This is a genomic window from Marivita sp. (genome assembly GCF_051859345.1).
In the GTDB taxonomy this organism is placed as follows: Bacteria; Pseudomonadota; Alphaproteobacteria; order Rhodobacterales; family Rhodobacteraceae; genus Marivita.
In genome coordinates this window covers 55,317-97,386 of record NZ_JBHYFV010000007.1, presented here as the reverse complement: position 1 = coordinate 97,386, position 42,070 = coordinate 55,317, and the positions used below count along the sequence as shown (strand labels likewise).

At 61.0% G+C, this 42,070-nt stretch carries 38 protein-coding genes, 1 tRNA gene and 1 pseudogene; 19 read left to right on the top strand and 21 right to left on the bottom strand.

Going from position 1 to position 42,070, the window contains the following annotated elements; all coding sequences use genetic code 11:
* From ACTIEN_RS07080 to ACTIEN_RS07070, 3 genes and pseudogenes are all read left to right on the top strand, one after another.
* Nucleotides 1-995: pseudogene (locus tag ACTIEN_RS07080) on the top strand (cobaltochelatase CobT-related protein); the annotation flags it as partial.
* Between the two features lie 196 nt (nucleotides 996-1,191).
* Entirely contained in the window at nucleotides 1,192-2,973 is a 1,782-nt protein-coding gene (locus ACTIEN_RS07075; protein WP_439522420.1) for an aminopeptidase P family protein, read from the top strand.
* A gap of 59 nt (nucleotides 2,974-3,032) precedes the next feature.
* Nucleotides 3,033-3,377 (top strand): DUF427 domain-containing protein, encoded by a 345-nt coding sequence (locus ACTIEN_RS07070; RefSeq protein ID WP_439522419.1) that lies wholly within the window; start codon nucleotides 3,033-3,035, stop codon nucleotides 3,375-3,377.
* Between the two features lie 9 nt (nucleotides 3,378-3,386).
* Here the strand turns inward: ACTIEN_RS07070 and ACTIEN_RS07065 are convergent, their stop codons facing one another.
* The 5 genes from ACTIEN_RS07065 to ftsZ all read right to left on the bottom strand — a co-directional run bounded on the left by ACTIEN_RS07065 (nucleotide 3,387) and on the right by ftsZ (nucleotide 10,630).
* Complete coding sequence (locus tag ACTIEN_RS07065; RefSeq protein ID WP_439522418.1) at nucleotides 3,387-5,063, bottom strand: chloride channel protein; 1,677 nt, start codon at nucleotides 5,061-5,063, stop codon at nucleotides 3,387-3,389.
* 118 nt (nucleotides 5,064-5,181) lie between these two features.
* Nucleotides 5,182-6,840 carry a DNA repair protein RecN gene (gene recN, locus ACTIEN_RS07060; protein ID WP_439522417.1) on the bottom strand — a complete coding sequence of 553 codons (1,659 nt, stop codon included), beginning with the start codon at nucleotides 6,838-6,840 and terminating at the stop codon, nucleotides 5,182-5,184.
* Between the two features lie 41 nt (nucleotides 6,841-6,881).
* Nucleotides 6,882-7,736: an outer membrane protein assembly factor BamD gene (locus ACTIEN_RS07055; RefSeq protein WP_439522416.1), complete on the bottom strand. Its 855-nt coding sequence runs from the start codon at nucleotides 7,734-7,736 to the stop codon at nucleotides 6,882-6,884.
* A gap of 134 nt (nucleotides 7,737-7,870) precedes the next feature.
* The gene (lpxC, locus tag ACTIEN_RS07050) at nucleotides 7,871-8,791 is read right to left on the bottom strand and encodes a UDP-3-O-acyl-N-acetylglucosamine deacetylase (RefSeq protein ID WP_439522415.1); all 921 of its coding nucleotides are present in this window, start codon (nucleotides 8,789-8,791) and stop codon (nucleotides 7,871-7,873) included.
* Nucleotides 8,792-9,004: 213 nt separating this feature from the next.
* The gene (gene ftsZ / locus ACTIEN_RS07045) at nucleotides 9,005-10,630 is read right to left on the bottom strand and encodes a cell division protein FtsZ (protein WP_439522414.1); all 1,626 of its coding nucleotides are present in this window, start codon (nucleotides 10,628-10,630) and stop codon (nucleotides 9,005-9,007) included.
* Between the two features lie 428 nt (nucleotides 10,631-11,058).
* Here ftsZ and ACTIEN_RS07040 point away from each other — a divergent pair, with 428 nt between their 5' ends.
* Nucleotides 11,059-12,291 (top strand): PhnD/SsuA/transferrin family substrate-binding protein, encoded by a 1,233-nt coding sequence (locus ACTIEN_RS07040; protein WP_439522413.1) that lies wholly within the window; start codon nucleotides 11,059-11,061, stop codon nucleotides 12,289-12,291.
* Nucleotides 12,292-12,427: 136 nt separating this feature from the next.
* Nucleotides 12,428-12,892: a DsrE family protein gene (locus ACTIEN_RS07035; protein WP_439522412.1), complete on the top strand. Its 465-nt coding sequence runs from the start codon at nucleotides 12,428-12,430 to the stop codon at nucleotides 12,890-12,892.
* 64 nt (nucleotides 12,893-12,956) lie between these two features.
* On the opposite strand, the gene ftsA is transcribed toward ACTIEN_RS07035, so the two are convergent.
* The 10 genes from ftsA to ftsW form a co-directional block, all read right to left on the bottom strand.
* Entirely contained in the window at nucleotides 12,957-14,291 is a 1,335-nt protein-coding gene (ftsA, locus tag ACTIEN_RS07030; RefSeq protein WP_439522411.1) for a cell division protein FtsA, read from the bottom strand.
* Nucleotides 14,288-15,163, bottom strand: a complete 876-nt coding sequence (locus tag ACTIEN_RS07025) for a cell division protein FtsQ/DivIB (RefSeq protein ID WP_439522410.1) — start codon at nucleotides 15,161-15,163, stop codon at nucleotides 14,288-14,290. The genes ftsA and ACTIEN_RS07025 overlap by 4 nt, the downstream gene beginning before the upstream one ends.
* Nucleotides 15,151-16,065, bottom strand: a complete 915-nt coding sequence (locus tag ACTIEN_RS07020) for a D-alanine--D-alanine ligase (RefSeq protein ID WP_439522409.1) — start codon at nucleotides 16,063-16,065, stop codon at nucleotides 15,151-15,153. The genes ACTIEN_RS07025 and ACTIEN_RS07020 overlap by 13 nt, the downstream gene beginning before the upstream one ends.
* A gap of 106 nt (nucleotides 16,066-16,171) precedes the next feature.
* Nucleotides 16,172-17,107 (bottom strand): UDP-N-acetylmuramate dehydrogenase, encoded by a 936-nt coding sequence (gene murB / locus ACTIEN_RS07015; RefSeq protein WP_439522408.1) that lies wholly within the window; start codon nucleotides 17,105-17,107, stop codon nucleotides 16,172-16,174.
* Nucleotides 17,108-17,146: 39 nt separating this feature from the next.
* Nucleotides 17,147-17,407 (bottom strand): DUF2484 family protein, encoded by a 261-nt coding sequence (locus ACTIEN_RS07010; RefSeq protein ID WP_439522407.1) that lies wholly within the window; start codon nucleotides 17,405-17,407, stop codon nucleotides 17,147-17,149.
* Nucleotides 17,404-17,652: a DUF2484 family protein gene (locus tag ACTIEN_RS07005; RefSeq protein ID WP_439522406.1), complete on the bottom strand. Its 249-nt coding sequence runs from the start codon at nucleotides 17,650-17,652 to the stop codon at nucleotides 17,404-17,406. The genes ACTIEN_RS07010 and ACTIEN_RS07005 overlap by 4 nt, the downstream gene beginning before the upstream one ends.
* Nucleotides 17,653-17,832: 180 nt before the next feature.
* Entirely contained in the window at nucleotides 17,833-19,506 is a 1,674-nt protein-coding gene (locus ACTIEN_RS07000) for a hypothetical protein (protein ID WP_439522405.1), read from the bottom strand.
* Nucleotides 19,507-19,584: 78 nt separating this feature from the next.
* A complete protein-coding gene (gene murC, locus ACTIEN_RS06995) occupies nucleotides 19,585-20,985 on the bottom strand; it encodes a UDP-N-acetylmuramate--L-alanine ligase (RefSeq protein WP_439522404.1) in 1,401 nt (466 codons plus the stop codon).
* Complete coding sequence (locus ACTIEN_RS06990; protein ID WP_439522403.1) at nucleotides 20,982-22,100, bottom strand: UDP-N-acetylglucosamine--N-acetylmuramyl-(pentapeptide) pyrophosphoryl-undecaprenol N-acetylglucosamine transferase; 1,119 nt, start codon at nucleotides 22,098-22,100, stop codon at nucleotides 20,982-20,984. The genes murC and ACTIEN_RS06990 overlap by 4 nt, the downstream gene beginning before the upstream one ends.
* An 88-nt stretch (nucleotides 22,101-22,188) precedes the next feature.
* On the bottom strand, nucleotides 22,189-23,355 hold the full coding sequence (gene ftsW, locus ACTIEN_RS06985) for a putative lipid II flippase FtsW (RefSeq protein ID WP_439522402.1): 1,167 nt from the start codon (nucleotides 23,353-23,355) through the stop codon (nucleotides 22,189-22,191).
* Between the two features lie 143 nt (nucleotides 23,356-23,498).
* Between ftsW and ACTIEN_RS06980 the strand changes: the two genes are divergently transcribed.
* The 4 genes from ACTIEN_RS06980 to ACTIEN_RS06965 all read left to right on the top strand — a co-directional run bounded on the left by ACTIEN_RS06980 (nucleotide 23,499) and on the right by ACTIEN_RS06965 (nucleotide 26,588).
* Nucleotides 23,499-24,680: an NAD(P)/FAD-dependent oxidoreductase gene (locus ACTIEN_RS06980; RefSeq protein ID WP_439522401.1), complete on the top strand. Its 1,182-nt coding sequence runs from the start codon at nucleotides 23,499-23,501 to the stop codon at nucleotides 24,678-24,680.
* Nucleotides 24,681-24,765: 85 nt separating this feature from the next.
* Nucleotides 24,766-25,371: a hypothetical protein gene (locus ACTIEN_RS06975; protein ID WP_439522400.1), complete on the top strand. Its 606-nt coding sequence runs from the start codon at nucleotides 24,766-24,768 to the stop codon at nucleotides 25,369-25,371.
* Nucleotides 25,368-26,030, top strand: a complete 663-nt coding sequence (locus ACTIEN_RS06970) for a hypothetical protein (protein WP_439522399.1) — start codon at nucleotides 25,368-25,370, stop codon at nucleotides 26,028-26,030. Before ACTIEN_RS06975 ends, ACTIEN_RS06970 begins: the two co-directional genes overlap by 4 nt.
* An 81-nt stretch (nucleotides 26,031-26,111) precedes the next feature.
* Nucleotides 26,112-26,588 carry a hypothetical protein gene (locus ACTIEN_RS06965; RefSeq protein ID WP_439522398.1) on the top strand — a complete coding sequence of 159 codons (477 nt, stop codon included), beginning with the start codon at nucleotides 26,112-26,114 and terminating at the stop codon, nucleotides 26,586-26,588.
* A 37-nt stretch (nucleotides 26,589-26,625) separates the two neighbouring features.
* On the opposite strand, the gene murD is transcribed toward ACTIEN_RS06965, so the two are convergent.
* The 6 genes from murD to ACTIEN_RS06935 are packed head-to-tail and all read right to left on the bottom strand — an operon-like array spanning nucleotide 26,626 to nucleotide 31,877.
* Nucleotides 26,626-28,029 carry a UDP-N-acetylmuramoyl-L-alanine--D-glutamate ligase gene (gene murD / locus ACTIEN_RS06960; RefSeq protein WP_439522397.1) on the bottom strand — a complete coding sequence of 468 codons (1,404 nt, stop codon included), beginning with the start codon at nucleotides 28,027-28,029 and terminating at the stop codon, nucleotides 26,626-26,628.
* Nucleotides 28,030-28,086: 57 nt separating this feature from the next.
* Nucleotides 28,087-29,388: a histidinol dehydrogenase gene (gene hisD, locus ACTIEN_RS06955; RefSeq protein ID WP_439522396.1), complete on the bottom strand. Its 1,302-nt coding sequence runs from the start codon at nucleotides 29,386-29,388 to the stop codon at nucleotides 28,087-28,089.
* Nucleotides 29,389-29,441: 53 nt separating this feature from the next.
* Nucleotides 29,442-29,960, bottom strand: a complete 519-nt coding sequence (locus ACTIEN_RS06950; protein ID WP_439522395.1) for a GNAT family N-acetyltransferase — start codon at nucleotides 29,958-29,960, stop codon at nucleotides 29,442-29,444.
* Nucleotides 29,957-30,436: a DUF2948 family protein gene (locus tag ACTIEN_RS06945; RefSeq protein ID WP_439522394.1), complete on the bottom strand. Its 480-nt coding sequence runs from the start codon at nucleotides 30,434-30,436 to the stop codon at nucleotides 29,957-29,959. Before ACTIEN_RS06945 ends, ACTIEN_RS06950 begins: the two co-directional genes overlap by 4 nt.
* The gene (gene murA, locus ACTIEN_RS06940; protein ID WP_439522393.1) at nucleotides 30,433-31,704 is read right to left on the bottom strand and encodes a UDP-N-acetylglucosamine 1-carboxyvinyltransferase; all 1,272 of its coding nucleotides are present in this window, start codon (nucleotides 31,702-31,704) and stop codon (nucleotides 30,433-30,435) included. The genes ACTIEN_RS06945 and murA overlap by 4 nt, the downstream gene beginning before the upstream one ends.
* A gap of 5 nt (nucleotides 31,705-31,709) precedes the next feature.
* Nucleotides 31,710-31,877, bottom strand: coding sequence for a hypothetical protein (locus ACTIEN_RS06935; RefSeq protein ID WP_439522392.1), 168 nt, complete (start codon nucleotides 31,875-31,877; stop codon nucleotides 31,710-31,712).
* Nucleotides 31,878-31,976: 99 nt separating this feature from the next.
* Between ACTIEN_RS06935 and ACTIEN_RS06930 the strand changes: the two genes are divergently transcribed.
* The 10 genes from ACTIEN_RS06930 to aac(6') all read left to right on the top strand — a co-directional run bounded on the left by ACTIEN_RS06930 (nucleotide 31,977) and on the right by aac(6') (nucleotide 41,809).
* Nucleotides 31,977-32,051: transfer RNA gene (locus ACTIEN_RS06930), tRNA-Thr, on the top strand.
* 125 nt (nucleotides 32,052-32,176) lie between these two features.
* Nucleotides 32,177-33,493 (top strand): methyltransferase domain-containing protein, encoded by a 1,317-nt coding sequence (locus ACTIEN_RS06925; protein WP_439522391.1) that lies wholly within the window; start codon nucleotides 32,177-32,179, stop codon nucleotides 33,491-33,493.
* Nucleotides 33,494-33,612: 119 nt separating this feature from the next.
* The gene (locus ACTIEN_RS06920) at nucleotides 33,613-34,791 is read left to right on the top strand and encodes a glycosyltransferase (RefSeq protein WP_439522390.1); all 1,179 of its coding nucleotides are present in this window, start codon (nucleotides 33,613-33,615) and stop codon (nucleotides 34,789-34,791) included.
* A 30-nt stretch (nucleotides 34,792-34,821) separates the two neighbouring features.
* The gene (locus ACTIEN_RS06915; RefSeq protein WP_439522389.1) at nucleotides 34,822-36,036 is read left to right on the top strand and encodes a 3-deoxy-D-manno-octulosonic acid transferase; all 1,215 of its coding nucleotides are present in this window, start codon (nucleotides 34,822-34,824) and stop codon (nucleotides 36,034-36,036) included.
* A gap of 75 nt (nucleotides 36,037-36,111) precedes the next feature.
* Nucleotides 36,112-36,546, top strand: a complete 435-nt coding sequence (locus tag ACTIEN_RS06910) for a DUF1178 family protein (protein ID WP_439522388.1) — start codon at nucleotides 36,112-36,114, stop codon at nucleotides 36,544-36,546.
* The gene (locus ACTIEN_RS06905; protein ID WP_439522387.1) at nucleotides 36,546-37,196 is read left to right on the top strand and encodes an SDR family NAD(P)-dependent oxidoreductase; all 651 of its coding nucleotides are present in this window, start codon (nucleotides 36,546-36,548) and stop codon (nucleotides 37,194-37,196) included. The genes ACTIEN_RS06910 and ACTIEN_RS06905 overlap by 1 nt, the downstream gene beginning before the upstream one ends.
* Complete coding sequence (locus tag ACTIEN_RS06900) at nucleotides 37,193-37,642, top strand: SgcJ/EcaC family oxidoreductase (protein ID WP_439522386.1); 450 nt, start codon at nucleotides 37,193-37,195, stop codon at nucleotides 37,640-37,642. The genes ACTIEN_RS06905 and ACTIEN_RS06900 overlap by 4 nt, the downstream gene beginning before the upstream one ends.
* A gap of 81 nt (nucleotides 37,643-37,723) precedes the next feature.
* Nucleotides 37,724-38,962 carry an aspartate kinase gene (locus tag ACTIEN_RS06895; RefSeq protein WP_439522385.1) on the top strand — a complete coding sequence of 413 codons (1,239 nt, stop codon included), beginning with the start codon at nucleotides 37,724-37,726 and terminating at the stop codon, nucleotides 38,960-38,962.
* 47 nt (nucleotides 38,963-39,009) lie between these two features.
* Nucleotides 39,010-41,250: a phosphoenolpyruvate--protein phosphotransferase gene (gene ptsP / locus ACTIEN_RS06890; RefSeq protein WP_439522384.1), complete on the top strand. Its 2,241-nt coding sequence runs from the start codon at nucleotides 39,010-39,012 to the stop codon at nucleotides 41,248-41,250.
* 112 nt (nucleotides 41,251-41,362) lie between these two features.
* Nucleotides 41,363-41,809 (top strand): aminoglycoside 6'-N-acetyltransferase, encoded by a 447-nt coding sequence (gene aac(6') / locus ACTIEN_RS06885; protein WP_439522383.1) that lies wholly within the window; start codon nucleotides 41,363-41,365, stop codon nucleotides 41,807-41,809.
* Nucleotides 41,810-42,070: the final 261 nt, after the last annotated feature.

Below are 42,070 nucleotides of genomic sequence, written 5' to 3'. Positions count from 1 at the left end.
CGCTTGAACCGCCTCCCCCTGCGCCGATCTCGGAAGCGGATCCGGATTACAAGGTGTTCGACACCACCCATGACGAGGAAATCCTCGCCGAGGATCTGGCTGAACCGGTCGAGTTGGAACGCCTGCGCGCCTATCTTGACCAGCAGCTTGAACCGCTCAAAGGCGCGGTGAGCCGCCTGGCGAACAAGTTGCAGCGCCGTTTGCAAGCGCAGCAGAACCGGTCGTGGGAATTCGATCTGGAGGAAGGCATTCTGGATGCCGGTCGCCTTGCCCGCGTGGTGGCGAACCCGACGACTCCGCTGTCCTTCAAGGTCGAGAAAGACACCGAGTTCCGCGACACGGTGGTGACGTTGCTTCTGGACAATTCCGGGTCGATGCGCGGACGGCCCATATCCATCGCGGCGATCTGTGCCGACGTTCTGGCAAGGACACTGGAACGCTGCTCGGTCAAGGTGGAGATACTTGGTTTCACCACCCGCGCATGGAAGGGCGGACAGGCGCGCGAGAAGTGGCTGAACGAAGGCCGTGAACAACAACCCGGCCGTCTGAACGACCTGCGTCACATCGTCTACAAGAGTGCCGATGCGCCCTGGCGGCGGACGCGGTCCAACCTCGGGCTGATGATGAAGGAAGGCCTGTTGAAGGAAAATATCGACGGCGAAGCGCTTGAATGGGCACACCGGCGAATGCTGCACCGTTCCGAGGCGCGCAAGATCCTGATGGTGATTTCGGATGGCGCGCCGGTGGATGACAGCACCCTGTCGGTGAACCCGGCGAATTATCTGGAAAAGCACCTGCGCGACGTGATCGCCATGGTCGAGCGGCGACGCCAGGTCGAATTGCTGGCCATCGGCATCGGCCATGACGTAACGCGCTACTACGAACGTGCGGTGACGATCACCGATGTCGAACAGCTTGCAGGTGCGATGACGGAACAACTGGCCTCACTCTTTGACAGTGACCCGCGCGCGCGGGCGCGGTTCATGGGGATCAAGGGGATCAGGCGCGCGAGTTGATCCATTTGGATCGGACCGGCGATGCCGGTCCGACAGACGCGGCCCTTTGGGCCGCTTCTTGTGCATATTTGGAAAAAGAAGAAGCCGGATACGCGTCCCCTCCCCGGCTGTGCGAGGGGTTGCCTCTTTGCCCGTTTCCGGGTTCGCATGGGAAAAACCGAAGGAAGACCGCGCCATGTTCCAGAGCTTTTCAGAGACCTCTTCGCCCGAACAAGGCCCGCCCCGGCTGGCCGCGCTGCGCGCAGAGATGGCGCGCGATGGGCTGGACGGGTTCATCATTCCCCGCGCGGACGCACATCAGGGCGAATACGTTGCCGACAGGGACAGTCGGCTGGCGTGGCTGACCGGGTTTACCGGTTCAGCGGGGTTCTGCGTGGCGCTTGCCGACATGGCGGGTGTGTTCATCGACAGCCGCTACCGCGTTCAGGTGCGTGCGCAGGTGGCGGATGTGTTCACGCCTGTCGACTGGCCCGAAACATCCCTGGGTGAGTGGATTTGCGACACCTTGAACGGACCTGGTGTCGTCGGCTTTGATCCGTGGTTGCACACCGTGTCCCAGATCCGAGAGCTTGAAGAAAGCGCAGGCCGTGTCACCCTGCGCCGCACCGACAATCTTGTGGACCGTATCTGGGAAGACCAGCCGCCGCCACCTGCGACGTCGGCCTTTGAACAACCCGTCGATCTGACCGGCGAGCCGCATGAGTCCAAGATCACCGGTCTTGCGCAAACGCTTGGCGCTGCGACTTGCGCCGTCCTGACCCTGCCCGACAGCATTTGCTGGCTTTTGAACATTCGCGGTGATGACGTGCCGCGCACGCCCTTTGTGCATGGATTTGCAATATTGCACGCCTCTGGCGAAGTGACGTTTTTTTGTGATGCGGCCAAGCTGGCCAACCTTGGCGATCACCTTGGACCCAAGATGCGCGTCGCCCCGGTGGATGCGTTCCTGCCGACGCTGGCGTCGATTGCGGGACCGGTTCGGATTGATCCCGCCTCTTGCCCGGTGATCGTGGCTGATACGCTGGCTGGTCACCAGACAGACATCATCGAAGCACAAGACCCTTGCGCCCTTCCCAAGGCGTGCAAGACCGAGGCAGAACTGGAGGGTGCCCGCGCCGCGCACCTGCGCGATGGCGCGGCGATGGCACGCTTCCTGTGTTGGCTGGACAGCCAGCCCGTTGCAAGCCTGACCGAGATCGATGTGGTCAGGCAGCTTGAAAGCGAACGCGCGGCCACCAATGCGCTGCGTGATATCAGCTTTGACACCATCTCGGGCGCAGGCCCAAACGGGGCCATCGTGCATTACCGGGTTACGGAAAAGACCAACCGGAAAGTGGCGCAAGGCCTGCTTTTGGTCGACAGCGGCGGACAATATGTCGATGGCACCACGGACATCACCCGCACGATCGCTATTGGTGAGGCTGGCGCAGAAGAGCGGCGCGCGTTCACTCTGGTGCTCAAGGGGATGATCGCGATTTCGCGGCTGCGCTGGCCCAAGGGACTGGCCGGGCGCGACATGGATGCGCTGGCGCGGGTCGCGTTATGGGACCACGGGCTGGACTATGGTCATGGCACAGGGCACGGCGTCGGATCCTATCTGAGCGTACATGAAGGGCCACAGCGGTTGGCCCGCACGGGAACCGTGCCGTTCATGCCGGGGATGATCCTGTCGAATGAACCGGGCTTCTACAAGGAAGGTGCCTTTGGCATCCGCATCGAGAACCTGATCATTGTCGAAAGGGCCGACGCCCTGCCCGGCCAGACCGTGCCGGAGATGTTCACATTCGAGACTCTGACCTATGTTCCCATTGATACCCGACTGATTGATGAGAGCCTTTTGACCAGCGCTGAACGGGACTGGCTGAACACCTATCACGGCGATGTCCTGTCCCGGATCGGCCCGTTGGTCGAAGGCGATGTGGCGCTCTGGCTGGCCAAGGCCTGCACACCAATCTGACCATAAACATTTACATTCCCCCGCTAACCCCCATACATCGCAGACAAAAGGGATGGATCATGCAAAAACACATTACAATCAGACCCGCCAACGGCACCTGGGTCGTGCGCGCAGGTGGTGCCGTGATTGCGGAAAGCAGCGATGCACTGGAATTGACCGAGGGCGACATGCCCTTTGTGATTTACTTCCCGCGATCCGATGTGGCGATGGCCTTTCTGGACCACTCGGATTACCAAACGACCTGCCCACACAAGGGAACAGCCAGCTATTTGGACATCGTTTCAAAAAGCATGACCTACAAGAACGCGGTCTGGAGCTATGTGAGTCCAAAGCCAGAGGTCGCGGAGATCAAGGATCACCTTGCCTTCTGGGTTCAGGATGGCGTGACCGTCGAACAAGTCTGATCACCTGATCTAGCTGTGCTCTTCCTCGGCCGTCGCCGCCAGGGCACGGTTGTAGGCCTTGAGAGCATCCACATGGAACAATGCGCCTTGCAGGACCGGCGCATTGTCCTCTCCCTCAAGTCTCACCACCGGCAGAAACGCCACGCCCGATTTGTCAAACAGCGGCAGAGCGGTTTCCAGCGTCGCCTGCGCCTGAACATAAAGCCCTTGTTCGATCATGGTCAGACAGGCCTCTTCGTCCGCTGCATTGGACTCTGTGGGTTTGCGCATCACACCCTGCACCCGGAACATCGCCAACAGATAGGCTTGCGGCCCAGCTGCCAGATGCACGTTGCGCCGCTCCAGTTGGGTCAGGAAGAAGGACCGGTCGACCAAACGCGCGGACACGGCGGTGGACATCGACACCGACACCATCACCGCCAGCCCGGTCTGCCAGTCACCCGTCAATTCGAACACGATCAGCGTGGTCGAGATCGGCGCACCCAGAACCGCTGCCGCCACAGCCCCCATACCCGCCAGCGCATAAAGTGTTGCTGTGCCGGACTGATCGGGGAACAGGCCCGTGGCGATCAGGCCAAAGGCGAGCCCGGTCAAGGCGCCAAGCATCAGGGACGGCGAAAAGACTCCGCCGCCCATGCGGCCGCCCATTGTGATCGCCACCGCGACCACCTTGAGCATCGCAAAGACCACCGCCTCGTGCCACAGCAACGCGCCGGTCAGCGCGCGCGACGTGGTCTCGTAGCCGACCCCGATGATATGAGGAAACCAAATCGCCAACGCACCCAGCATCACACCTGCAACGGCCGGGCGCAAAAGATGCGGCAAACCCATATTGCGCTGAAAGCGCGAGCCGACATCATCGGCAAGAAACACCGCGCGCATCATCGCAACCGCGACCAGACCGCAAATCAGGCCAAGGATAAAGAACGCGGGCAATTCCAGGTAGAACTCGACCGTGGTTGTGCCGGGAAGCGTGAATTCGGTCACGTCTCCGAACACCAACCTGTTGATCACCGTTCCCGCCGCACTGGCCACCACGATGGGGGCAAAGGCATGTACGGCGAAATGTCTGAGAATGACCTCAAGCGCAAACAGCGCCCCGGCAATCGGCGCGTTGAAACTGGCCGACACGGCTGCCGCCACGGCACAGCCCAGCAGATCCCGCCCCGTGATTCCGTCCGCGCGGATCGTGTTCGACACCCAGGACGAAATCATTGCGGCGATATGCACCACCGGCCCTTCCCGACCGGAACTGCCGCCGGTGGAAAGCGTGATCCACGAACAGATGGCAGAGGCGATACCGGCCTTCTTTTCGACCCGTCCATCGTTCAATGCTGCGCCTTCGATGACATCGGCCACTGACCGCACCCGCCCATCCGGCATGAAGTAATGCACGATCACACCGACAACCAACCCGCCAAGTGTCGGGATGGCCAGAAGCATCCACCACGGCAACCCTTCGGCATAACTGTGGATCGTCGTCACGCTTGGCGTGCCGTAGACACTTGTCTGCAAGAAGGTGATCGCCAATCGGAACAGGGTGGCCGCAAGACCTGCGGCAATCCCGATCAACAACGCGATCAGCCAGAACTGGAACTGCGACGGTCCCTTGTGGCGCAACAAATCCCAGCCGCGCGCGAACTGTCTCTTCGTTGCCTGTAACTGACCACGCAAAGCCGGCGCCATGCCAAGCGGTCCTTTCGGGGAAAGCGATACCACGCCAAAAATCTTCTGTTTTTCAAGGCTTATCCAATGCGCCTGAAGTGTCCACCCCTGACGCGATCAAACTCTGTGACGGTCGATGTCAGGACACACCCGCAAGCAACGCCCGCGCGGCTGCACGGGCTTCTGCCGTGATGGTGTCGCCCGACAACATGCGTGCAATCTCACCCTCGCGGGCCGGCGCATCCAGCGAAATGACGGTCGAAGTGGTCTGTTCGTCAACAACATGCTTTTCGACACGCCAGTGATGAGCACCCAACGCGGCAACCTGTGGCGAATGGGTGACCACAAGAACCTGCCCGCCCTCGGCCAATGCCGCCAACCGTCGCCCGACAGCATCGGCCGTTGCGCCACCGACGCCCCGGTCGATCTCGTCAAAGATCATGGTCAACCCAGCGTCGCGCTGTTCCGACAGGCAGACCTTGAGGGCCAACAGAAAGCGGCTGAGTTCCCCACCCGACGCGATCTTGCCGATGGGCCCGGCCGGTGCCCCCGGATTGGTCGCCACGGTAAAGGCAACCGCATCGCTGCCCTCTGGTCCTGCGGATGCTTCGGAGACATCGGTGACAAACACCGCGCGTTCCATCTTGAGCGGGGCCAGTTCGGCACAGACCGCCTTGTCCAGACGCCGCGCCGCCGCAACACGGCTGTCCCGCAGCGCGGTTGCTACTGACTGATACGCCGCTTCCGCCGCGCGCAGCTCGGATTGCAGGTGCCCCATCCGATCCGCGCCCTGATCCAGCGCCGTCAGACGGTCGCGCAGATTATCCGCCAGTCCCGGCAGGTCATCCGGAGACACGCCGTGCTTTCGTGCCAAAGCGCGCAATGCGAACAGGCGCTCTTCGGTTGCTTCCAGGTCGTGTGGATCGAACACCAGCGCCTCAAGCGTGTCGGACACACCGCGTGCGGCCTCGTCCAGTTCGGCCATCGCGCGCGCAATGGCGGCCAATGGATCGTCCAACTGCCCTTCGGCAGCATCGCTTACCCCTTCGAGCCAGCGCAGGGCGTCAGCCATCGCGCCTTCGGCCCCGTCCGGTCCCATGACCTGAGCGGCACGCACGATATCATCGCGAATGCGTTCCGCCCCTTGCATCATGCGCCTCTTGGCATCCAGTTCGCCGTCCTCGCCCGGCTCGGGTGACAACTTGTCCAACTCATCGACCGCGTGGCGCAGGAAGTCTTCCTCGGCCTGTGCTGCCGCATAGGCTTTTTCCGCTTCGGCCAGTCCCTTGCGGGCCTTTGACAGGGTCGTCCAGGCAATCCGCACGTCGGCCAGCAGGCGATCATGCCCGGCAAACTGATCCAGCAGCGCCCGGTGCCCCTTGGGGTTCAACAAGCCGCGATCATCATGTTGCCCGTGCAATTCGACCAAGCTGTCAGACAAGGCACGCAGCATTTCGCCCGTCACCCGCCGATCATTGACCCACCCGGTCTTGCGCCCATCAGCGGTGTTCACACGTCGCAGGATCAATTCATCCGCGTCTTCAAACCCGGCTTCGGCCAGGACATCATGTGCCGGATGGCCCTTTGGCAGATCGAACACCGCGGTGACCTCGCCCTGATCGGCCCCGCTACGCACCAGTTCGGCACGCCCGCGCCAGCCAAGGACAAAGCCCAGGGAATCCAGCAGGATCGACTTCCCCGCGCCGGTTTCGCCGGTCAGTACGTTGAGACCCGGCTGGAACTCGAGCTCCAGCCGGTCGATGATCAACATGTCCCGTATTTCAAGCGCACGCAGCATTCTGTGCAACCGGGTGCGTGGTCAGACGCACCGCCCCCCGATCAAAGCCACTGACCCTTGACCATCTGGCGATACACCTGCCGCAGCCAATTGTCCCCTGTCGCCTTCAACTCAAGCCCCCGGCCCGTCAGCAGTTTGAAACTGTCCTCGTACCAATCGGTCGACTGATAGTTGTAGCCAAGAATCGCACCAGCGGTCTGCGCCTCGTCGGTCAGACCCAGCGACAGATACGCCTCGACCAAGCGATGCAACGCTTCGGCGGTGTGCGTCGTCGTCTGGAAATCCTCAACCACCGACCGGAACCGGTTGATCGCTGCCGCATAGTGATCACGTTTGAGGTAGTAGCGCCCGATCTCCATTTCCTTGGCCGCAAGATGGTCGAAGGCCAGATCGAACTTGAGCACCGCGGACCGCGCATATTCGCTGTCCGGGTAGCGTTCGATCACCGTACGCAACGCCTGAAGCGCCTGGAAGGTCAGACCCTGGTCACGGCCCACTTCTTCGATCTGGTCATAATAGCTGAGGGCGAGAAGATACTGCGCATAAGCTGCATCTTCGTCCGTCGGGTAAAAATCGATATACCGCTGCGCGGAACCCCGGCTGTTCTCGTAATCCTTGTTCTGGTGATAGGCGTAGGCCTGCATGATCACAGCCCGCTTGGCCCATTCCGAATACGGATACAGACGTTCGACTTCCGAGAAATAGAACGCCGCGTCTTCCGGGTCGCTGCGATCCAGTTCGAATTCGCCACGCTCGTAGATTTGTTCTGCCGTAAAATTTTCGATCGGCACGCCACCGGGGCCAAAGCCCGGACGTTCGCCATTGCCGCACGCCGTCAGCGTCACAACCAAGAGCCCCGCCCCGATCACAGCTCTTGCGTATCTGCCCGCTGCCATGCCCGTCACCTTCGATTCACCGCCGTGGCTATATGTGCCACTTGTCTGCCTTTGGTCCTAGCACAATAAATCCCAAGGCAAAACGCCTTTGGACTGCAATAGTTTGAGAGGTCATGTAGTGCAGATTTTGCGTCTCACGCAACAGCGGGAATCTCATGTGCCTCGACACCCGCACCGGGAAGGCGTGCCGCAAGCGACAGGTCGCAATCGCGAATGCGGAACCCGTCCGGCGTCGCAAAAAGTTCCCGCAGCAGCATGTTGGTCAGCGTGTGACCCGCCTTGTGGCCTTCGTAGTGACCCAGCAATGGGGCACCAGCCAGCGCAAGATCGCCCAGGGCGTCCAGCATCTTGTGGCGAACGGCCTCGTCCTTGTGGCGCAAACCGCCCGGAGTCAGCACCGTGTCGCCATCGACAACCACCGCGTTTTCCATCGTTCCACCAAGCGCTTTGCCGACCGCACGCATTGCTTCGACATCCGATGCGCGGCAGAATGTCCGACTGTCACACAGCTCGCGGACAAATGTGCCATTGGCCAGATCCAGCGACTTGCTTTGCTTGCCGATGGCCTTGTCGGCGAAGTCGATATGGAAATCCATCGTCAACCCCGCACCCGGCCCAAGCCGCGCCCAGCCCTGTGCTGTATGGACTTCGACCGTGCTCAGGACTTCGATCACACGAACCGGTGCCGCAAACCGCTTCACTCCGGCAGACAGGATATCGCGCACGAAGGGTGCCGCGCTGCCGTCCAGAACGGGCACTTCGGGGCCATCAATCCGCACCAGAGCGTTGTGTACGCCACAGCCCACCAGGGCGGCCATCACATGTTCGATGGTCGATACAGACACGCCCGCCTGATTGACGATCATCGTACACAAAGGAGACTGTTCGGCATAGTCGAACCGCGCCGGGATGCGCGCGTTCCCCAACCGGATGTCCGACCGTTCAAAGACGATGCCATGATCCGCAGGTGCAGGGCACACGGACATCCGCACCGGAAGTCCGGTGTGCAAACCAATGCCCGAAAAGCGGACGGTTGATTGGACGGTTGTCTGCAAGAGATCCTCGATCCGTTACGCACGCACCCCCGATGCGTCGTTTCGAGGGTCGTGATACGCTTTGACCGACCCGGCCTCAAATCAAAGTTTGTAACGGCCTGAAACACGGCTCTGATACGGATCGGCGGATTCTCGCCAAACGAAAGAAGCCCCTGTTTTCAAACGAAAACGCCCCCGGAAACGGGGGCGCTTTACAGGCGATTGTTCGCGGTTTTAGTTGGCTTGGCGCCGCAGGAAGGCCGGAATTTCGATCCGTTCCTGATCTTCATCCACCTCTTGCGTGGGCGCGGGGGCCGGTGCGGCTGCACCAGACTGCATGGGTGGCTGCTGCGTCCGACGCACCGGAGTTTCGGTCTGCTGACCATGGCCAGTCATCCGATTGATCAGCGAATTGATCCCGAAACGCGGGCGTTCGCTATCCGATGGTTCGTCTTCGAAACGCGCGGCTGGCGATGCTGCTCCGGGGGCCGGGCGGGCGCGTGATGCTGCGGCCTGCAAGCGGGCCAATGCCTCGGCGCTTGGTGTTCCGGGTGCCGGCGCACGCGGGGCGACAAACTGCTCGGGATCGGCTTCGATGCTGTCCTCACGCGGGCTGAACTCGGCAACCTGCGGGCGGTATGCGGGCATTGGCAGACCGTCTTCGTCCATTTCAGGCTGGGCGGGTTCTTGCTCAAAGATGGTTTCCATCTGCTCTTTGGCGGCCTCGCGCTCGGTCTCGATGGACCCGAACAGCGAAGGTTCTTCGGACACGCGGGCTGCAACAGGCTGGGGCTGCGGCTCGGATCTTTCGCGCTGTTCTTCTTCCACATGGGTCCGCTGTGTCAGAGGTGTCGCAAGCGACCGGCGCGGAACCGGAATATCGGTGTGAACATCGACGGCATCAATGCCGGTGGCAACGACACTCACGCGCATCATGCCTTCCATGCCGTCATCCAGCGTAGAGCCGACGATGATGTTTGCATCTGCATCGACTTCTTCGCGGATACGGTTCGCCGCTTCGTCGAGTTCGAACAGTGTCAGATCGTGACCGCCGGTGATGTTGATGAGAACACCCTTCGCGCCGCGCAGGCTGATTTCGTCCAGCAGCGGGTTCGCTATGGCCTTCTCGGCCGCCTGGATGGCACGATCTTCGCCTTCGGCCTCGCCGGTGCCCATCATCGCCTTGCCCATCTCGTCCATCACGGCACGAACGTCCGCAAAGTCGAGGTTGATCAGGCCAGGACGCACCATCAGGTCGGTCACACCTTTGACACCCTGATACAGGACATCGTCCGCCATGCTGAACGCTTCGGTAAAGGTGGTCTTTTCGTTGGCCAGACGGAACAGGTTCTGGTTCGGAATGATGATCAGCGTATCGACGACCTTTTGCAGCGCATCGACCCCGTCCTCGGCCTGCTTCATCCGCTTGTTGCCTTCGAACTGGAACGGCTTGGTCACGACCCCAACAGTCAGAACCCCCAATTCCCGCGCGGCCTGCGCAATGATCGGAGCGGCCCCTGTCCCGGTGCCGCCGCCCATGCCTGCGGTGATGAAACACATGTGCGCGCCGGCAAGGTGATCGACGATCTGTTCGATGCTTTCCTCGGCTGCGGCCGCGCCGACTGTTGCGCGGGCACCGGCACCCAATCCTTCGGTAACCTTGACCCCAAGCTGAATGCGGCTGGTCGATCGGCTTTGCTGGAGTGCTTGCGCGTCCGTGTTGGCAACCACGAAATCGACGCCCTCAAGGGCCTTGTCGATCATGTTGTTTACCGCATTGCCGCCTGCCCCACCAACACCAAACACGGTGATGCGGGGTTTCAATTCTTCCTGTCCGGGCACCGAAAGGTTCAAAGTCATGTGTTTGTCCGCCTGCTATCTCAGCCCCATTCGGGACGTTTTTTGCACCTATTCCTACAAGTATTATCGTCCAGAGCCGCGAACGTCACGCAAAAAACACCGATTTACCACCAAATATGGCCCAAATCTCACGGAAGATCGCGGAATTTCGCCAAGTTGTCGATATATAGCGGCCCAAGCTCATGCACCTACAAGACGACAAAAGACACCCCGCGCAAAGCGGACACTAAAAGAGTAACGTGATCAGGACCTGCTCGGGTCTGCCTTTGTTTTCATTTAGATTAACGCAATTCAGGAATCTGTTCCAGCACCGAGTTCAAAAAAGCTTCTGATTCCCGCGCCGGAACCGATTTGGAATTCCAATTCCAGAGCAGTGCGCGATTGCGCCCCTGATCGGGCTCCGCCTATAATTCCAGCAGGAGGAGACGGTGCTTAGAGCAATTATCATCTCATTGTGTCTTGCCGGGGTCAGCCCGGCCCCCTGCGATGCGCAAACCGCTGGATCGCAGGCACGCATCGGTGTGCTTGCCTATCTGGGCTACGAAGACGCGCTGGTTCGCTGGCATGGGCTCAAGCGATATCTCGAGGCATCGGTCCCGACTCATGAATTCGACCTTGTTCCGATGACACTTGCCTCTGCATCGTCACAGGTCGCCGGTGGGCAAGTCGACTTCGTCCTCACCAATCCCGGTCACTTTGTCGATCTCGCCCGCGATCATGCGATGAGCGTGCTGGCGACCCGCAATGTCCAACGCAGCGATGGCAGCTTTTCAACCGAATTCGGAAGCCTGATCATCGCCCGCGCCGGATCCGGGATCACAGAGCTTGACGATGCGCGCAACAAGACCGTGGTCGCCATCGACAAGATGGCCTTTGGCGGGTTTCAACTGGCATGGCGTGAATTCGAAAATGCCCAAATCAATCTTTTCACCGATACCAAGTCGCTCGACTTCGCGGGCTTCCCGATGGACGGGATCATTGATCGCGTGGCGACCGGACAGGCGGATATCGGCATCATTCGCAGCGGGTTGATGGAACGTGTTCTGGCCGAGGGAAAATACACCAAGCAAGATTTCGTCTATCTCAACACCAATGTCACGTTTGCGCATCCGGACCTCATCAGCACGCGGCTTTATCCCGAATGGCCGTTCGCGGCTTTGGCCAACGTGAATCCCGACCTGCGCGATGCGGTGGCGATTGCCCTGTTGCAGGCCAAGGACAGCCCGATTGCGCAGGACACGCGGGTGCGCAACTATTGGTCGTCACCTGTCGCCTATCACGCGGCGATTGACCTGAAACAGGCGTTTGACCTGCGGATCGAACAGCCGACGCTGTGGCAAAGGCTGGGTGCGATGCTGCCGCTGATCGCCGCGATTGCGGTCATGGCTGGGGCCATCGCCCTGCTGGGACTTCGCCACGCCCGCCGCAATCCGGACCTTGGGCTACTGTCGGACCCGGCAGAACCCGCGCCAGACAAGGCCCAGCCCAGCCTGACCAAGCGCGAACGCCAAATCCTTGACTACATCACCCAAGGGTATTCCTCCAAGGAGATTGCCCAACGTCTCAAGATCAGTCCCAAGACGGTCGAGTTTCATCGCTCGAACCTGCTCAGAAAATTCGACGCCCGCTCCTCGACTCAACTTGTGGCGCTGGCCACCTGAAACCGGCCACCCTAGGCTTCTCCCCGGTATGTTTCCCACCCAACCCGTGGTTCACCCGAGGTGTTCTTGTGCCCATCCCGTGGCAGGCTGGTCCAAGGGTCGCACGCGCGCCCCGACAACGAAACGGGAGGACCACATGAAACATCTCACCTCACTGGTGCTGGCATGCGCCATCGCTGTTCTGGGCATCTTTGCCGCAACTTCGGATGCGCAGGCACAAGAGCGCTACGGCAAACAGAAAGTCGTCTATCACATCAATTACAACGGTGGCGAAGAGGACCGCGCCTATCGCGGTGCCTTGCGCAACATGCAGAACCACATCAACGCCGTCGGTGCCGAAAACATGGACATCAAGCTGGTCCTGCATGGCAATGGCCTTGGCCTTCTCGCCTCTGCCAAGAGCAATCAATTGCTGCAAGGACAGGTTCTTGAACTGAAGGGTCAGAACGTGGCGATCCACGTCTGCAACAACACCCTACAGGGCCGCAATATTTCGTATGAGAACGATCTGTTCGACGTTTTCGAAGAAGATATCGTTCCCAGCGGCGTGGCCGAGCTGTCGCATCTGCAGATGCATGGGTATACCTACATCACGCCCTGAACACATCGCCGGGCGGGCTGATCTGTCCGACCCGCCCTGTCCTTTGTCATGCGATGTCCAGGGATCACCAATTGTCGCGGAACCATTTGACCGCGCGCTTCAGGGACCGCGCCGGATAGCGGTCTACGGGGATTTCAAAGTCCCACCATTCGTCCTGCGGATGCGCGGCAAACAGGCAGAGCCCAACCGCGCTGGCAAAGCCCGGACCGGTTGCCGCCTGTGGCAATCCATGCACCCGCATGGGCCGCCCCAAACGCACCTGTTGACCCAGGATTTTGGTCGCCAAACCATCCAGACCAGGGATTTGGCTGGCCCCGCCGGTCAGCACGATCTGTTGGCTTGGCAAATGCTCGAAACCCGCCACATCAAGCCGCGCCCGCACCTCTTCAAGGATTTCCTCGACCCGCGGGCGCATGATGCCGATCAGTTCAGCCCGGCTCACCGTGCGGCGGTCATGGTGCCAGTCGCCGGTATCACCGCCGATCTCGATCATGTCGCGGTCGTCCATCCCGGTCGCAACGACGCCACCGTGAAACGTCTTGATCCGCTCAGCGACAGCCATCGGAACCTGCAATCCCATCGAAATGTCGCTGGTCACATGATCACCCCCCATGCGCACCGCATCGGCGTAGATCATGTGTTTCTTCATGAAGATCGACAGCCCGGTTGATCCACCGCCCATGTCGATGCAGGCGGCCCCCAGTTCCTGTTCGTCCTCGACCAACGCGGACACGCCCGACACATAAGCCGAGCTGGCAATGCCTGCGAGTTCGAGGTCACAGCGCTTCATGCAATGCGCAAGGTTCTGCACCGCCATCGCATCGACCGTCAGCATGTGCATGTCGGTGGCCAGCTCCTGACCGATCTGCCCGCGCGGATCAATCAACCCCGAGCGATGGTCGAGTGCAAAGTTCACCGGCTGCGCGTGCATCACTTCGCGCCCGTGACCAAAATCGGGAACATCACAGGCCGACAGAACGCGCGCCACGTCCTGTTCATCCACCGTATTGCCAGCCACCTCGACCTTGCCGGCCAAACCATAGCTGCGCGGATCGGCCCCGCCAAAACAGGCAATGACGTGATCTACGCGGATCTGCGCCATCTTCTGCGCCGCCTGCACCGCTGTGCGGATCGCCCGTTCGGTTTCGCTCATCGAGTCGATTTCACCAAACCGTACGCCGCGTGAGCGCGTTGTGGCCGCGCCGATCACCCGGAACCCGGACTGCCCGGCCAGCGATCCGATCGAGTCACTTTCGATACCGCGGTCCGTTCCGTCAAACCGCAGCACAAGACAGGCGATCTTGGAGCTGCCGATGTCGAGAATGGCAATCACTCCTCGCTGCATCGCCGCCCGGCGCATGTTGCGCATCGCCCGTTGAGACTCGTAAAGCTCGATCATTCCACTGGTTCCCCTGCCTCGATGGCTCGAATGCGCACCAATTCGCGCACGGCCCCATCTGTCATTCTAAGTGTCGGTCGGTTCGGCAGCCGAAGGTCGACCGCAAGAAGGTCGCGCTCCAGCATGTCGACCGCCTGATCCATCGCGATCACCCGTTCAAGCGCGCGCACGGCCTCGGTTTCGGGCAACAAGATGCGCTGCTCGCGATCCAGCACGACGTCCCAGCGCCGTTCGCCCATCCGCACCAACCCACGCAACCGCGCGGACAACGGCTCGGCGGCCGCCACAAGGTCAAGCGCCTCGACCACATGGGTATTGGCCCCATCCCCGACGATCAACGGAAGGTCGGGCCAGTCGGAGCGCACAAACGCCGGGCCCACCAGAACGCCCTCATTGTCCAAAAGCTGCAAGCCCCGGTCATTGCGCCACAGCACAACGGGAATGCGTTCGACCACGTCAACCTGCAACACGTTGCCCTGGCGCACATAAAGCCGCGCCGATTTGACCGGATCCAGCGAAACAACCGTTTCGCGCATCTGCTCAAGATCAAGGTCAAAGGAACTGATCGGGAAATCCAGCGGCAGCATCTCTCGGATTCCCTCGGCGACAAGATCGCTTGCCCCATCAACCGCCATCAGATTGACCATGAACTCCGGACGGCTTTCGACCTTGGCGCGCATCTCGGCATAGGTGTCCGTGATCATCATCCGATTGTCTTCGGCCGACAGCCACCAGCTTGCCACACCAAAGGTCAGCAGACAGGGCAGACCAAACCGCAAGAGCAGCCGGAACAGCGGCGTCAGCATCAGCCGCTCCATCCGGTACTTGAGCCGTGACGGTGCGGGATCGGGGCGCGCGGTCATCTGTGACATGACGCGTCCTCCACCATCCAGCGGCACAGCGCGCCAAAGCTCATACCCGTGTGCGCCGCCTGTTCGGGCGTCAGCGATGTCGGGGTCATGCCCGGCTGGGTGTTGGTCTCGAGAAGGATCAACCCGTCCAGCCCACGCGCCTCGTCCCAGCGGTAATCCGTGCGCGACACACCACGGCACCCCAGCGCGTCATGCGCCCTGACGGCATATTCAAGGCACAGGGCTGTAATCTCTTGCGGCACGTCCGCAGGCAACACATGGCGCGAACCTCCGGGCTTGTACTTGGCATCGTAATCGTACCAACCGTCGGTCAGAATATCCGTCACGCACAGCGCCCGATCTCCGATCACCGTTGTCGTCAATTCCCGCCCCGGCGCAAACGCTTCGACCATCACGGTCTCGGGCATGGTATCGGACAGGTGCGGCGGGCCATTGGCGTCTTCGTTCACAAGGTAAACGCCCACCGACGACCCCTCATTATACGGCTTCACAACATAGGGAGGTGCCATGACATGTGACGCCATCACCACATCCCGCGAAGCCAGAACGCTGTCGACCACCGGCAAGCCATGCCGCCTGTAGACATCCTTGGTCCGCTCCTTGTCCATCGCCAGGGCAGAGGCCAGAACGCCGGAATGTGTATAGGGCAGGCCCATCCACTCCAGCAGTCCCTGCACACAGCCATCTTCACCCCAGCGGCCATGCAGGGCGTTGAAACACACATCCGGTGAAAGAGCCGCCAAAACGGATGCAAGGTCGCGGCCGGCATCGACCTCGTGCACCTCATATCCTTCGTCCCGCAAAGCGGCGGCGCATTCACGCCCTGTCGACAGGGACACCTCGCGTTCGGCCGAGGGGCCACCCATCAATACTGCCACTTTCGGGTTTGCCCTGCTCGACATTCCCAAAATCGCCTCAAATCATGGGGGTTTTCCCCCATTTCTGCCGGGGCCACGCCCCTTGTTATTTTGTGCAACCTGCCCGGCGCACCGCCTGAACTGCGAAGGTTTATCCCTCGTCAGAGCGTATCGGTTCGCCGATGCGCTTAATTTCCCAGTGTAACTCTATTCCAGAGTGCAAGAAAACCTTTTTTCTCACCTCTTCCCCCAATCCTTCAAGGTCCGCCGCCGTCGCCGTGCCGGTGTTGACCAGAAAGTTCGGATGTTTCGGAGACATCTGCGCCCCGCCACGCGTCGCCCCGCGCAAACCGGCCTCGTCAATCACCTTCCAGGCCTTGAGATCATGCACATCATCGGCGGCTCCGGTTGACGAAAACCCGGCCGGGTTGCGGAAGGTGCTGCCGGCCGTGCGGTCCTTGGTGGGCTGCGTCGCATCGCGCTTGGCCAGTTGGTCCGTCATCCGCGCATGCAAGGCGTCCGGATCGCCCGACACCCCCTCGAACTCCGCCCCGATCACCACCGCGCCTTCGGGAAGCACGCTTGAGCGATAGGCAAGCTGCAACTCCGACACAGGCAGTGTCACCAGGTCGCCGGACCGTAGCACGACCTGCGCCGCGATCAGATGATCCGCGACATAGGATCCGTAACACCCGGCGTTCATGCAGACCGCGCCGCCAATAGCCCCCGGAATGGTGCGCAAAAAGGTCAGATCGACACCTGCATCCGCCGCCTTGCGCGCGACATGCGCATCCAGCGCCGCCGCGCCGGCGGTCACGCGGGAACCCTCAACCGAAATCCCGTTGAACCCGCGTCCAGGACGGATCACCACGGCGCGCAATCCGCCATCACGCACGATCAGGTTCGAACCGACGCCCATCGGAAAGACCGGCACATCCTGCGGCAAATCCCGCAAGAAGGCCTGCAAATCCTCAATATCGGCAGGCTGGAACAACCAGTCCGCAGGCCCGCCGACGCGCAGCCAGGTCAGATCGGAAAGCGGTTTATCGGGACTTAGCGTGCCCCTGACTTCGGGAAGTGTGTTCATGCCCCGCGTTTTGCCCAAAGGGTCCCGGCGCGTAAAGCCTCAATCCGCGCGGCGTCTCACCTGCCGCAGGACCCACGCAAAAAGGTGCCGCAGCGGCCAGCGAAACACGCTCAGGACCGCAAGGGTAAAGGCAAGCCCCCAGTAAAGCCCGTCCGCCATGTATACCCAGACAAGGATCGGTGCGCCCAGCGCCATCAGGAAATAGGCCCGCCGCCAGTGGTTGTCCTGCGACGGGATCGCGGCAAGGATCGCGGCAAGAACGATCCAGCAACAGGCCGCGCTGAGGGAATAACTCATCATCGGGGAAGCTCCACCACTTGCCCTGTCAGGCGCCTATAGAAACACCGCAACGGGTTGCGAAACATCGACCCAAAGGCCAGAACCGCCGCAAAGGCCGCCCAGAGGCCGACACTCTGCGCAATCAGGCCAATCAACACCGGCGCCGCCAGCAACAACGCCACACCCGGCACATATTGCCATCGCATCGGCAACATCGCAACCAGAGCCGAGGCAAATACCCAACCGATAGATAGCCAGAGAAGCATGCGCGCCCGTGTTCCTTCGTGTTGTTCGCTCCCGCCGATACGGGCAGTTTCGGGCCAAATCACGGTCGCAAAACGGTGATGCCAAGGAAATAGCGCGGTACGAACTATTCTGGTTCAAAAGTATCTTGGAATGATGCCGCTCGCCGAGCGGCAACGCCCCTGTTTTCGGGCGATCTAAAATTACCCAGACAAACTGTCCCAAAGTCGTCGCGCCAAAGCCCATAGGCCCTCGCCACGCTTAGACCATTTCAAGACATCATCACTGACACCCTCGGCACCCTTTGACACGGCTTTCGCACGATCTCGGTAGACTGCATAGGTCGCCCCGACCTTTGCCATCTGGAAATCCATGTCCCTCTTTAGACTTGATCGATTATCGGCGTCATCTGAGACCGCCAAAGCCCTGATCTTGTTATCCACGCTATCAAGAATATCCGACAGAATCGCCGCATCTTCCCTTGAAATCGGCACAAGCTTTGATGCGCGGGCTTCCTTTGCGTCTAGAACAAGGTCGCGGAATAATGACAAAACCCTGACAGGGTCAGCGTCGTCTTCAAGACGGATTGACTTGAGAACTGATGATCGGGCCAACGTGTAGGCAAAGTGATCTCGAACAAGAGCGCGGAGGCTTTCCACATTTGCTTTCAAAGCAGGTGAAAGCAGACCAAACTCCTTATGGGTCTCATCAGAGTTTGCGGCGCTTTCAAGAATACGTCCGTATTCCATCAACATGCCAACGCGCAACTCGCCAAGGTTTTCCGCGCGCTTGAGTTCATCAAGAACAGCGATTGCATAGGTTGCGACGATGCCAGCCCCTTGCATCGCCCGTCCTTCGGCGCGCAAAGCGGTGCACATCAAGTCAAGCTTTTCACGAAGCTCACTTGCGTCCCTCAGGAATTCAGAGAGCCGGTCGGGATCATCAAGATGTTCCCAATCCTGCGGGAGAGGAACAGCCCGCATGACGCCAGCCATCTTGTCAAACGTGAAATCAAACAATGTCGCCGTGTAAAGATCGACATCCGCCGACTTATGGAATTCTTCTTCAATCTCCACAATCCGCGCAGCGACTTTGTCGGGGTCGCGCCATGTCTCGTCGTCTATCTCTTCGACCAGTGCCAACTGCAACTTCGGATCAAGCGGACGACCGGTCACGACGCCGTTCCACCAACGCCGCCAGAACGCCCAACGGGGTTTGGGGTCGGTGTCCCAATTCGACAACATCTTCGCCTCTTTGGTGGCACACCAATTAGGCATTCGGCCTTCCCAAAGGTTGTTAAGAGCGGGATTTAATCCTACTTCGACCTTTATTGCATCTGAAGCTGCCAACCGCCAAATTTCATCGTGGGATTTTCGTGCTATCTCGGGCTCACTCGACAAAACGGAGTATACAGCATCGGCAGCGTACTGCACGACCATTGAGCTCAATTCAGCTGTGCCAAATTTATTTTCCGGCAGACTAATAACATTTGTTTCTCCTGTAGCGGCCGCCGTCGACAAAACTGCATGACTTGCAGCTCGAAATGCGTTGTCGTCGGATTGTGACCACCCGGAACCGTTTTCGTGAGCCGACCACGAAGCTCGAGTCAAATCAAAGCCTTCACTAATCGACCGCTCTAAAAGATGCTTTCCAAGTGCTCCTGCATTCTGCGAAGCGCCAGTTGAGAGAGCACACCGAAAGGCAATCATCATCGAAGCGTCGAAGTTGATGTGCCATCTTTCTTTCAAAGAAGCCCCCCAAATGGAAAATACACGCATTGCAGCGCGGTGCGCGATAGCAATTGAGTCCACCCGCTGCCGAGTCTCAAGCCACGCTTGTAGCGAATCTTTGTCTGTGATTTCAGACGCTTTGATCATGCCTGCATCATCGACGCCACCAAAACCAACGGCAAGGTAAATTGTCGCCGATCATTCCCACCACGGGAGGATCGGCGATCAATTCTGAGCCAACCGCTCCGGCAGCCCGTTGGCCCAGGCCGAGATCGTGCCCGCCCCAAGGCACACCACCATGTCCCCCTCACGCGCCTGTTCGCGCACCAGCCGTTCCAGATCGTCCTCGTTCAGGATCGCGCGGGCATGGCGGTGGCCGTGGCGGATCAGACCGGCCACCAGGTCATCCCGCGATGCGCCTTCAATGGGGTCTTCCCCGGCCGAAAAGACCTCGGCAATCGCCACCACGTCCGCTTCGTTGAAACAGGCGCAGAAATCGTCAAAGAGGTTCGACAGCCGGGTATAGCGGTGCGGTTGATGTACCGCGATCACGCGGCCTTCCGACGCCTGACGCGCCGCGCGCAGAACGGCGGCGATCTCGACCGGGTGGTGGCCGTAATCGTCAATGATGGTGACACCGTTCCATTCGCCCACCTTGGTGAAGCGCCGGTTGACGCCGCCAAAGGCCGCCAGCGCCTCGCGGATCTCGGATTTCTTCATGCCCAGATGCCGCGCCACTGCGACAGCGGACAGCGCGTTCGACACGTTGTGATCACCGGGCATCGGCAGGGTGCAGCCCTCGATCACGTCGCCTTCGGTCTGAAGCGCGATGTCGAAATGCGCGACGCCCTTTTCATAAGTCAGGTTCACCGCCCGCACATCCGCCTGCGCGTTGAAGCCATAGGTCACGACACGCCGGTCCGTGACCTTGCCCACCAGCCGTTGCACCTCTTCATGATCGGTGCAGCAGACGGCAATGCCGTAGAACGGGATATTTGACACGAAGTCCTGAAACCCCTGCCGCAACCGGTCGAAATCGCCCCAATGCTCCATATGCTCGGGGTCGATATTGGTGACGACCCCTATGGTCGCAGGCAGCCGGTTGAACGATCCGTCGCTCTCGTCCGCCTCGACCACCATCCATTCGCCCTGCCCCATCCGCGCATTCGAGCCATAGGCGTGGATGATCCCGCCATTGATCACGGTCGGGTCAAAGCCCCCGGCCACCATCAGTTCGGCCATCATCGTGGTGGTCGTCGTCTTGCCATGGGTGCCCGCAATGGCGATGTTCGACTTGAGGCGCATCAGTTCGGCCAGCATATCGGCCCGGCGCACCACCGGCAGGCCACGTTTGCGCGCCTCGTCCAGTTCGGGATTGCCCGGCTTGATCGCCGTGGACACAACAACCACTTCGGCCCCGTCAAGGTTCTCGGCCCTTTGCCCTTCGAAGATGCGCGCGCCCAGATCGGCCAGTCGGTTGGTGATCTTGGACGCCTTCAGGTCCGACCCCTGCACCGTGTATCCCAGGTTCACCAGCACTTCGGCAATGCCGGACATGCCGATGCCACCGATGCCGACGAAATGGATGGCGCCGATATCGACGGGCAGTTTGGTGGCGGCGTTCATTCTGTCTGTCCTTCCGGGTCTTGGTGTTCGCGGCCGGCCAGTGTTTCCACAAGCGCGGCAAGGTCTTCGGCGGCGTTCGGTTTGGAGGCGCGCACGGCGGCAAGGCACATTTGCAAAGCCGCATCGGGGTTTTGCAAAACCGCCGCAACCTGTTCGGCAAGGCTGTCCACGGTCAGCATGCTTTCGGGAATACGGATCGCGGCCCCCGCCTCGACAAGGCCACGGGCATTTGCCGTCTGGTGATCCCCGGTTGCGGCGGCAAAGGGGATCAGGATCGACGGGCGGCCGATGACCGAAATATCGGCGACACTCGACGCGCCCGAGCGCGAGATGACAAGCTGCGCTTCGGTCATGCGCTTGGGGATGTCGGTGAAGAAGGTCTGCACATCGGCATCGACACCGTGTTCCGCATAATACGCCGCCACGCGGTCGCCGTCTTCGTCTCGCGCCTGATGGCTCACACGGAGATGCTGCAACGTTTCCAACGGCAGGGACGCAATCGCGGGCGGCACCACATCGGACAGAATGCGCGCGCCCTGGCTGCCCCCGATCACAAGGATCGACATCGGGTAATCACCCGGCGAGATATACCCCGCGCCTGCCCGTTCTTTCACGGCCAGCCGGACCGGATTGCCGACATGAACGGCATCGACTCCGTCCGGCAGGGTTGTCGGCCATGTCCCGCAGGCCACGCGATCCACCCGCTTGGCAAAAATCCCGTTCACTCGGCCCAGAACGCCGTTCTGTTCGTGGATCATACGCGGACGCCGCAAGATCCACGCCGCGCCCAGCGCCGGAATGGACGGATAGCCGCCAAAGCCGACCACCACGTCCGGCCTGTCGCGCAGCATCCGCCACGCCATCGACACCACACCGCCAACCACGCGGAATGGCACCATCGCCTTGGCGAAGATACCACCGCGCGCGAAGGTCGCGCTGGCGACCTGTTCGATTTCGGTCGAATGCGGAAACCCACCCGTATAGCGCGCGCCCCGCGCATCGGTGGACAGCTTCACCCGCCATCCACGACGCAGCATGACCTCGGCCAGAGCCTGAGCCGGGAACATATGTCCACCGGTGCCGCCTGCTGCAATGATCAAATATGGTTTGCTCATGGTCGCCCCACCCAACGATTGAAGGACAGAGACCTGTCCAACGCCCGTTTGTCAACAAACCGGGCGCAAAACGCCCCAGATGATGGCTCTAGCGCAACCGTCCCCGCAAGATATCGCCGATTTCCCCCTGTGGACGGGTGCGCGTGAAGGCCAGAAGCATGCCCACGGCGATGCCACCGGCGATCAGGGACGATCCCCCATAGCTCACGAAGGGCAAGGTCATGCCTTTGGCGGGTAACAGGCGCACGGCAACCCCCATGTTGATCATGGCCTGAACGCCGAACATGCACGCCAGCCCGGTGCCGGCAAGACGGATAAACGGATCACGTTCCCGCATCAGCCGCAGCAGCGACCGGACCACGATGGTCGCATACAGCGCGATGATGATCAGGACGAGCACAAGGCCATATTCCTCGGCGGCCACGGCAATGATGAAATCGGTATGCGCATCCGGCAGCGACCATTTCACCTGCCCTTCGCCGACACCGACGCCCAGAAACCCGCCTTCACGGATGGCATTGGTGGCATACCCCAACTGCGTTGTGGGATCGACTTCGGGGCTGAGAAAGCCGTCAATGCGGCGCGCAAAGTGTTCCGAATTCTGGTAGGCGACCGTTCCGGCCAACACGACAAACCCCGCCATGATCATCAACAACAGCATCGGCGCACCGGCGACGAAATACATCACGCCCCAGCCGAACAGCACCAGACAGGCCTGACCGAAGTCGGGCTGAAGCGCGAGCATCAGGACAATGCTGACAGTGATCGCAAAGGACAGTGTCTTGCCTGGCGGGCCTCCAAGCTCTTGACTGGAGGCAAGAAGCCATGCGGCGACAATCACAAATGTGGGCTTCAGAAACTCGGATGGCTGGACCGACGCAAACCCCAAAGAATACCAGCGCACCGCGCCCTTGCCGAAATCCGTCCCGAAAAAAGGCAGCATACTCAGCGCGATAAAGGCTGCGATGAATCCGATCACCGCAAGGCGGCGCACCACGACCGGGCCCAGCATGGACACGAAGATCATCACACCCAGCGCAAGACCGCCAAACACCGCCTGGCGCTGCACATAGTGGAAGGCCGCAAAGCCATTGCGCTCTGCCAACGGAGGCGACGCGGCCAGCCCCAACAGGATTCCGATGCCAAACAGGATCAGAATGCAGGACAAGGACCATTTGTCGACCGTGCGCCACCACTTCGGCAACACAGGTTCGCCTTCGCGCGAAGGAACCGCGCCATAGACCATCTCTGTCATGGTTTCACCGCTACTACTGCCTCAATCGCCCGTGTTTTCCCGGGCCTTTGACTCCATCCTAACCGATATGATTCGACCGATCCAGTGCAATGATTCGCGGTGTGGCACTTGCGCGTCGAGCGGTTCCGTGATGGATGCCCGCCATGCAGGTCGACACATTGATCCTTGGCGCTGGCGCGGCTGGCATGATGTGCGCGGCACAGGCCGGACCGTCCACGCTTGTGATCGACCACGCCAAGTCACCCGGCGAGAAAATCCGCATCTCGGGCGGAGGGCGCTGCAATTTCACCAACATGCACACCGATCCGGCGCGGTTTCTGGGCCAGAACCCGCATTTCCACAAATCCGCACTCAGCCGATACACCCAGTGGGATTTTCTTGACCTTGTGGACCGTCACAAGATCGCATGGCATGAAAAGACGCTGGGACAGTTGTTCTGCGACGACAAGGCAACCCAGATCATCGAGATGTTGCGCGCGGAACTGACAGGTGCCGGGGCGCAGCTTTGGCTGCAAACCTCGCTTGTTGGGCTGACCCATGACGGAACGCATTTCATCGCCGACCTTGACCGCGAGGGCAAACGCCACCGGATAACGGCGCGCAATCTTGTGCTGGCAACGGGCGGCAAGTCGATCCCCAAGATGGGCGCCACGGGCCTTGCCTATGACATAGCCCGTCAGTTTGGACATGTGCTGACCGAAACACGGCCTGCCCTTGTGCCGTTGACCTTTACCGACCAACGCTTCGCCCCCCTGTCAGGTGTGGCAACGCCGGTGACGGCATCGGCCAACGGAACCGAATTCGAAGAGGCGATGTTGTTCACCCATCGCGGGCTAAGCGGACCGGCCATCTTGCAGATTTCCAGCTACTGGAAAGACGGCGACTCCGTTTCGCTGAACCTTTTGCCCGAACACGATCTGCAAGGCACCCTGCGTACCGCACGCACCACCCAAGGCAAGCGGAACCTGACCACAACATTGGCAGAGGTGCTGCCAGAGCGTTTGGTTGCATTTCTGGCAGGGGATCTGACCCTGAGTGGCAATGTCGGCGATCTTTCGGACAAACGGATTGACGACATCACGGACCGCCTGCGCAACTGGACATTGACGCCATCGGGCAGCGAAGGCTACCGCACGGCAGAGGTCACACTGGGTGGAATCGCAACCGACCGGATCGACAGCAAAACCATGATGTCGCGCGACGTTCCCGGCCTTTACATGATCGGCGAAGCGGTGGACGTGACCGGCTGGCTAGGGGGGTACAATTTCCAATGGGCGTGGAGTTCGGGTGTTGCAGCGGGCCGGGCAATCCTCGAACGGGGTTGAAATTTTACAAGACGTTTACATTATGTGAATCGTGCCCCTTACTCTTTCATTCCCGTCGTTCGCTGTTGCCCTTTTGCAAGGGCCGTTGCGCGATATTGCGAACCGCCTTTCGGGTGGCGTCGATTGCCCACGCGCGCAGGAACGGATCTGGATCGACCCCTCATGCCTGAGCCGCGTTTACACCCGCAACCCCGCGCAGACGCCGGATTTCAGGCGGCGTCACTCCGGCATGGTTCTGGCGGGAGACTGGGATCAGCACACCGAACCGCTTGACGAGTCCTGGAAGGTCGCGGCCTGCCTCGCGCATTTCCAGCAAGGAGTGCCTTGGGCCGACACAGGTGTCTATGAACGCATGCAGGACGTGATCGCCGAACGTGGCCAGTTCGACAGCTGCCGAACCCTCGACGACATTATCGCGCGATACCAAATGATCGACGCGCTTTATTCGGATATCCGCAAAAATGGTTTCCGCGACGAGACCGTCGCCCGCTTTGGAACACCCCGCTTGCCCGGAGGGGTGTATGTGCACCTTGACCGACATGGCATACCGATCTTCGGCGCTATCGGAAACCACCGCATGGGCATCGCCCGCGCATTGGGTCTGACATGTATCCCCGCACAGCTTGGCGTCGTACATCCAGAAGCCATCAACCGCCACGCGCTGGCACAACTCCGCAACAAATCGCTATGATAAAGGTCAAAAAGGCACTTGCGGCCGGGCTGCCGGGCAAGGTGGTGCGCGATGTCGTCAACCGAGTGCGGTACGGGGCTGATGCCCCGCAAAGCGACGAGTTGATCTGGATTCGTCCACGCGACGTGACCGACTGGTACATAGCCGCCCCCTCGAACGGTGCTCCGCTGTTTCGCAGGCGCCATTCCGGGCTTGTGGCGCGCGGGGATTGGGATCTGTCACGCAAACCCTTCGGCAGTCAGATCAAACTGGACAGCATCCGTGACCATTTCGAACGGGGCGTGCCGTGGCAGAACACCAATCTTTTCGACTGGATGCTCAAACGGATCGACGAAGAGGGCCGGATCGACGGATGCCGTACCCGCGAGGATCTGATCGCACGCTACGACCAGCTTGACCGGATTTATGACGAAGCACGGCGCACCGGCACCCTGCGCCCGCACGGCGCGGTCAACCGGACCCGACGCGAACAGGGCGGTATCCTTGTCCACATCGCCCGTGACGGCACGCCGCTGCGCGATGGCGGCGGGATGCACCGGTTTGCGATCGCCTACATTCTGGGTCTTGAAAAGATCCCCGCCCAGCTTGGTGTGATCCATGCCGAAGCGGTGAAATCCGGCGTCCTGCACGAACTTCGCAAAGCGCATGCTCGGCAATAACCCGCCGGAGCTAAAATCCACGTCGGGAACGATTTTCATGTGGCGCGGGTTCAAAGCCCACAGCAACACATGGAGATTGACATGTTTAAGACCCTTGCAACCGGCATCGCTCTTTCGGTTTTTTCGACCGGTGCCTTCGCCGCGCAGACCGTCAGCGAGATTGATGTCTCCGTTGACCTCCCCGCAATCGAGAACAGCGAGGCGGCACAGGTCTGGACGTCGCTTGGCACGGATCTTGAAACGGCGATTGCCGAACGCATCACGTCTCAACTGGGCGAAGACGGCGCAGAGGTCGTGGTCGACATCAATGAAGTCGCGCTGGCTTCGGCATTCGAAAACGCCTACGCGCTTGAAGATTCGACTCTGTCCGGACTGGTGGAAATCCGTGTTCCCGGCCTTCTCAACAACGAGGAATACGAACTGTCCATAACCGCCGGTCAGGCCATGTCGGCGACCTCTCCGGAGGTTGATCTGGAAAGCATGACCATTGCCAGCACCGAGGTATATCAGGCCATGATCAACGCCTTTGCGGACAACGTCGCGCAAAAGCTCAAGTAGACCATCAGCAGGACCCGCGGGCGCAAAGTCCGCGGGTCTACGCCGTCAACGCGGCAGTCACCCGAGCGACAAAATCCTCGCCGCGTTTTTCAAAGCTGTCATATTGATCAAAGCTCGCCGCTGCCGGTGCAAGCAGAACCACATCACCCGGTTCCGCCTCTGCAACCGCACGCGCCACGGCGGCTTCCATCGTTCGGCAGGCCTCGGTTTCGACCCCGGACAGTTGCACGGCAAACCCATCCGCCTCGCGTCCGATGACATAGGCCTTTCTGACATGCTCGAGGCCCGGTGCAAGCCCGTCCAGGCCACCTTCCTTTTGCAGACCGCCACAGATCCAGCGGATGTTGCGGAACGCCAGCAGCGCCTTGAGCGCAGAATCGACATTTGTCGCCTTGCTGTCATTGACGAAGGTCACGCCGTTTTGTTCCCCCACGATCTGGCTGCGATGCGGCAGTCCCCCGAACGACTCCAAGGCCGACTCGATCTGGCGCGGCGCAATTCCCAACGTGCGCACAGCCGCATAGGCGGCACAGGCGTTCTGGTGATTGTGTTCGCCCGGCAGTCCCTTGATGCCGCGCAGGTCGATGGACCCCACCTGTTTACCTTTTCGCCATTCGGTCAGAAAGCCCTTGCGCGCATAGACCAGCCAACCGGGGCCGGTCAGTTTCTGGCCCGATGACACCCGGATCACCCGGTCATCCCCCGGCCCCTCGGCCAGTTGGTTGGCGATATACAGCCCTTCGTTTTCATCCACGCCAATGATCGCGCGATCCGGGCCACCTTCGGCAAAAAGCCTGCGTTTGGCCGCGAAATAGCCCCCCAGCCCGGCATGCCGGTCAAGGTGATCCGGCGACAGGTTGGTGAACACCGCCACATCCGGCGTCAACGCGCGGGCAAGATCGGTCTGGTAGCTGGACAGTTCCAGCACCACCACGTCGCCATCCCCCGGTGGGTCGATGTCCAGCACCCCGCGCCCGATATTGCCGGCAAGCTGGCTGTTGCGCCCCACGGTTTCGAGGATGTGATGGATCAGCGCCGAGGTGGTGGATTTGCCATTCGATCCGGTCACGGCAATGACGCGCGGCGCGGTGTCGAACTCGTCCCATTCGCCCGTTGCCAGCGACCGGAAGAACAGGCCGATGTCATTGTCTACCGGCACACCGGCGCGCCATGCCTTGGCAATCACCGGATTGGGCGCAGGATATAGATGCGGGATGCCGGGGCTGACGATCAGGCTGGCAATCGCATCGAACGCATTGTCGCGCGACAGGTCGCGGGTCTCGAACCCTTCGGCCTCTGCTGCCTCGCGGGCATTGGGGTTGTCATCCCAGCAGACCGCCGTTGCACCGCCCTCGCGCAGCGCACGCGCCGCCGACAGGCCGGACCGGCCCAATCCCAACACGGCCACCTGATGGCCTTCAAAACCCTGAACCGGGATCATTGCGCACCTCTTGATAAGTCAGCCAATCGCTAGCGCATCTGGATGCCGCGCGAAAGGTCAGCCGTTGAGCTTGCGCAGACGTGCCGTGACGGACAGGCCGTGTGCCTCGAGCGATTCAGACCGCGCCAGCGTTTCCGCCGCAGGACCAATCGCGCGCAATGCCTCGGGCGACATGCGGGCCAGCGTCGTGCGCTTGACGAAATCCAGCACCGACAGCCCGGACGAGAACCGCGCAGAGCGCGCCGTGGGCAGAACATGGTTCGGACCGCCGACATAGTCACCGATGGCCTCGGGCGTCCATTGGCCCAAGAAGATCGCGCCCGCATGGGTGATGCGTGCCGACAGCGCGTCGGGGTCCGCCACGCACAGCTCGAGGTGTTCGGGCGCGATGCGGTCACACAGTGTCACCGCCTCGTCCAGATCACGCACGGTGATCACCGCGCCGAAATCGCGCCAGCTTGCCCCGGCAATCGCGCGGCGTTCGAGTGTTTCAAGCCGTTTCTCCACAGCATTCGCCACCGCCTGCCCAAACGCAGCATCGGTCGTGATCAGCAACGATTGCGCGGATTCGTCATGTTCTGCCTGAGACATCAGGTCCAAAGCGATCCAGTCCGGGTCATTCTCGCCATCGGCAATCACCAGGATCTCCGACGGCCCCGCGATCATGTCGATGCCAACCTTGCCGAACACACGCCGTTTCGCCGCCGCCACAAAGGCGTTGCCCGGCCCGGTGATCTTGTCCACCGGCGCAATGGTGTCGGTGCCATAAGCCAGCGCCGCGATCGCCTGCGCGCCGCCGATCCGGTACACCTCGTCGACCCCGGCGATCCGGCAGGCCATCATCACCAGCGGGTTGATGACGCCGTCCGGCGTCGGCACGGTAACCGCCAAACGCCCGACTCCCGCCACCTTGGCCGGAACCGCGTTCATCAGGACCGAGGACGGATAGCTGGCCAGCCCGCCGGGCACATACAGCCCCGCCGCCGACACAGGCGTCCAGCGCCAGCCAAGCGTCGCGCCCTGTGCGTCGGTCCACATCTCGTCCTGCGGCAATTGCCTTGCGTGATAGGCACGGATACGCTCCGCCGCAGTTTCCAACGCGATGCGTTCGGCCTCGGGCACCTTGGCGATCTCGGCGTCGATCTCGGCCTCGGACACGCGCAGCTGCGTCGCGGTCAGTTCAAGCCGGTCAAATTTTGCCGTCAACTCCAGCACCGCCACATCGCCGCGCGCCCGAACATCCGCGATGATGCCAGCCACCACGTCATCCACATCCGGGCTGTCCTCGCGCTTGGCCCCCAGCAAAGCGGTAAAGCGCGTGTCGAAATCGGCATCAAGCGTGGACAGAAATTGTGGCATTGCGCCCTCCGGATCAGCAGTTGCCGGGTACTTAGACCGCGATGCCCGAACCCTCAAGCGCCGCGCGTCAGGTCGGTGTCATCCAGCGCCTTGATCATCAGGAAATCATCCCGCCCCAGGCCGTCGATCAGCACCGACCGGGGGCGCGTTCCGAAGACGTGAAAGCCCAGCGCGTGGTACAGCCTTTGCGCGCCGGTGTTTTCCACATCGACCACCAGTTCCGCCTGTTGCACACCCGCGTCCGTCAGTTGCTGCAACAGCGCCTCCATCAAGGCGCGGCCGAACCCCTGCCCCTGCGCATCGGCGCGCACATAAAGCGGTCCAATATCGGCCATGTGCCGCATACGATTGGGCTGACCACGGCGGGCAGAGACGAATCCCACCAGCCGCTGGGCATCATCAAAGACCCCAAGCGTCAGGTTGACCGAAAGCCCGCGCTCCACGTCCCGGTTCGGGATCGCGCGGACTTCTTCGGCGCTGAACAGAAACGCGGTGGGCACCCGCATCAGCCCATCGGCCCACAAAGCCCGGAACGCAGACAAGTCTTTCGGCGTCAGTCGCCGGATCGTCATTCCTTGTGATCCGGCACCTTGCCGGACACTGCCGCGTAGGGCCGCGTCACTTCGCGCAGGGCCACTTCAAGCTCGGACACTGAAAGACGGATCGCACCGTCCCCGGCGAGCGTCAGCAATACCGCGCCACCGCCCGACTCGTCCGGGTCGAAAGTGACCGACATCAGCGACAGGATCGTATCGACATCGCCTTGCGTCACACCCTGACTGGCGACGCGCTGCACGTTCTCGACCGCCAGCACGCATTGCACCCTCTCGGGTGTGCGCTTGCCCCGGTCCGCCTTGGGAATTTCCTCCCAGCGGAACCGATTGAGCAGAATGCCAAAGCGCTGCTTGCCGCGGTGCCATTGCATTTCGGTCGCTGGAAACACCGAGTCCTGACACAGCGCCGACAGCACTTGCAGGTCTTCAATGTCCATCGCCACCAGCCGCAAGGGCTTGGCCGTGCCGTCTTCGAATGTGGCGTCCTGCGTCACTGTCCCGATACCCTTTCGATCTTTGCGCCCACGCTCGACAGTTTGCGCACCACATGTTCATAGCCCCGATCAAGATGATAGACGCGGCTGACAATCGTTTCACCCTCGGCCGCCAGACCGGCAAGGATCAGCGACACCGACGCGCGCAGATCGGTCGCCATCACCGGGGCACCCTTCAGATGCTCGACGCCTTTGACCGTCGCCGTGCCTCCGTGAACCTCGATATTGGCCCCCATCCGGATCAGTTCGGGCGCATGCATGAAGCGGTTCTCGAAAATCTTTTCCTCAAGCACGCTGGTGCCCTCGGCGGTGCAGAGCAAAGCCATCATCTGCGCCTGCAAATCGGTCGGAAAGCCCGGAAACGGTTCGGTCGTCACATCCACTGCCGACACCCGCCCGTTCTTGCGCGCCACCTTGAGCCCGTTCGGCGTTTCCTCAACGGAAATCCCGGCTGCGTCCAGCTTTTCACAGAACGCCGCCAGCAATTCGATCTTGCCGCCAAGGCATTCCACCTCACCGCCACAGATGGCGGGGGCCAGCATGTAAGTGCCCAATTCGATCCGGTCCGTCACCACCCGATGCGTCGCGCCCCCCAGACGATCCACGCCCTGAATGGTGATCTCGGACGTGCCTTCTCCGTCGATCTGCGCGCCCATCTTGCGCAGGCAGCGGGCAAGGTCCACGATCTCGGGCTCGCGGGCGGCGTTCTTCAATACGGTCGTGCCCTTGGCCAACGTCGCCGCCATCAGCGCGTTCTCCGTCGCGCCCACCGACGCGAAGGGGAAATCGACGAGTCCCCCCTTCAACCCGCCCGCAGGCGCCTTGGCATGCACATAGCCATCGCGCAGGTCCAGTTCGGCCCCCATCGCCTCGAACGCCTTGAGATGCAGATCCACGGGCCGTGCGCCAATCGCGCACCCACCGGGCAGCGACACTTCCGCATGTCCGAACCGCGCCAGCAGCGGACCCAGCACAAGGATCGACGCCCGCATCTTGCGCACGATGTCGTAATCCGCCCGTGTCGAGGTCAGGTCATGGCTCGACATGGCAAGCACCTGACCGTCCTGCAAGGCCTGCACTTCGGCCCCCAGCGACTGCAACAGCGTCGTCATGGTGCGGATGTCGCTGAGGCGCGGCGCATTCGTCAGCGTCAGCGGCTCCTCGCTCAAGAGTGTCGCCGGCATCAGCGTCAGGCAGGCGTTCTTGGCCCCGGCAATGGGAATCTGGCCGCTGAGCGGGCCGTTTCCGGTCACGATAATCTGGTCCATCGGTCTTAACTGCCCTCATTCGTGTTTTTGTTGTCTTTGGCCTCATCCGTCGCGCCGGTGGCTCGCGCCTTTGCCTGCGCCTTGCGCTTGGCCATGTTCGCCTTCAGCGCGGCCTTGAGCCTGTCTTCCCGCGCGGTCGCCGTCGATTTCCCGGATGAGGTTTTCTGCGTCATGACCACTTCCTATCCCAGCGGCGAAAAAGGGTCCAGATTGCGCTTGCACCGATTTCCGTTTGCGTCTAATCACCCGCCACGTCGACAAGACGCCCCGGCGCTGTGGTAGCTCAGTGGTAGAGCACACCCTTGGTAAGGGTGAGGTCGAGAGTTCAATCCTCTCTCACAGCACCATCCCCACCCGACAGCCGAATCTGCCGCGTCACCTTGCTGGGCGCAGGTTTCTTTCATTTGCCTCTGGATTTGTTACGCGGTCCGCAGCACACTTGACATGGATCGCCATGTCGAAGGATCGAAACGTGCCGAAACCGCAAGTCGAGCAATCTGCGCCGGACGCAGTTGAGACCATTCTCGAGGTTTCATCGGAAGCCACGTCAAGAGTCGAAGGCAAACTGCATGATGTGAACGCGCTGATCGACAAGGGAGAGTCCGAGGACGCGTGGGCGCTGTGCGAAGAGATCCTGAAGATCCCCGATCTGCCTTTGAACACGGCGGTAAAGGCGGCGCTCTTGATCAAGCAGATCGGCGGGACAGAGATTGCGGACTCCGTTTTCTCCGCGACCTACGACAAGATCAAGAGCCGTATCGACCAACTCAAAGACCCCGAGCGCGCCATGCTTCCCGCGGCCGAAGCGCTCGCCGATATGGGTCACTACGATGAAGCAGAAACGCTTTGTCAAAAGGCCCTGGCGCAGGTTCCCGACAACATGACTGTTGCTGTGGGCTACGCGGCGTTCCTGGTCTATCGCGGCCGTCTGGACGAGGCGATGCAGGTTGCCAACGACTATTGCGACCGTACCGATAGGAAATTCGACGCCACTCTGCATTTCGCGACGATTTTCAACCATCTCAATTGCGATGGTCCAGCGCGCGCATGTCTCGAATTGTCGAGTAAACACTGCAAGACCAGCACGCAGCGCGCCAAGCTTGATTTCTTCCTTGCCTCGCAAGGCATGACCACAAAAAAGCTGGACCAGCACGGGATGGCCGTCGAACTGTTCGACGGTTTTGCCGAGAGTTACGACAAACAACTCAGCAAGCTGGACAATAACGGTCCCAGCATGGTGTTCACCGCCCTGGAAGAACTGCAACTGCCCAAGAACGCGTCCCGCAGGATATTGGATGCCGGGTGTGGTACGGGCCTGTGTGCCGATTTCCTGCGCCCCTACGCCAAAGAGCTTTTCGGGGTCGACCTGTCGGTCAAGATGCTCGAGATTTCGCGTGAAAAGGGCGGGTATGATTTTCTGGCGCGAACCGACCTCTCCGAGATCGCCACCTATCCCGAGGGCACGTTCAACGTGATCATTTGTGCCGATGTTCTGGTCTATTTCGGTTCACTGAACACGGTGCTTGGCAACTTCGGAAGAATCCTGACTCCGGGTGGATGGCTGTTGCTCACCGTCGAGCATGAAGGCGATCCGGCAGTCAAAACCGGCTTCAAACTGTATCCGTCCGGGCGACACAAGCACACCGTCGATTACCTGACGAAAACGCTGGCCGGAGCCGGATTTCCCAAACCGAAGACCATCAAACATGCGCGGCTGCGCAATGAACTGGGCAAACCGATCTTCGGCACCTTGGTTGCGGTTCAGAAACCGGCCCTGTCGTTCGGCTAACCAAAAATCGCGTCCAGGTGCAGGCACTTGTTGGTTTTGTACCATCCGCCATGTCCTACCTTGCTGGAGCGGCATTGCGCTGATACCTAGAAACCTGCTTTTCCATCGGGCAATGTTACATGCGCGTAGCCATCGCGACAGGCGAATATCACCTTGGCGGCGAGACATTCATCAACCGCCACATCGAACACCTGTTCGGTGGCGATACAGTTGTGGTCTGTGGCCGGTTTCGCGAAGACAACCCGTACGGCAAGCCCTATTTCGTGCGGCGGGACGGCCTTTCGGGACGCGATATCCTTGTGGCGCCGTGGTGGCTATTGCGCAATCGGGTAGAGCATGGAACGTCCCGGCTGCCATTTGGAGAGGCGAAAGACGCGCTTGTCCGGTTCCTGCGGGATGAACGGGTTGACGTGATCCTGGCCGAATTCGGAACGCAGGCCCTCGCGCTTGCTCCGCTGGCAAATGATCTGGAGATCCCGATCTTTACCTATTTCCGCGGCACGGATGCATCCAAGGCGATCAGAACCGAACGGATGCGGTCTGCCTACCGCAAGATGATGCCGCGTCTGGCGGGTGTGTTTTCGGTTTCCCAGTTTCTGCTGGATAACCTTGGCAAACACGGCATCTCGCATCCCGACAGCACCGTCATTCCCTCGGGTGTCGATATCCGTCGCTTTGCACCGCAGGCCAAGGTGCCACTCAGTTTTCTGGCGGTTGGACGGTTTGTCGAGAAAAAAGCCCCCCTGACCACGCTGCGCGCTTTTGGCGAAGCCACAAGGGATTTGCCGGAGGCACGGCTGGATTTCATCGGCGATGGGCCATTGCTTGAACCCACGCGCAATCTGGCCGAAGATCTTGGTATCGCGAAAAAAATCCGCTTTCATGGCGCTCAGCCGCATCACACGGTCCGTGACCGCCTGATGAGCACCCAGTTCTTTCTGCAACACTCGATCACCGCGCGTGACGGAAACACAGAAGGTTTGCCAACCGCGATACAGGAAGCAATGGCCTGCGGCTGTATCACCGTGTCCACCCGTCACGCCGGTATCCCCGAGGCGATCGACGAAGGCGAAACGGGGTTTCTGGTGAACGAAACCGATGAAGCCGGTTTTGCCAAGGCGATCTCGGCCGCAATCGCTGTCCCGGACCTCGCAAAGATGTCCCTGCGCGCGCGGAGCGTTGCGGAAGAGCGGTTTGACAACCATGTCTTGCTCAAAAAACTCGAACGGCACATCCAGGACGCCCTGACGCTGACACTGGACAGTGATACACACTCGAAAAAACGCGCCCCAGCCTAGTCTGGCTTCGCCGATCTGACTGGACCCACTGTGTTTCCATACCTCTTTCTGATGACGCTGCTGGCTGCCGGGGAACTCATCTCCCGGCTGGTGCGTCGCGATTGGACGGCGGTCCGGGCGCGTCTGGGACGGATGCCGTCGAAAGGAGACGTTGATCGGACCTGGCTGCATGCCGCCTCCAACGGAGAACTGACCTCGGCGCGGCCGGTCATTGACCGTCTCATCACTGGCGGACACCACCTGTTGATCACCGTCAACACCGACAGCGCGTTACAGCTTGCGCAGGGATGGAGCCTGCGCAACACCGAGGTGACATTGGCCCCCGTCGATCTGCCCGGTCCGACACGACGCGTGATCAAGACACACCGCATCCGGGCGCATATCACGCTTGAATCCGATCTCTGGCCGTTGCGCATCCTGAACACGCCGGGACCGGTTCTTGTTCTTGGCGCACGCCTGACAGAGCGTTCGGCCAAAGGCTGGGCGCGGTTTCCCCGTCTTGCGCGGCAGGTGCTGTCGCGTGTGTTGTACCTGTCCGCACAGGATGAAGGGTCTGCCAGGCGATTCACACGACTCGGTCTCGACCCGGACGCCAAAGGCCCGGTGTTTGATCTCAAGGCGCTTTACACGCCGCCGACGGACACTCCCAACGCCGACCTGACCAGAGCCTTTGCGCGACACGACACCTGGCTCGCCGCCTCGACCCATGACGGTGAAGAAGGCCTGATCCTTGCCGCGCACAAATCCGCCTTGGCCAAACGTCCAACGCTCAGACTCATCCTTGCCCCGCGCCATCCCAAACGGGCTGATGCCGTGGCGTCTTTGATCACTTCGGCAGGCCTGACCTTTGCCCGCCGCAGCACCGGTGACGACCCGGCGGGCGCTCAGGTCTATCTGGCCGATACATTTGCAGAGATGCACCTGTGGTATACCTTGGCCGGAGTCACCTTCGTGGCGGGATCGCTCACCGACCGGGGCGGTCACACGCCTTATGAACCCGCCGCTTTCGGATCCGCCATTCTGCACGGCCCCGACACCAACAACTTTCGCGCCGCCTATCAGCGGCTGAGCGATGCAAACGCGGCGATCCGCGTGACCAATTCAGACGAACTGGCACAAGCCCTGATCGACCGGGACTCACCGGAAAAACAGACCCGTTTGGGTGCAGCCGCCCAAAGCGCCTTGCATCAGGAGACCGACATCGAAGGTGTGATGCAGGACGTGCTGGCGGCGCTTGACGCTTGATGTCCGCGCGCAGACGCTTATTTTCAACTGAAGGTCGATAAAAACAGTGACAGAGGACCCGAGGCAGCCAACGCAATGATCCAGTACACTCTCAAATGCGCCAATGATCACCGGTTTGACAGCTGGTTCCAGTCCGGGTCGGCCTTTGACAAGCTGCACGTCGCGGGCATGGTGACATGCTCGATCTGCGGATCTGACGATGTGAGCAAGGCAATGATGGCTCCCCGCGTCAGCACGGCGGACGCGCCGCAGACACCCCCGGCCAAACCCAAGCTGAGCGAACCGGCAAACCCGGCGGAACAGGCGTTGAGTGACTTGCGCAAATATGTGGAGAAAAACTCGGATTATGTCGGCAAGGATTTCGCCACCGAGGCGCGCGCGATCCACTCTGGCGACGCACCACAACGCCCGATCTGGGGCGAAACGCGCGGGGACGAGGCCAAGAAACTGATCGAGGACGGCGTGCCCATTGCGCCCCTGCCCTTCACCCCAACGCGAAAGTCCAATTGATGAACATTCTGATCACCGGCGCAAACCGTGGCATCGGTGCGGAACTGCTGCGCACCGCCAAGGCTCAGGGCCACACCACCTATGGCACCACCCGCGCCAGTGACGACGACACGCTGTTGCCGCTGGACGTGCGCGACCCGGCCAGTTTCATGGCGCTTGCGGACCGTCTGTCGGGAACGCCGTTGGATCTGGTCGTGTGCAATGCGGGCGTCTATCTGGACAAGGGGCTAGAGGTGGACTCCCTGACCGACACGACGCTTTGGGCCGACACCTTCGCCACCAACGTCACGGGCGTCTACCTCACGGCGATGGCGTTTCAGGCCAACCTTGCGACATCCGCCGCCCCGAAAATCGCGATCATCTCATCACAGATGGGGTCGAGCGAACGCGCTGGCGGCAATTCCCCCATCTACCGCGCGTCCAAAGCCGCCGCGCTCAACCTCGGGCGCAACCTTGCGGTGGCCTTGGCCGACAGGAACGTCGCGGTCGGCATATACCATCCCGGCTGGGTGCAGACAGACATGGGCGGCAGCGCCGCGTCGATCAACACACAGGATTCAGCCACCGGATTGCTTGCCCGGTTCGACGCCTTGTCGATGGACACCAGCGGCTGTTTCGAGATGTGGAACGGCGACGCGATGCCGTTTTGACGGTTCTCACCCCTGCCGACTTTCCCCGCGCCTTTGCTGACGCATGGCACAGCCGCGATGGTCAACGCATCGGAGCGCTGTTTGCCAAGGATGCGGATTTCGTGAATGTCACCGGGCTCTGGTGGCGCAACCGCGCCGACATTGCCCAAGCACATGACTACGCGCTGAAGTCGTTCTTCGCACAGACCACGCTGAAACCCGGTGTCATCACCACCCGCCAACTTGGCCCGGATCATGCCGTGGTGCATTGTCGCTTTCACCTCTCGGGCCAGCTCGCCCCGGATGGAGCCCCGGCGGGCGACCGCGTGACCATCCTGGTCTTTGTCCTGCATCGCACATCCGACGGCTGGCAGGCGGTCACGGCACAGAACACCGATGTGGTCCCCGGAAAAGAAACACATCTCAACGCGGGCACTCTGAAAGCGGTTGACTATCGCGACCGGTAATCCCACCGCAACACGCGCCGCTCTTGCGCGGCCCCGCCACCCGACGTAAAGGACCGCTGAGTCTGAACCGGGGAGGCCCTCATGCCCATTCTCGTGATGAAATTCGGCGGAACCTCCGTTGCCACGCTTGACCGGATCAAGCGCGCGGCGAAACGCGTCGGCGTCGAAGTGGCCAAAGGCTATGACGTGATCGTCATAGTGTCCGCCATGTCGGGCGAGACCAACAAGCTGGTCGGCTATGTCGAGGAAACCTCGCCGCTGTTCGATGCGCGCGAATACGACGCCGTTGTCGCTTCAGGTGAAAACGTCACTGCGGGTCTCATGGCCCTGACATTGCAGGAAATGGACGTCCCCGCGCGCAGCTGGCAGGGCTGGCAGGTGCCGGTGAAAACCACCTCTGCCCATTCCTCGGCCCGGATCGAAGACATCCCACCCGCAAACATCATGCAGAAGTTCAGCGAAGGCATGAAAGTTGCTGTTGTTGCAGGCTTTCAAGGGATCAGCCCCGAAGGCCGCATCACCACGCTGGGCCGGGGCGGGTCAGACACCACTGCCGTCGCCTTTGCCGCTGCATTTGGCGCGGAACGCTGCGACATCTATACGGATGTGGACGGCGTCTACACCACCGACCCACGCATCTGCGACAAGGCCCGCAAGCTGGACCGCATCGCGTTCGAGGAAATGCTGGAACTGGCCTCGCTGGGTGCAAAGGTGCTGCAAACACGCTCGGTCGAACTGGCGATGCGCTACAAGGTGAAACTGCGTGTACTCAGCAGTTTCGAGGAACAATCTGACGACGCAGGGACATTGGTCTGCGACGAGGAGGACATCATGGAAAGCAATGTTGTAGCAGGCGTCGCCTATTCCCGCGACGAGGCCAAGATGACGCTGGTGTCGGTCGCCGACCGCCCCGGCATCGCCGCGGCAATCTTCACGCCACTCTCCGAAGCGGGCGTAAACGTCGACATGATCGTGCAGAACATCTCTGAGGAAGGCCGCACCGACATGACCTTCTCCTGCCCGACCAATCAGGTGCAGCGCGCCGAAAAGGCGATGGTCGACGCAAAAGCGCGGGGTGACATCAACTTCCACGACATCGTGGCTGACACCGCCGTTGCCAAGGTGTCCGTGGTCGGAATCGGCATGCGCAGCCACACGGGCGTTGCGGCCAAGATGTTCCAGGTACTCTCCAAAGAGGGGATCAACATCAAGGTCATCACAACTTCCGAGATAAAAATTTCCGTCCTGATCGACCGGAAATACATGGAACTTGCCGTTCAGGCACTGCATGATGCGTTTGAGTTGGAAAAAACCGCCTGACCATGTGACGACTCTCGTCACAAAAGGCGGGACGTGAGGGGCAGAAGATGGTTGAGCGCGCGGAAAGCGAGAGCCGCAAGCTGCTTGGACGGCTGCGCGACACGATGGCCAATCAGGCCGAGGGGCAGGAACGGCTGGATCAGATCACCCATCTGACCGCCGACTCGATGGGCACCGAAGTGTGCTCGATCTACCTGTTCCGTGACGACGAAACGCTCGAACTGTGCGCGACTCAGGGGCTGAAGTCCGAATCCGTCCACCAGACCCGCATGAAACTTGGCGAAGGTCTGGTCGGTCGCGTGGCGCGCATGGGCAAGATCATCAACACCGCCGACGCCCCGTCTTCCAAGGGCTTCCGCTACATGCCGGAAACCGGGGAAGAGATTTATTCCAGCTTCCTCGGCGTCCCGATCCAGCGGCTTGGCGAAAAGCTGGGCGTGTTGGTGGTGCAGTCCAAAACGGCCCGCGAATTCAGCGCGGACGAGGTGTACGCGCTCGAAGTGGTTGCCATGGTGCTGGCCGAAATGACCGAACTTGGCGCGTTTGTCGGTGAAGGCGCGGCCCTGCGCGCGCGCCACACCCAGCCCGTCCTGATCCGCGCGATCACCGGTCAGGAAGGCACCGCCGAAGGCCATGTCTGGTTGCACGAACCGCGCGTCGTTGTCACGAATCTGGTCGGCGACGATCCCGACACCGAACGCCGCCGCCTGACCGATGCGGTGGAAAATCTGCGTGTCAGCGTTGATCAATTGCTCGCAGTCGCATCCGGCGACACTGAACAGGTGCAGGTTCTCGAAGCCTATCGCATGTTCGCCAACTCCAAGGGCTGGCTGCGCCGGATGGAGGAAAACATCGACAGGGGCCTGAGCGCCGAAGCAGCGGTGGAAAAGGAACAATCCGACGTGCGCGCCCGGATGTTGCAAGCCACCGATGCCTACCTGCGCGAACGCCTGCAGGATCTTGACGACCTGTCCAACCGCCTGCTGCGCATCCTGACAGGTCAGGGCACGCAAACTGGCGCGGAACTGCCCGATAACCCGATCCTGGTCGCCCGCAACATCGGCCCTGGCGAATTGCTGGAATACGGTCGCCAATTGCGCGGCATCGTCCTCGAGGAAGGCTCGGTTGGCAGCCACGCCGCGATTGTCGCCCGCGCCCTGGCCATTCCGCTGGTGATCAACGCCAAGCGTATCCAGAACGAAGCGTTGAACGGCGATCATGTGATGGTGGACGGCGATCAGGGCATCGTCCACCTGCGCCCCGATGACACCGTCGTGTCCGCCTTCCGCGACAAGATGGCGATGCAGGCCAAGGCGCAGGAGCGCTACGCCTCGATCCGCGACACACCGGCAGACACGCTCTGCGGCAAGACCATCCGCCTTGACATGAACGCGGGGCTGATGGCCGATCTGCCTTCGCTCGAAAACTCCGGGGCCGAAGGTGTGGGCCTGTTCCGCACCGAACTGCAATTCCTCGTCCGCAGCCAGATGCCCAAGCGCAATGAACTGGCCGCACTTTATGCCCGCGTGCTGGACGCGGCAAAAGGCAAGCGGGTGGTCTTCCGCACGCTCGATATCGGTTCGGACAAGGTGCTGCCCTACATGAAGGCGCAGGACGAACCGAACCCTGCACTGGGCTGGCGCGCGATCCGCGTGGGTCTCGACAAACCCGGAGTGATGCGGATGCAGCTGCAAGCGCTCTTGCGCGCCGCAAACGGTCGCCCATTGTCGATCATGTTCCCCTTCGTCGCCCAGTACGAGGAATACACCGCCGCCCGCGCCGAAGTGGACAAGGCCGTGGCGCGCGAGAAAAAGCTGGGCCACACCCTGCCCGAAACCCTCGAAATCGGCGCGATGCTGGAAACCCCGTCACTCGCCTTTGCCTGCAACAAGTTCTACGAAGAGGTCGAATTCCTGTCGATCGGCGGCAATGACCTCAAGCAGTTCTTCTTTGCTGCCGACCGCGAAAACGAACGCGTGCGTCGCCGCTATGACACGCTGAACGTCAGCTTCCTGAGCTTTCTCGAAGACATCGTGAACCGCTGCGCCACCACGGGCACCCCCCTGTCCTTCTGCGGCGAAGACGCCGGCCGCCCGGTCGAGGCGCTGTGCCTCGCCGCCATCGGCCTGCGCTCCCTGTCGATGCGCCCGGCTTCGGTCGGCCCGGTCAAACACCTGCTGCGCCGCTGCAACCTGGATGATGTGCGCAAGGTGATCCACGACGCCCGGAATGCGGGCGATCAGAGTGTGCGGCCCGCGGTGATGGAGTACCTGCGGGGGTTGAACTGACCCTTTGATCGGGTTGGAGCGGAGGGCAGGAACGCAGCCGTTCACTTCAACCGCCATCGCTTCCTCTTCCATGAGTGTTGCAACCATTGCTTGAACTGGCCAATGTCCAGAAATGCCAATACGGATCGCTACTCATTCGGATGTCGAAAGGTGGGTCGAGCTACGTGCCCAGCTCTGGGGCGACACCCCACTCGACCAACATAGGGACGAAGCTGCGGCGATGCTCGCCAAGTCTCCGGATGAATGTGTCGTTTTCCTGGACGTCGTCGATGGTGTTGGCATCCGTGCATTCGCTGAGGCAGCTTTACGACGCGATCACGTCAACGGATGCGAGACTTCGCCCGTTGCTTTTCTCGAGGGTATCTTTGTACGTCCCGTAGATCAGGGCTCCGGCATCGGCAGGCTATTGCTCAGGTCGGTCCAATCATGGGCGCTTGAACAGGGCGTCACGGAATTAGCGTCAGACGCGCATCTCGAAAATGTGGCAAGCCATGCATTTCACCTTGCGTTGGGCTTCGAAGAATCGGACCGCGTGGTGTGCTTTCGAAAATCGCTGTAGGTCGGCTTTACTTCGCTTTGACATCATCCATGACGACCGCAACATCCGTCCGTGTGGGCATCAGAGCCGACAGCACGCCCCAGCCATTCTGGCCAGTCCAGGTCGGCTTCTCCAACCTGCGTGCTGTCAGAGCGATTGCGGGCGGACGGGTGCGCAATGGTCCGGTGCCGGATCATAAAGTGGCCCATGACGCCCCGTCCGCTCTTGCCCCGAATTCATCCGGGAACAGGGTTAACTTGACCCATTAACGTTAAGATTGGA

Coding starts and splice junctions, on each gene's coding strand:
- ACTIEN_RS07075 (WP_439522420.1), top strand. CDS start 1,192: ATGTTCCAGAGCTTTTCAGAGACCTCTTCGCCCGAACAAGGCCCGCCC.
- ACTIEN_RS07070 (WP_439522419.1), top strand. CDS start 3,033: ATGCAAAAACACATTACAATCAGACCCGCCAACGGCACCTGGGTCGTG.
- ACTIEN_RS07065 (WP_439522418.1), bottom strand. CDS start 5,063: ATGGCGCCGGCTTTGCGTGGTCAGTTACAGGCAACGAAGAGACAGTTC.
- recN (WP_439522417.1), bottom strand. CDS start 6,840: ATGCTGCGTGCGCTTGAAATACGGGACATGTTGATCATCGACCGGCTG.
- ACTIEN_RS07055 (WP_439522416.1), bottom strand. CDS start 7,736: ATGGCAGCGGGCAGATACGCAAGAGCTGTGATCGGGGCGGGGCTCTTG.
- ftsZ (WP_439522414.1), bottom strand. CDS start 10,630: ATGACTTTGAACCTTTCGGTGCCCGGACAGGAAGAATTGAAACCCCGC.
- ACTIEN_RS07035 (WP_439522412.1), top strand. CDS start 12,428: ATGAAACATCTCACCTCACTGGTGCTGGCATGCGCCATCGCTGTTCTG.
- ftsA (WP_439522411.1), bottom strand. CDS start 14,291: ATGATCGAGCTTTACGAGTCTCAACGGGCGATGCGCAACATGCGCCGG.
- ACTIEN_RS07025 (WP_439522410.1), bottom strand. CDS start 15,163: ATGTCACAGATGACCGCGCGCCCCGATCCCGCACCGTCACGGCTCAAG.
- ACTIEN_RS07020 (WP_439522409.1), bottom strand. CDS start 16,065: ATGTCGAGCAGGGCAAACCCGAAAGTGGCAGTATTGATGGGTGGCCCC.
- murB (WP_439522408.1), bottom strand. CDS start 17,107: ATGAACACACTTCCCGAAGTCAGGGGCACGCTAAGTCCCGATAAACCG.
- ACTIEN_RS07010 (WP_439522407.1), bottom strand. CDS start 17,407: ATGATGAGTTATTCCCTCAGCGCGGCCTGTTGCTGGATCGTTCTTGCC.
- ACTIEN_RS07005 (WP_439522406.1), bottom strand. CDS start 17,652: ATGCTTCTCTGGCTATCTATCGGTTGGGTATTTGCCTCGGCTCTGGTT.
- ACTIEN_RS07000 (WP_439522405.1), bottom strand. CDS start 19,506: ATGATCAAAGCGTCTGAAATCACAGACAAAGATTCGCTACAAGCGTGG.
- murC (WP_439522404.1), bottom strand. CDS start 20,985: ATGAACGCCGCCACCAAACTGCCCGTCGATATCGGCGCCATCCATTTC.
- ACTIEN_RS06990 (WP_439522403.1), bottom strand. CDS start 22,100: ATGAGCAAACCATATTTGATCATTGCAGCAGGCGGCACCGGTGGACAT.
- ftsW (WP_439522402.1), bottom strand. CDS start 23,355: ATGACAGAGATGGTCTATGGCGCGGTTCCTTCGCGCGAAGGCGAACCT.
- ACTIEN_RS06980 (WP_439522401.1), top strand. CDS start 23,499: ATGCAGGTCGACACATTGATCCTTGGCGCTGGCGCGGCTGGCATGATG.
- ACTIEN_RS06970 (WP_439522399.1), top strand. CDS start 25,368: ATGATAAAGGTCAAAAAGGCACTTGCGGCCGGGCTGCCGGGCAAGGTG.
- ACTIEN_RS06965 (WP_439522398.1), top strand. CDS start 26,112: ATGTTTAAGACCCTTGCAACCGGCATCGCTCTTTCGGTTTTTTCGACC.
- murD (WP_439522397.1), bottom strand. CDS start 28,029: ATGATCCCGGTTCAGGGTTTTGAAGGCCATCAGGTGGCCGTGTTGGGA.
- hisD (WP_439522396.1), bottom strand. CDS start 29,388: ATGCCACAATTTCTGTCCACGCTTGATGCCGATTTCGACACGCGCTTT.
- ACTIEN_RS06950 (WP_439522395.1), bottom strand. CDS start 29,960: ATGACGATCCGGCGACTGACGCCGAAAGACTTGTCTGCGTTCCGGGCT.
- murA (WP_439522393.1), bottom strand. CDS start 31,704: ATGGACCAGATTATCGTGACCGGAAACGGCCCGCTCAGCGGCCAGATT.
- ACTIEN_RS06935 (WP_439522392.1), bottom strand. CDS start 31,877: ATGACGCAGAAAACCTCATCCGGGAAATCGACGGCGACCGCGCGGGAA.
- ACTIEN_RS06920 (WP_439522390.1), top strand. CDS start 33,613: ATGCGCGTAGCCATCGCGACAGGCGAATATCACCTTGGCGGCGAGACA.
- ACTIEN_RS06910 (WP_439522388.1), top strand. CDS start 36,112: ATGATCCAGTACACTCTCAAATGCGCCAATGATCACCGGTTTGACAGC.
- ACTIEN_RS06905 (WP_439522387.1), top strand. CDS start 36,546: ATGAACATTCTGATCACCGGCGCAAACCGTGGCATCGGTGCGGAACTG.
- ACTIEN_RS06895 (WP_439522385.1), top strand. CDS start 37,724: ATGCCCATTCTCGTGATGAAATTCGGCGGAACCTCCGTTGCCACGCTT.
- ptsP (WP_439522384.1), top strand. CDS start 39,010: ATGGTTGAGCGCGCGGAAAGCGAGAGCCGCAAGCTGCTTGGACGGCTG.